Source organism: Clostridiales bacterium, from assembly GCA_015243575.1.
Classification (GTDB): domain Bacteria; phylum Bacillota; class Clostridia; order Peptostreptococcales; family Anaerovoracaceae; genus Anoxybacterium; species Anoxybacterium hadale.
Window position 1 is genome coordinate 2537133 of record CP042469.1, and the last position, 57671, is coordinate 2594803.

At 40.7% G+C, this 57671-nt stretch carries 54 protein-coding genes, 1 other RNA gene and 5 pseudogenes (2 of these 60 cut by a window edge); 19 read left to right on the forward strand and 41 right to left on the reverse strand.

The genetic code is table 11. The features are described from left to right. The 9 genes from FRZ06_11170 to FRZ06_11210 form a co-directional block, all read right to left on the reverse strand. On the reverse strand, positions 1 to 13 hold the start of the coding sequence (locus tag FRZ06_11170) for a 4Fe-4S dicluster domain-containing protein (protein QOX63852.1). Its footprint begins 455 nt before the window's first position; the window shows 13 of its 468 coding nt (coding positions 1–13); its start codon is at positions 11 to 13; its stop codon lies off the left edge, out of view. 9 nt (positions 14 to 22) lie between these two features. Next, positions 23 to 1105 carry an NADH-quinone oxidoreductase subunit D gene (locus FRZ06_11175; protein QOX63853.1) on the reverse strand — a complete coding sequence of 361 codons (1083 nt, stop codon included), beginning with the start codon at positions 1103 to 1105 and terminating at the stop codon, positions 23 to 25. 19 nt (positions 1106 to 1124) lie between these two features. Beyond that, a complete protein-coding gene (locus tag FRZ06_11180) occupies positions 1125 to 1481 on the reverse strand; it encodes an NADH-quinone oxidoreductase subunit C (GenBank protein ID QOX63854.1) in 357 nt (118 codons plus the stop codon). Position 1482: 1 nt separating this feature from the next. After that, on the reverse strand, positions 1483 to 2046 hold the full coding sequence (locus FRZ06_11185) for an NADH-quinone oxidoreductase subunit B family protein (GenBank protein QOX63855.1): 564 nt from the start codon (positions 2044 to 2046) through the stop codon (positions 1483 to 1485). Positions 2047 to 2060: 14 nt separating this feature from the next. Further along, a complete protein-coding gene (locus tag FRZ06_11190; protein QOX63856.1) occupies positions 2061 to 2930 on the reverse strand; it encodes an NADH-quinone oxidoreductase subunit H in 870 nt (289 codons plus the stop codon). After that, the gene (locus tag FRZ06_11195) at positions 2931 to 4913 is read right to left on the reverse strand and encodes a hypothetical protein (protein QOX63857.1); all 1983 of its coding nucleotides are present in this window, start codon (positions 4911 to 4913) and stop codon (positions 2931 to 2933) included. It lies immediately after the preceding gene. Positions 4914 to 5074: 161 nt separating this feature from the next. Next, positions 5075 to 6754 (reverse strand): APC family permease, encoded by a 1680-nt coding sequence (locus tag FRZ06_11200; GenBank protein ID QOX63858.1) that lies wholly within the window; start codon positions 6752 to 6754, stop codon positions 5075 to 5077. A 264-nt stretch (positions 6755 to 7018) separates the two neighbouring features. Beyond that, complete coding sequence (locus FRZ06_11205; protein QOX63859.1) at positions 7019 to 8554, reverse strand: amino acid permease; 1536 nt, start codon at positions 8552 to 8554, stop codon at positions 7019 to 7021. A 345-nt stretch (positions 8555 to 8899) separates the two neighbouring features. Continuing rightward, positions 8900 to 9175: a SigmaK-factor processing regulatory BofA gene (locus FRZ06_11210; GenBank protein QOX63860.1), complete on the reverse strand. Its 276-nt coding sequence runs from the start codon at positions 9173 to 9175 to the stop codon at positions 8900 to 8902. Positions 9176 to 9257: 82 nt separating this feature from the next. Here FRZ06_11210 and FRZ06_11215 point away from each other — a divergent pair, with 82 nt between their 5' ends. Then, the gene (locus tag FRZ06_11215; GenBank protein QOX63861.1) at positions 9258 to 9521 is read left to right on the forward strand and encodes a DUF2508 family protein; all 264 of its coding nucleotides are present in this window, start codon (positions 9258 to 9260) and stop codon (positions 9519 to 9521) included. 47 nt (positions 9522 to 9568) lie between these two features. On the opposite strand, the gene recR is transcribed toward FRZ06_11215, so the two are convergent. The 6 genes from recR to FRZ06_11245 all read right to left on the reverse strand — a co-directional run bounded on the left by recR (position 9569) and on the right by FRZ06_11245 (position 14066). After that, positions 9569 to 10168, reverse strand: a complete 600-nt coding sequence (gene recR / locus FRZ06_11220; GenBank protein ID QOX63862.1) for a recombination protein RecR — start codon at positions 10166 to 10168, stop codon at positions 9569 to 9571. Positions 10169 to 10178: 10 nt separating this feature from the next. Further along, on the reverse strand, positions 10179 to 10544 hold the full coding sequence (locus tag FRZ06_11225) for a YbaB/EbfC family nucleoid-associated protein (protein QOX63863.1): 366 nt from the start codon (positions 10542 to 10544) through the stop codon (positions 10179 to 10181). 12 nt (positions 10545 to 10556) lie between these two features. Further along, positions 10557 to 12161 carry a DNA polymerase III subunit gamma/tau gene (dnaX, locus tag FRZ06_11230; GenBank protein ID QOX63864.1) on the reverse strand — a complete coding sequence of 535 codons (1605 nt, stop codon included), beginning with the start codon at positions 12159 to 12161 and terminating at the stop codon, positions 10557 to 10559. A 96-nt stretch (positions 12162 to 12257) separates the two neighbouring features. Continuing rightward, positions 12258 to 12356, reverse strand: an RNA gene (ffs, locus tag FRZ06_11235) — signal recognition particle sRNA small type. A 144-nt stretch (positions 12357 to 12500) separates the two neighbouring features. Then, a complete protein-coding gene (locus FRZ06_11240) occupies positions 12501 to 13496 on the reverse strand; it encodes an AIR synthase (GenBank protein QOX63865.1) in 996 nt (331 codons plus the stop codon). 144 nt (positions 13497 to 13640) lie between these two features. Continuing rightward, positions 13641 to 14066 carry an HIT family protein gene (locus FRZ06_11245; GenBank protein QOX63866.1) on the reverse strand — a complete coding sequence of 142 codons (426 nt, stop codon included), beginning with the start codon at positions 14064 to 14066 and terminating at the stop codon, positions 13641 to 13643. A 302-nt stretch (positions 14067 to 14368) separates the two neighbouring features. On the opposite strand from FRZ06_11245, the gene FRZ06_11250 reads away from it, so the two are divergent. The 7 genes from FRZ06_11250 to FRZ06_11280 all read left to right on the forward strand — a co-directional run bounded on the left by FRZ06_11250 (position 14369) and on the right by FRZ06_11280 (position 20031). Continuing rightward, positions 14369 to 15511 carry a YibE/F family protein gene (locus FRZ06_11250; protein ID QOX63867.1) on the forward strand — a complete coding sequence of 381 codons (1143 nt, stop codon included), beginning with the start codon at positions 14369 to 14371 and terminating at the stop codon, positions 15509 to 15511. Beyond that, complete coding sequence (locus FRZ06_11255) at positions 15508 to 16311, forward strand: YibE/F family protein (GenBank protein QOX63868.1); 804 nt, start codon at positions 15508 to 15510, stop codon at positions 16309 to 16311. Before FRZ06_11250 ends, FRZ06_11255 begins: the two co-directional genes overlap by 4 nt. Before the next feature lie 109 nt (positions 16312 to 16420). Next, positions 16421 to 16729, forward strand: a complete 309-nt coding sequence (locus tag FRZ06_11260) for a hypothetical protein (protein ID QOX63869.1) — start codon at positions 16421 to 16423, stop codon at positions 16727 to 16729. Positions 16730 to 16784: 55 nt separating this feature from the next. Continuing rightward, a complete protein-coding gene (locus FRZ06_11265; protein QOX63870.1) occupies positions 16785 to 17834 on the forward strand; it encodes a zinc ABC transporter substrate-binding protein in 1050 nt (349 codons plus the stop codon). A 1-nt stretch (position 17835) separates the two neighbouring features. After that, positions 17836 to 18555: an ABC transporter ATP-binding protein gene (locus FRZ06_11270; GenBank protein ID QOX63871.1), complete on the forward strand. Its 720-nt coding sequence runs from the start codon at positions 17836 to 17838 to the stop codon at positions 18553 to 18555. Continuing rightward, entirely contained in the window at positions 18548 to 19378 is an 831-nt protein-coding gene (locus FRZ06_11275) for a metal ABC transporter permease (GenBank protein QOX63872.1), read from the forward strand. Before FRZ06_11270 ends, FRZ06_11275 begins: the two co-directional genes overlap by 8 nt. After that, positions 19375 to 20031: a hypothetical protein gene (locus FRZ06_11280; GenBank protein ID QOX63873.1), complete on the forward strand. Its 657-nt coding sequence runs from the start codon at positions 19375 to 19377 to the stop codon at positions 20029 to 20031. Before FRZ06_11275 ends, FRZ06_11280 begins: the two co-directional genes overlap by 4 nt. 67 nt (positions 20032 to 20098) lie before the next feature. On the opposite strand, the gene FRZ06_11285 is transcribed toward FRZ06_11280, so the two are convergent. The 8 genes and pseudogenes from FRZ06_11285 to FRZ06_11320 all read right to left on the reverse strand — a co-directional run bounded on the left by FRZ06_11285 (position 20099) and on the right by FRZ06_11320 (position 27296). Next, the gene (locus FRZ06_11285; GenBank protein QOX63874.1) at positions 20099 to 21394 is read right to left on the reverse strand and encodes a YibE/F family protein; all 1296 of its coding nucleotides are present in this window, start codon (positions 21392 to 21394) and stop codon (positions 20099 to 20101) included. Beyond that, positions 21364 to 22218: a ferredoxin gene (locus FRZ06_11290; GenBank protein ID QOX63875.1), complete on the reverse strand. Its 855-nt coding sequence runs from the start codon at positions 22216 to 22218 to the stop codon at positions 21364 to 21366. The genes FRZ06_11285 and FRZ06_11290 overlap by 31 nt, the downstream gene beginning before the upstream one ends. A gap of 55 nt (positions 22219 to 22273) precedes the next feature. Further along, positions 22274 to 23302: pseudogene (locus tag FRZ06_11295) on the reverse strand (NAD-dependent DNA ligase LigA). Between the two features lie 58 nt (positions 23303 to 23360). Beyond that, on the reverse strand, positions 23361 to 24425 hold the full coding sequence (locus FRZ06_11300; protein ID QOX63876.1) for a hypothetical protein: 1065 nt from the start codon (positions 24423 to 24425) through the stop codon (positions 23361 to 23363). A 4-nt stretch (positions 24426 to 24429) separates the two neighbouring features. Next, positions 24430 to 25179, reverse strand: coding sequence for a hypothetical protein (locus tag FRZ06_11305; protein QOX63877.1), 750 nt, complete (start codon positions 25177 to 25179; stop codon positions 24430 to 24432). Between the two features lies 1 nt (position 25180). Then, positions 25181 to 25672, reverse strand: a complete 492-nt coding sequence (locus tag FRZ06_11310) for a hypothetical protein (GenBank protein QOX63878.1) — start codon at positions 25670 to 25672, stop codon at positions 25181 to 25183. A gap of 162 nt (positions 25673 to 25834) precedes the next feature. Continuing rightward, positions 25835 to 26809 (reverse strand): hypothetical protein, encoded by a 975-nt coding sequence (locus FRZ06_11315; GenBank protein ID QOX63879.1) that lies wholly within the window; start codon positions 26807 to 26809, stop codon positions 25835 to 25837. Further along, positions 26787 to 27296 carry a hypothetical protein gene (locus FRZ06_11320; GenBank protein QOX63880.1) on the reverse strand — a complete coding sequence of 170 codons (510 nt, stop codon included), beginning with the start codon at positions 27294 to 27296 and terminating at the stop codon, positions 26787 to 26789. Before FRZ06_11320 ends, FRZ06_11315 begins: the two co-directional genes overlap by 23 nt. Positions 27297 to 27533: 237 nt before the next feature. On the opposite strand from FRZ06_11320, the gene FRZ06_11325 reads away from it, so the two are divergent. The 3 genes from FRZ06_11325 to FRZ06_11335 are packed head-to-tail and all read left to right on the forward strand — an operon-like array spanning position 27534 to position 29775. After that, a complete protein-coding gene (locus FRZ06_11325) occupies positions 27534 to 28574 on the forward strand; it encodes an IS21 family transposase (protein ID QOX63881.1) in 1041 nt (346 codons plus the stop codon). A gap of 50 nt (positions 28575 to 28624) precedes the next feature. Beyond that, positions 28625 to 29041 (forward strand): hypothetical protein, encoded by a 417-nt coding sequence (locus tag FRZ06_11330; GenBank protein QOX63882.1) that lies wholly within the window; start codon positions 28625 to 28627, stop codon positions 29039 to 29041. Next, positions 29041 to 29775, forward strand: a complete 735-nt coding sequence (locus FRZ06_11335; protein ID QOX63883.1) for an ATP-binding protein — start codon at positions 29041 to 29043, stop codon at positions 29773 to 29775. Before FRZ06_11330 ends, FRZ06_11335 begins: the two co-directional genes overlap by 1 nt. A 36-nt stretch (positions 29776 to 29811) precedes the next feature. On the opposite strand, the gene FRZ06_11340 is transcribed toward FRZ06_11335, so the two are convergent. From FRZ06_11340 to FRZ06_11360, 5 genes are all read right to left on the reverse strand, one after another. Continuing rightward, positions 29812 to 31335 carry a hypothetical protein gene (locus FRZ06_11340; GenBank protein ID QOX63884.1) on the reverse strand — a complete coding sequence of 508 codons (1524 nt, stop codon included), beginning with the start codon at positions 31333 to 31335 and terminating at the stop codon, positions 29812 to 29814. Beyond that, on the reverse strand, positions 31316 to 32638 hold the full coding sequence (locus FRZ06_11345; protein QOX63885.1) for a hypothetical protein: 1323 nt from the start codon (positions 32636 to 32638) through the stop codon (positions 31316 to 31318). The genes FRZ06_11340 and FRZ06_11345 overlap by 20 nt, the downstream gene beginning before the upstream one ends. 65 nt (positions 32639 to 32703) lie before the next feature. Beyond that, positions 32704 to 33906, reverse strand: coding sequence for an IS256 family transposase (locus tag FRZ06_11350; GenBank protein ID QOX63886.1), 1203 nt, complete (start codon positions 33904 to 33906; stop codon positions 32704 to 32706). A gap of 632 nt (positions 33907 to 34538) precedes the next feature. Beyond that, positions 34539 to 35465 carry an ATP-binding protein gene (locus FRZ06_11355; protein QOX63887.1) on the reverse strand — a complete coding sequence of 309 codons (927 nt, stop codon included), beginning with the start codon at positions 35463 to 35465 and terminating at the stop codon, positions 34539 to 34541. Between the two features lie 69 nt (positions 35466 to 35534). Beyond that, a complete protein-coding gene (locus FRZ06_11360; protein ID QOX63888.1) occupies positions 35535 to 35714 on the reverse strand; it encodes a hypothetical protein in 180 nt (59 codons plus the stop codon). A gap of 145 nt (positions 35715 to 35859) precedes the next feature. Here FRZ06_11360 and FRZ06_11365 point away from each other — a divergent pair. Then, positions 35860 to 37017: pseudogene (locus FRZ06_11365) on the forward strand (IS21 family transposase). Positions 37018 to 37394: 377 nt separating this feature from the next. On the opposite strand, the gene FRZ06_11370 reads toward FRZ06_11365, so the two are convergent. Then, on the reverse strand, positions 37395 to 38168 hold the full coding sequence (locus FRZ06_11370) for a hypothetical protein (GenBank protein ID QOX63889.1): 774 nt from the start codon (positions 38166 to 38168) through the stop codon (positions 37395 to 37397). Beyond that, entirely contained in the window at positions 38143 to 39675 is a 1533-nt protein-coding gene (locus tag FRZ06_11375; protein QOX63890.1) for an IS21 family transposase, read from the reverse strand. Before FRZ06_11375 ends, FRZ06_11370 begins: the two co-directional genes overlap by 26 nt. Before the next feature lie 154 nt (positions 39676 to 39829). Here FRZ06_11375 and FRZ06_11380 point away from each other — a divergent pair. Then, positions 39830 to 40246, forward strand: a pseudogene (locus FRZ06_11380) (AAA family ATPase). Between the two features lie 271 nt (positions 40247 to 40517). Here FRZ06_11380 and FRZ06_11385 read toward each other — a convergent pair. The 7 genes and pseudogenes from FRZ06_11385 to FRZ06_11415 form a co-directional block, all read right to left on the reverse strand. Further along, positions 40518 to 41015 carry a hypothetical protein gene (locus FRZ06_11385; protein QOX63891.1) on the reverse strand — a complete coding sequence of 166 codons (498 nt, stop codon included), beginning with the start codon at positions 41013 to 41015 and terminating at the stop codon, positions 40518 to 40520. Further along, a complete protein-coding gene (locus FRZ06_11390; protein QOX63892.1) occupies positions 40990 to 42318 on the reverse strand; it encodes a hypothetical protein in 1329 nt (442 codons plus the stop codon). Before FRZ06_11390 ends, FRZ06_11385 begins: the two co-directional genes overlap by 26 nt. Position 42319: 1 nt before the next feature. After that, complete coding sequence (locus FRZ06_11395) at positions 42320 to 42760, reverse strand: hypothetical protein (protein QOX63893.1); 441 nt, start codon at positions 42758 to 42760, stop codon at positions 42320 to 42322. A 4-nt stretch (positions 42761 to 42764) separates the two neighbouring features. Beyond that, entirely contained in the window at positions 42765 to 43673 is a 909-nt protein-coding gene (locus FRZ06_11400; GenBank protein QOX63894.1) for an adenylate/guanylate cyclase domain-containing protein, read from the reverse strand. 13 nt (positions 43674 to 43686) lie between these two features. Next, complete coding sequence (locus tag FRZ06_11405; protein QOX63895.1) at positions 43687 to 44679, reverse strand: DUF3307 domain-containing protein; 993 nt, start codon at positions 44677 to 44679, stop codon at positions 43687 to 43689. A 36-nt stretch (positions 44680 to 44715) separates the two neighbouring features. Then, positions 44716 to 45426: an adenylate/guanylate cyclase domain-containing protein gene (locus tag FRZ06_11410; GenBank protein ID QOX63896.1), complete on the reverse strand. Its 711-nt coding sequence runs from the start codon at positions 45424 to 45426 to the stop codon at positions 44716 to 44718. A gap of 170 nt (positions 45427 to 45596) precedes the next feature. Further along, a pseudogene (locus FRZ06_11415) lies at positions 45597 to 45862 on the reverse strand (response regulator transcription factor). A 237-nt stretch (positions 45863 to 46099) separates the two neighbouring features. Between FRZ06_11415 and FRZ06_11420 the strand changes: the two are divergent. The 3 genes from FRZ06_11420 to FRZ06_11430 are packed head-to-tail and all read left to right on the forward strand — an operon-like array spanning position 46100 to position 50580. After that, on the forward strand, positions 46100 to 46699 hold the full coding sequence (locus FRZ06_11420; GenBank protein QOX63897.1) for a hypothetical protein: 600 nt from the start codon (positions 46100 to 46102) through the stop codon (positions 46697 to 46699). A 54-nt stretch (positions 46700 to 46753) separates the two neighbouring features. Further along, positions 46754 to 46948: a hypothetical protein gene (locus FRZ06_11425; GenBank protein QOX63898.1), complete on the forward strand. Its 195-nt coding sequence runs from the start codon at positions 46754 to 46756 to the stop codon at positions 46946 to 46948. A 41-nt stretch (positions 46949 to 46989) separates the two neighbouring features. Then, positions 46990 to 50580: a tetratricopeptide repeat protein gene (locus tag FRZ06_11430; protein ID QOX63899.1), complete on the forward strand. Its 3591-nt coding sequence runs from the start codon at positions 46990 to 46992 to the stop codon at positions 50578 to 50580. Positions 50581 to 50730: 150 nt separating this feature from the next. Here the strand turns inward: FRZ06_11430 and FRZ06_11435 are convergent, their stop codons facing one another. Together FRZ06_11435 and FRZ06_11440 are read right to left on the reverse strand one after the other, a co-directional pair. Next, positions 50731 to 51021, reverse strand: coding sequence for a hypothetical protein (locus FRZ06_11435; protein ID QOX63900.1), 291 nt, complete (start codon positions 51019 to 51021; stop codon positions 50731 to 50733). A 29-nt stretch (positions 51022 to 51050) separates the two neighbouring features. Then, positions 51051 to 52254: pseudogene (locus tag FRZ06_11440) on the reverse strand (IS256 family transposase). Positions 52255 to 52672: 418 nt separating this feature from the next. Here FRZ06_11440 and FRZ06_11445 point away from each other — a divergent pair. The 3 genes from FRZ06_11445 (at position 52673) to FRZ06_11455 (ending at position 54920) form a co-directional block, all read left to right on the forward strand. Beyond that, positions 52673 to 53077 carry a hypothetical protein gene (locus FRZ06_11445; GenBank protein ID QOX63901.1) on the forward strand — a complete coding sequence of 135 codons (405 nt, stop codon included), beginning with the start codon at positions 52673 to 52675 and terminating at the stop codon, positions 53075 to 53077. Further along, the gene (locus FRZ06_11450; protein ID QOX63902.1) at positions 53068 to 53589 is read left to right on the forward strand and encodes an IS21 family transposase; all 522 of its coding nucleotides are present in this window, start codon (positions 53068 to 53070) and stop codon (positions 53587 to 53589) included. Before FRZ06_11445 ends, FRZ06_11450 begins: the two co-directional genes overlap by 10 nt. A 236-nt stretch (positions 53590 to 53825) precedes the next feature. Further along, on the forward strand, positions 53826 to 54920 hold the full coding sequence (locus FRZ06_11455) for a hypothetical protein (GenBank protein QOX63903.1): 1095 nt from the start codon (positions 53826 to 53828) through the stop codon (positions 54918 to 54920). A gap of 44 nt (positions 54921 to 54964) precedes the next feature. Here the strand turns inward: FRZ06_11455 and FRZ06_11460 are convergent, their stop codons facing one another. Together FRZ06_11460 and FRZ06_11465 are read right to left on the reverse strand one after the other, a co-directional pair. Further along, positions 54965 to 56116: a hypothetical protein gene (locus FRZ06_11460; GenBank protein ID QOX63904.1), complete on the reverse strand. Its 1152-nt coding sequence runs from the start codon at positions 56114 to 56116 to the stop codon at positions 54965 to 54967. A gap of 154 nt (positions 56117 to 56270) precedes the next feature. Continuing rightward, a protein-coding gene (locus tag FRZ06_11465) for a hypothetical protein (protein QOX63905.1) crosses the window boundary here: on the reverse strand, positions 56271 to 57671 show its 3' portion. The gene runs 72 nt beyond the window's last position; 1401 of the gene's 1473 nt are visible here — the last part of the coding sequence; the start codon falls outside the window, past its right edge — the gene reads right to left on this strand; its stop codon occupies positions 56271 to 56273.

Below are 57671 nucleotides of genomic sequence, written 5' to 3' on the forward strand. Positions count from 1 at the left end.
TAAATGCTGGCATTCCTCTCACCTACCTTTCCGTACAACTGATGCAGGGGTCTATGGTTAATATCAACATGGGAACGTCCGCCAGATCACAACCCTGAAGGGTTTTCACCATGGCAGGAATATTCATGTTGGTGGGAGTCCTAACTCTGATTCTTTCCAGGAACTTGGAATCTGCCCCCTTGGAATAATAATATGCTTCTCCTCTGGGCTGCTCCAGTCTCGCCATATACTCTCCCTTAGGTACATTACCCTTAACAGGAACAGCGATGTCGCCTTCCGGAATGAGCTCAACAGCCTTCTCAATAAGACCGATGGACTGATAGACCTCTCCAATTCTTACAAGAGTTCTTGCATAACAGTCTCCGGCAGTCTCTACCACTGGCTCAAAGCCCAGCTTATCATAGATGCCGTTCCCTGTAAGACGCATATCCTGTCTGATACCGGATGCTCTTGCCATAGGTCCTACAGCGCAAAGGTCAATGGCATCTTCTTTGGACAGGTACCCAACTCCAACCAGTCTGTTCTTTACGGAATAATCCTCAATGAATGTGTCAGCAAGCTCTTTCAGTTCTTTCTCCATCGCTCTGAGGACTTTTACCATTTCATTCAGAGTCTCTTTGTCGATGTCTTTTCTGACGCCGCCAACCTTACAAACGGAGAAGATAACTCTTCCGCCTGTAGTCTTTTCAAAGAGATCGAGTACACTTTCTCTCAGTCTCCAGCAGTGCATAAACAGGCTTTCAAATCCGAAGCCGTCTGCAAGAAGTCCCAGCCACAGCAGATGACTGTGAATTCTGGAAAGCTCATGCCAGATGGTTCTGAGGTATTCAGCTCTTTCAGGAACTTCAATTCCCATAAGACCTTCTACCGTATGACAATATCCCCAGCCGTGTCCGAAGCTGCAGATACCGCAAATTCTTTCGATTACATATACTAATTCTGTATATTCCTTTTTCTCAACCAGCTTTTCCAGCCCTCTATGGATGAATCCAATGGAAGGAATTGCTTCCACAACCTTTTCGTCTTCGATGACCAGGTCAAGATGCACTGGCTCGGGGAGAACGGGATGCTGCGGTCCGAAAGGAATAATAGTTCTTTTACCCATTCTAATCTACCTTCCTTTCTCAGTCTTTTGGGTTCCACGGCGTCGGCTGTGAAACCTTGAAGAAGTGGCCGCCATAATTGAGCGCCATATGCTTGAACTTCACGCCAAACAGATCCTGCATTTCATTCTCATAGATGAATGCAGCCCAGTAAACGCCGGTGATGCTCATGATTTCAACTTCTTCCGGAATAACGAGTCTTAAATTGGTCAGGACATGATCCTTGTCGAAGGAATAGGTCAGTTCAAAACCTTCTGCAACCTTTGTGCAGCAGGCTTGGCCCAAACGATATCCCTCGCTCTTGAAATCCTGTACCTTCTCTATCAGCTGGGCAGGCTCAATAGAAATGAAATTCTGAATCTTATAAAGCTCACTCATCTTAAGCCTCCTCCTTTTCTTTGATTGCTGCTACGGTTGCTTCTGCTTCTTTCTGTTCAGAAGAGTTTGCTTGTGCTTCCGCTTTTGCCGCTGCTTTTGTATCAGCAGCGATTTCTGCTTTTGCAGCTGCAGCTGGTTTCTTATCCATGGCGGCACGCTTTTCAGCCAAGACGCCAAGTCCCTTTACAACGCCGTCAATGATGGCTTCCGGTCTTGCCGCACAGCCGGGAACGTAAACGTCCACGGGAATAACGGTGTCAATTCCGCCCATGATGTTGTAGCATTCCTTGAAGATACCGCCGGAAGTGGCACAGATTCCGATGGCCACAACGACCTTCGGCTCAGGCATCTGCTCATAGATCTGCTTTACAACACTAATATTCTGCTCATTGACAGAACCTGTTACCAGGAAAATATCCGCATGTTTCGGGTTTCCGGTATTGATAATACCGAAACGCTCAACATCATACATCGGTGTAAGGCATGCCAATACTTCGATGTCGCATCCGTTGCAGCTCGATCCGTCATAATGGATGACCCACGGTGATTTCGTTACATATGACACTATGTTACACCTCCTTAACGCACAAAGTAAATGACGAGCAGATTGACAAATCCCAGCGTGATAGCCACGATCCAGGAAGCATTGATAGCAATCTGCCACTTCATTCTTGCATAGCTGTTATCGATTAAAATTTCAATGAAGTAAGTCACAAGGCAGACAGCTACTGCCAGGACAGGGCTCCACGAAGCGGTGTTCACAAAGAACAGGTAAACAAATCCCAGAAGGAAAATGTTCTCATACCAGTGAGCGATTTCAATCACCGCCATGGTCTTTCCTGAAAATTCTGTGGTCAATCCTTTTACCAGCTCCTGATGTCCGTGGTGGGACATGCTCAAATCAAAAGGTGATTTTCTGAGCTTAATAGTTAGAATGAACACAAAGCCAAGAAATATACCCGGCAGGTATTGAATCCCCATTACCGGAGCGTTTACAATATCAGAAATATTAAAGCTGTTGTTGACGAGGTAGAACCCGATTGCTGTAATCAGTACCATTGGTTCGTAAGCCATCATCTGAAGCAGTTCTCTTTCGGCACCAATCTGCGCATAAGGCGAATTGGAGGAAAAAGCTGCGATTACCAGGAAAATGCTTGCCAGGGTCAGTGTGAAGATGACCAGCAGCAGATCTCCTCCCGCGAAGAAGAAGCATCCGGTAATCATGATAAAAATTAGGAAGCACATGACATAGAAGTCCTGCACCTTATTTACTGTGATCGGTTCCTTTTCCAGCAGCTTAAAGAAATCATAAAACGGCTGGAGGATTGGAGGACCGAATCTTCCCTGCATTCTTGCAGAAATCTTTCTGTCGATTCCGGCAAGGAGACCACCGGCGATGGGCGCAAGAATCAAATATGCTACGATGCTAATTATTACAGTAACACTCATTTACAGCACCCCCCCTAATAAAACTGCGAATGTGAACAGAAGAACCGCTGTAGTGGTAAGCACTCCGATGAGGTTCATCTTCTTTTCTCCGAAATAGCCTTCCATATACCAGTTTTTCAGGGATACAGATGTGGGCTGATGCATGGAGTTTTCAAACCTAAGGTCATCCCCCAGGTTGGCGCCTGCCATATAGATCGGAACAATTTTCTTAGTTGTCTTTCCGTAGAATAGCAGCGGCAGCAGTACAACAATCGCGAGCATTCCCGACATAATGTACATGTTACCGGAGGACAGCGCCAAAGTTCCAACAGTGGAATAAACCGCTGTGAGATACGGTACAACTAAATATGTGGACATCAGCGGGAAAACAAGGCAAATCACAACGGTCAATACCGTCAGAGAAGTCAGTACAAGCCACTCCTCTTTATGCACATTTCCTTGAATATTTTCCTGCTTTGCCATGATGGCAGTCATCTTGCCCAGCCACTTTGTCCAGTAGAATAACGTAGCGGCACTGCCGAATACGATCATCATAACAAGCAGAACATTGCCGGAATCTACGAATGCCTTCATTGCTGCCCATTTTGAAATGAGCATTCCCAAAGGAGCGAGGAACATTCCAGAAATACCAACGATCATGAATGCAGCCAGCTTCGGCATTCTGCCGAACAGTCCATCCATATCTTCGATATCTCTGCTTCCGATATTATGCTCTGCAGTACCTACACAGAGGAACAGAAGTGACTTGGTAACTGCGTGGAATATGATCAGCATAACCGCAGCCCATACCGCAGCAGATGTTCCAATCCCGCCGCAAGCCACGATTAAGCCTAAATTTGCAACTGTTGAATACGCAAGCACTCTCTTTGCATTGCTCTGAGAAATTGCTGCAAAGGATGCCATCAGGAAGGTGATTCCCCCTACCGTCATGACCATGATACCCGCAAAGTTTCCGCTGAGCACCGGTGCAAGCTTTACAATGAGGAACACACCTGCTTTTACCATTGTGGAAGAGTGAAGCAGTGCAGATGTTGGCGTAGGCGCCACCATCGCTCCAAGAAGCCAGCTGTTAAACGGCATCTGGGCTGCTTTTGTAATTCCGGCAAAGGCAAGCAGTGCAACAGGCAATGTAAGATCATAGCCCATCATACCTGCAAGAAGCACCTGGTTGAGTTCCAAGGTTCCCATCGTTCCAAGCACGATAATAGCCAGTACAAAGCCGAGGCCTCCCAGCAAGTTCATAATCAGCGCTCTGAAAGAGTTGTTGATCGCTTCCTTTGTTCTGGTAAATCCAATGAGGAAGAACGAGCACAGCGTTGTGATCTCCCAGAAGAAATACAACCAAACCAAATTATTGGATACGACTATACCAAACATCGCTGACAGGAATAAGAACATCAGGAAGAAGAACAATGGTCTTCTGTCCGGCTGATCGTGGTGGTGATGCTGGAAATCCTTCATATATCCGATGGAATACCAGGTGATCAGTGTTCCGATGATTCCGATGATCAGCACCATAATAATAGACAATCTGTCTATATATAGGTTGTTGACAACGTGAATCCCATGGCCGATGCTTAGCTCAAACCACACCATTAATGGTGCTTGAATGGCCACAAGAACTGAAGCAAGATACTTCTTATGTTTGATGCCCAGATAAAAGATAAGGATTGCGAGACAAATTTCAATTCCCATCATCAGATAATTGATGGATTCATTCTCGAAATCGAAAAACTTTCCGCCTGAGCCGAAGTAAGTAAACGCGAGATATATGGAAGCAACCGCAATCACAATGGCGGAAACCTTCACGATAATATCTCTTGCCGCATCAGTCTTGAGAACCAAAAGAGCCAGAGCAACCACTAAGGGAAATAAAATTAGAAAAAAAATAGTGCTCAATTTAATCCTCCTCTTTCTAGTCCGTCGGTAAAATAAAGCAAGGCAAAGTTGTCTACTTTTTTTTACTCCCAGAGTTAAAATCATACGTATACATTATACTCCTTCCTTTCGAAATAACAAGCATTTTGTCAAAGTTTTGACGAATAAATTTACATCAATTGTCGAAAAATTTTATTAATTTTGACAACGAAAAAACCGGCACTAAATGCCGGTTTTTTCAATGGTTTTACACACTAAGCTTTATTTCATTTCATACTTTTTTTCGGTTCTACCTTAGCCGCCCAAATGGTGCAGATTACTCCCACAATCAAAAATGCAACAGCTGCAGTCTGAATTCCGGAAAGCATTCCCTCAAAGCTGGAAAGGAAGCCTGACCCGTAGGTCTCAAGGTAATATTCAGGACCCCAGTCTCCCTCAAACCAATGGAGCCATGGAAGTGCAATGGCTCCTACAGCTGCAAGACCAAAGAAGATTCCTGCAATTCTTTTGAGGTCGCCAACTGCCAGGCCAGTCTTTGGATTGACAGGATAATTCACTGCATCCTTTTTGGCAAGACCGCCATACAGCTTCTTCCAGATTACATAAAGCACCGGTCCGGACACAATGCCAAGCATACCGCCGATAAAGTAATCGGTACCGTTGATAAAGAAGGAGATGAAAGCAATGATCATCGGAACGATACAAAGCACGCACAGGAAACCGTATCCTCCTGGAATCTTAAATTTGTACTCGCTGCTGGGAATTCTTTTTCTCAAGATCAGTGCAGAGATATACACCATGACATAAGAGGAAACTAACAGGAATACATCAACAATAACAACCTGCGCAAAAGCAAAATTGCACAGAATTAAATTCACAATCGCAACGGATAATACCGAAACATATGGAACCCCATGCTTCTTATCACATTTTACTAAAATAGGAGGAGCCAGATGGTCGTCTGCCAAAGCGAAGAAGCCTCTGGAACCTGATGCAATATAGGTATTATAGATGGAGCACTGTGCCAATACGGCAACAATTACGAAAAAGAATCCGAAAGCAGGACCCCAGAAATGGGTTACAACATCAGCATAGCCGACGGTGCCTGCTTCTGTTCCCCAATTTTCCCAGTCTCCCATCGAACCAAGACCAGCTATGGTCGGGAAAATGTAGACGCACATGATCAGCGGAACAGTAATCAGCGTAGCTTTGGGAATAACCTGCGGATTCTCAACTTCTCCTGCAATGGTTGACATGGATTCATAGCCTGAGTACATCCACATACCCACGGCAATTCCTGCCCCGATATATGCGATCCAATCACTGAACGCAATTCCGGTAATTCCCATGATTTCGCCGTCTGCGGTAAAGGGAACGAAAGGATTTTGGCTGAAGTTTGTAAAGCCACAGATCGCAACCAGTACAAAAGCTGCGATTACCAGAACAGCTAAAATACTGCTGACAATTCCAACATCTTTGACGCCTCTGATATTAATATATGTAAAGATCAGGATAATGAGCGCCTTAATGAAAAACTCCGCAACACCACTTAAATTCCATTGGGATGCGATGTATCCGCCTGCAAGGATAACGTAAAGCGTATTGTCAATATAAATTGAGATGGTACGCCACCAACCCGCCTGAAAGCCCCAGAATTCTCCAAGTGCTTCCTGAACCCATTTATAATAGCCGCCTTCCTGAGGTCTTACGGAACCCAGTTCCGAAGCCACCAGACCAAAAGGCAAGCCCCATACAAACGGAAGTACGATCAGCATCACCAGTGTAAGACCAGGTCCTGCTGCAGGAACCATTTCCTCGATTCCGTAGGCTCCCGCTGCCACAAGGCAGAAGATCATAAATACAACCGTAGATGTTTTAATGTCATGTTTTTTTAAGCCATGTTCGCCGACATTGAGTGCCGCCGTCTGCTTATCGACATTGCTCATTAATGTTTCCTCCTTTTCAGAATAAAATTAGAAATAAATAAAGGCTTCTTTCAATTTTATTTAATTTTCAGAAAATAGGCAATGATAATTTTGCTTAATATCTCTTACCTACTTGCTGTCATAGCAAAAAAGTATCTAAACTGCCACTTTTCTACTTGTTTTATCGAAAAATATCGTTGCATAGAATTGTTGAAACCCAGTGAAAAGCTTCCCTCCAACGAATCAGAGGGAAGCAAACCAGTCATCTTAAATTCCTATATAACGCTATTGAATGGGATATTTCTCATCGAAGGTGACTTCATCCGACCCAAGGGTAACCACAGTTCTGATCTTCCCTCTCCTCTTCTGCATGGCATAGATCAGAATCGGCAGGAAGATTGCGATCAGCGAGATGATAAAGACAGGCATTCCTCCATCCTCAAATACGAGAAGGATCATTGCGCCGATTTGAAGTGCAATGGCGAAATATGCCAGTCCGGGGTACCATTTTGCTTTGACCGTCAATACTTCTTCTGGATTGTATCCTCTTTCCTTCAGCTTCTTTCTGAAAAGCACCTGAGAAACACAGATTCCAACCCAGCACAGCGTTCCGGTGAAGCCTGATATTCCCAGAAGATTTGCATACAGCGGAAGTCCATTTGCTCCCCAAAGTCCAAGCTCATCTGATGCAAATCCAAGCAGGAAAACTAGCCAGATGGGGATGATTGTGAAAATAGTAGCATTCTGAGGTGTGTTGAAACGATTCAGATTTGATAAGAATTTTGGAGCCATTCCTTCTACGGAAAGACCGTACAAAGCACGCACCGTTCCATAAAGACCTGAATTTGCGCAGCTAAACGCGGCTACCAGCGTAACGATGGTAAAGAGTCCCGCCGCCCACTTAAGGCCGTATGCGCCAAGGGTATATGCAAAGATGGATTCATCCAGCCCCGCTTGTGCATAAGGGACAATCAACGTCAGCAGGAAAACGGGGATCAAGTAGATCAGTATAATACGGAATGCAACTCTGCGACATGCAAGGGGAACATTCGTTGCCGGATCCTGTGTTTCTGCTGCAGAAAGTCCGACAATTTCAGAACCCTGGAAGTTAACCAGCGTCCAGATCATATATGTAATGATGATCAGTCCTCCGGAAGGGAACAGTTTTTCAACTACGCTGCCTTCGCCGCCCAGTAGAACTTTACCGCCAATGAAGCCGCTATCTGCAGTGAAAGGATGCAGAGATCCACCCACCAGCCCCATCCAGATTCCGACTGCACAGATTGCAAAGACTAGGATTGCTAAAATTTTAATAATTGCAAGTACGGACTCAATATGACCGAACCATTTTACATGATAAAGATTTACTGCAGTCAGGAGCGCCAAAGAGATAATTCCCCAGACAAAAGTACTCCATGCAGGATTCTCAAAGGGCAGTGTGATAAAATAATTCATAAATACGGCGCTTGCCAGTGCTTCCGATGGCACATAGGCTACCCAGTTTGCCCAGAATGCCCAGCCGATGCCCGCAGACGCGGTATCACCCATAAATTCTCTCGTGTATGATACAAACGAACCTCTCCGGGGGATATTGACCAGCAGTTCCGCAAAGGACTGCATGACACCGTATATGGTTAGACCAGCTATGGCATATGCAACCAATACAGCGCCGGGCCCCATTTCTGAAAATGTTAAACCCAATCCCAGAAAATAACAGGAACCAATGATACCGCCCAAAGCAATTAAAGACACATGCCATGGCAGAATACCGCGATTCAGAGTGCGTTCACTCTTGGCTACTTCTCTTCCCTGTTCTGACATTAATTATTTACCTCCTTTTTCTCACATAGAACTATGATTAGACTCTTGCATTTTGCTTCGCCGAAAGATTTGCTGTCTCTCAGCAAATTTTCAGTATTGATGCAATACTTTATACAACTTTCAATTATCATGCCAATCTTGACTTTCAAAAGTATTATTTATTAAATTTTCAGATAATGGTCTATTTAGGCAGGATGAGCCTGTCCTAATTTCTCATTTTGTGTTTGCTCAATTTGAAATATTGACTGAAAAGTCTCAATTTTGAAAAAACCGTATCTGTTATGTCTCAGTTTTGAAACCCAAAAGGCAGACCTGTCCAGTTCCATGCCAAGGGGTTACCTCTTATCATAAACCGAGATAATGATACACTGCCAGCAATACCGCCCCCGGTACTCCCAAAACACCGACGATTACAGCAGATAGGATATTTAGAGAGATGTGGAGTCCCCAGTAGGATCCGACCCAGTTTATCACTACAATGGAGACCGCTCCTGCGATACTGTTGATTACAAGCCTTAAAAGGATTTTAATCGGCACCAGAAACATATACCCTACTACATAAAGTGTAAAGATTCCTAGGGCATAGGCAAGGAGGATCCCGATTTCTGTACTCATATCCATATTATTTGCACCCCCATTGTATAATTTATGTCCAATATGAATAAAATAGAATTGAGAACTTGACGAAAGGATGTGAGGGCAGATGAGCACACCACTAAATGGTATTGCCGGTACAGCGAGCAAAATTTACCATCAGGTTCTGAATATACCTTATCCGAAAAACGATGACGAACAGCTGCTCAGTTCTATAAAAGCAGCCCATTCGGACTGGCAGAGGGCAGAAGCTATGTTTCACGAAGTTACTGACCCAGACCTGGTTGATTACACAATCTATGATATGCTGGCAACAAAAACGAAATATGCTTACTTACTTAAAACGGCAAAAAACAAGGACCTGCATTGGTAGGGTCCTTGTTTTTTCTTTTTTCATCGCAATGTAAAAAAGAAGGACGGCTATAATTCCCGCCGTCCTTCCATGGCTTTTGACAAGGTCACTTCATCTGCATATTCCAGATCGCCTCCGACGGGAACGCCGTGGGCTATTCTGGAGACTTTAATTCCGGAAGGCTTGATCAGGCGGGCTGTGTACATCGCCGTCGCCTCACCTTCTATATTGGGGTTGGTCGCTAAGATAACTTCTCTGACATCTTCCTGCTGCAATCTGATAATCAGCTGCTTCAGGTTAATATCTTCCGGTCCGATGCCATCCATGGGCGAAATCGCACCGTGGAGGACATGATATAAGCCTTGGAATTCCCGAATTCGTTCCATGGCACTGACATCTCTTGGGCTCTCAACGACGCAAATCACACTCCGATCCCTTGTCTGGTCAGTGCAAATGCTGCAAGGATCCACATCGGTGAGGTTGCCGCATACAGAGCAATATTTCATATTCTTCTTTGCATCCATAATCGCCTCGGCTAAAGCATTTGCTTCCGCGTCATCCTGCGCCAAAATGTGGAAGGCGAGACGCTGGGCAGTTTTTCCGCCGATACCGGGTAATTTGGAGAGCTCAGCGATCAGCCTGCTCAGTGGTTTTGCATAATGTTTCATGAGATTCCAATTACATGATGCCCGGAATTGATAATCCGCCGGTCAGTTTACCCATTTCGCTTTGACTGATCTCTTCCATCTGACGCAGTGCCTCATTGGCCGCGACCATGATCAGATCCTGAAGCATTTCCACATCATCCGGATCCACAACTTCAGGCTTTATTGCCACTTTTACGATTTCTTTTTTACCGTTTACTGCTATGGTAACAGCACCGCCGCCTGCAGTTGCTTCCACTTCCTTTGTATCAATTTCAGCCTGCATTTCTTCCATTTTCCGCTGCATAGCCTGCATCTGCTGAATCTGCTTCTGCATGTTTCCTGCTCCGCCGGCTCCGCCTGCGCTGGGCTTCTTTCCAGCTCTCATACCTTTTCCCATATTTTCGTCCTCCTACTGTATTTCAATATGAATTCCAAATTTATTGCCGATTTCATCCGCCAGGTCTTCGGCGGTCTTTCCCGACTCATCACGGCCGGATACTATGTTTCTTGTACACTCCAGTCTAAGTTTTCTTCCAGTATGTTTCTCCATGAGCATCTCCAGATCCGATGAATTCTCTTTGATATAGGTTTCCATCATCTCATTGGAGGCTTCAACGTAGAAACAGTCCTCACAGACCTCTTTCAATTTGGTTCCCACGCGAAGAAGATTAAAACTTCCTTTTAACGCCTCTCCATCCTCAAAGACCGCATGCCAGAGCCGATCGCAATCGATATCTGAAATTGATGCACTGCGTTTTACGGCGCTTTTGCTCTTGATCTGAGGATCCGCAGTCATCTCACCAGCGTTACTCTGCTCCGTACTGTTTTTCGTTGAAGAAGCGGGTCTTCTCGCTGCAGGAGCGGCTACTACCGGGATTGCGGGTGCTCCTCCCAGATCGGATGCCAGCTTTACGATACAAAGCTCCAGCAAAATTCTCGGCTGGGTTGACCATTTCGCATCGGTCAGCGTCTGGGACAGCTTTACGATGCTATCATTAATAAAACCAAGCTCGATCTCTTCACTCTGCTTTCGAATCCGATCCACATTTTCCGAGGACATATTCAAAACTTCCTCTGGATTCTTAATGAATTTCGTCATCAGCAAGCTTCGGAAATGAGCGATCCAATCTTTCATGAACTGCCGAACATCCTTGCCGTCCTGTAAAATACGGTCCAAGAGAAGCAGGGCTTCAGCGATCTGCCGTTCCAGAACCAACTCTGTCATTTCAACAAAGATTTCTTCTCCTGCCGTTCCGAGAATGTCAATTACATCATCCCTGGCAACAGTTTTATCTCCGGTAGAAATGCATTGATCCAGCAAGCTTAACGCATCTCTGACAGATCCGTCGGCATTGGATGCGATAAGTCCCAGGGCAGCATCGGAGATCCTCACCTCTATCTGGCTGCAAATATCCCGCATACCCTGTTTAAGGATCCGCTCCGGTACTCTTTTAAAATCCAGTCTGAGACACCTTGAAAGGATGGTGGCGGGAAGCTTTTGAACCTCTGTCGTAGCCAGAATGAACATAACGTTTTCCGGCGGCTCCTCCAGGGTCTTAAGGAGCGCATTGAAGGCCCCCGTGGAAAGCATGTGTACTTCATCGATAATGTATACCTTGCACCTGCCGGCTGCCGGCGGATACTTGACACTTTCCCGAAGTTCTCTGATATTATCTACACCGTTATTGGACGCCGCATCTATTTCGATCACATCCATGAAGGCGCCGTCCTTAATGCTCAGGCAATTGGCGCATACACCGCAGGGACGTTCTCCTGTCTCTGCGAGACAGTTCATGGCCTTAGCAAGAATTCTTGCGGTAGAGGTTTTTCCTGTTCCCCTGGTGCCGCAGAACAGATAAGCATGTACTGTGGTTTCTGTTTTAATCTGATTTTTGAGTATTTTTACAATATGCTCCTGGCCAAGAATCCCATCAAAGGTCTCTGGTCTGAACGAGCGGTATAAAGCGGTATACATGCTCCACCCCCCTTGCTTTTCTGTGGACATTGCTAACATGCGGGCTCTGCCGCTTGACTTGCGGAATAGGAAGCTTCGCTTCCGTAATTTCCGTTTTGTTTACAAAAAGTGCCCTTTAGAAGCTTCGCATGACATTGGAGAAGGCTTGTCTGCGGCACATAAGAGATTCCACTTATCGCTGCTTCCTTCCGGACCTGACGAGGTTCATAGATTCTTATTGCGCAGGACCCAAACCAAGCCAGGCGAAGCTACTAAAAGGCACCCTATTATTATATGTACTTTGTCCTATAAAGTCAATGACAACTTTTGCAAATCATCTGCTCTCTGCCCCAGGGTCTTTCCTTCAGGCTCTTTGCAAGACTTCTCTCATCCTTGTCTTCATCTGACCACCTTGTAAAGCTCATCGCTGGCCGGCGGTGCGATGACGATTTTTTCACCATCTACCACCATGCGAATTCCTTCCTCTTTTTCACAGATTCTGCCGATGCAGGCAACGGATATCCCCGCACTGGAAAGCGATTCTTCCATTTGCTCCTTTGCTTCCGGATGAACCATAATCATCATGCTTCCGCTGGAAATCAGCCGCAGGTAATCAATATCAAAACGATCGCAGATTTTTTTGGTGACCTCTGCTACCGGTATTTTATCTGTCCAAACTTCAGCTCCTGTTTCAGCGATACTGCACATTTCCCATACTGCACCAAGAACGCCGCCTTCTGTAATATCATGCATTCCGGCAGTACCGATCCTACCTGCAATAACACCTTCTTTTACAACGCTGATCTGATCCAGCATAGCTGCAGCCTGTTCCAACTCCTCTTCCGTCAGGTAGCCTTTCAGCTCTGCTTTGTAATCGCCTGCAATAATGCCCGTTCCTTCCAGCCCTGCCTGCTTGGTCATAAGGATAAAGTCTCCTGGCTTCATATTTTCCGCCTGCTGGGAGGACCACTTTGCTCCTCTTCCCAGTGCAGTGGAAACAATGACGGGTTTTGTAACTGCAGAGGTGATTTCCGTATGTCCGCCAATGATCTCGACGCCAAGCTTCTCAGAAGCTTCGCCTGCTTGCTTCATAATCTCTTCAATCTGTTCCTCAGTCGTTCCCTCTGGCAGCATAACGGCCAGCATAATCCCCAGCGGTTCTATTCCATTGGAAGCGATGTCATTGCAGGAGATATGAACTGCCAACCTGCCGATTTCACTCACCGCTGCCGTAATCGGATCCGTTGACAAAACGCACTCATAGGAGCCGAAATCCACTACCGCGCAGTCTTCTCCCACGCCTGGTCTTGTAATAACCTCCGGCCTTCTGAACTTAATATTTTTAAAAACGATATCCTCCAGCAATTTACTGTCGAGCTTTCCGGTTTTTAACATGAAGCGCACCTCGCATTACTCGCATTGATTGGGATAAACGCCCCGCAGGTTTACCGCAAGGCGTTTGATAATAGTTTATACAAAATTGTGATTTCTTCCGAAAACGTCCCATCAGATGAGGACAAGGAATGAATCAGCATTTTCCTATTCCAAATTTGCTTTAATTTCTCCGATTAACTTTGCATATTCCTCTTCGGAAAGATGAACCGGTGGATTACAGGCCATTTGAAACATCCCGCCGTAGTCAGGTCCGTCAACCTGCTTCGGGACGATATGACAGTGAAGATGGGCAAGCTTATCACTGAACATTCCATAATTGATTTTAGCTGGATTTACAACTGCCTTCACAGCTCTTGAAGCTTTTCCGAGATCACGCATAAACGCTTCCCCTTCCTCTTGTGAAAGGTCCGCGATTTCTTTTCTGTGTTCTTTCAGGGCGACAAGAACTCTTCCATAGTAGGACTGGTCCCTATATAAAAACAGGTCAGTGATTTCAAGCTCACAGATAGGAAGCATAAACTGTTCACGCTTCACAAAATCGGTACAAAAATGGCAGTTTGGGTCTTTCATAATTCTTCTCCTCGTGTGAATGATTTCCGTTGTTATGCTGCAGCGATTGCTGCACATGACACCATACTATAGTTTGTTTTCTATCCATAAGATTATAACAGCTTATCTGCTGGTTTAAAAGATTTTATGGTGTAAAATATTTCATCTCTACAGAATTTGAATTCACACGCATTTTCTTAATTAGTGCTATAATAATGGTTGGCATCGATTGCTGTATGGAAATTTGTCTGCAGAACCGCTGCCTTGCCAAACGAGGCTTTCATCCTCAATGAAAAGGATAACAGGAAAGGCATTTGATTTATATGAGCAAACATAAGCGGTCGCTGATTTTTTACGCGATCCTAATCATCATCTTATCCGCCGGAGTATTTCTGACCGCAAATAACGATCACTGGTACAATGCCACAATCGTAAGGATTGACCATGCGAAAAATTCACCGACAGATCAATACAGAAACGGAACCAACGATCGATATTACGAACAGCTCCTAACGGGCACAGTTAAAAACGGTCCGTTTCGAGGGCACACAGCATCACTGAAAAATGAATATTCTGCTTCGGGGGTATTTGACGAACCATATCAACCCGGCGACGAGGTATTTCTAAGCGCTGTATCATCAGAAAGCGGGACGGTCACCGGATCCATATCCGGTCTAAAACGCGACAAATATGTCGCCGCACTTTGCGCGGCATTTATCCTCTTCATCCTTTTTATAGCGAGAGGACGGGGACTATTGACTTTGCTTTCACTCTCAGTGAACATCGGGATTTTTTGGTATTCCCTGATCCTTTATACCAGCGGAATCAACATTCTTCTTCTTGCAAATCTCCTTGTATTTTCTTTTACCGGTCTCTCCTTGCTGCTGGTCAGCGGCTGGAATCAAAAAACATTCGCAGCAATCTGTTCCACCCTGATATCAATCGCCATTACACTGCTGCTGTTTAAGCTCGTGATGACCTTTACAGGCGGTGTGGATTATGCCTTCATGGAGTATATCACAAGCCCCACCGATCTCCCTGAAATCTTCATGGCACAGATCATGATCGGCGGCTTGGGCGCCGTAATGGATGTTGCCATCACAGAAGCCTCTGCTATGAGTGAGCTGATTTCCAAGGACAACGAAATCCCGCTCCGAAATCTGATCCAATCGGGACGTGATATTGGGCATGACATCATGGGAACCATGATCAATGTGATGCTGTTTACCTATATCAGCGGCAGTATTCCTCTGATCATACTGAAAATGAACAGTGAAATAAGACTCCATACCATCATTCTTTGGCATATGCCGATGGAGCTTTACCGGTTTTTGATCGGAAGTATTGGAATACTGATTTCAATCCCGGTCTCCATCTTGATTTCCCTGTTGTTCTTTCGGAGAATCGGGAGAATCGGAAGTATCGGGATTATCAGGAGTATTGGAAAAATCAGGAGGTTCTTATGATCATCGTATTAGCTGCCATTCTTGCAGTCTTGCTTTATATTGTGGGAGGCGAACGGGGAATTTTGACCTTCCTTACCCTGTGTTGGAATATCGCAGTGCTCTCTGTTTCTATCGTCTTGATATCCTGGGGCTGGGAACCCATTACAATCACGTTTCTCAGCTGTTTATTGATCTGCAGCGCCACCTTGTTTTACCAGAACGGCAGGAGTGGGAAGACCTACGCTGCTTTCTTTTCTGTAGTTCTGATTCTGCTCATTCTGGTTCTGCCGGCTTATCTGCTCGGTCTGAATTCCCACATTCAAGGGCTGAACGAACTGATGCTCAGGGAAGATGAGATCATGGGCCTGACACCAAATATCAATATCAACATCGTCAAGATTGCGGTCTCCATGATGATAACCGGCTTGATTGGAGCCGCAACCGATACTGCTATGGCCATCTCCTCCGCTGTTTATGAAGTCTTCCGAAACAACCGGCAGCTTCACACAATGGAGTTATTCCATTCGGGAATCCGCATCGGGAAAGATGTGCTTGGAACCACCGTCAATACGCTTTACTTCGCTTGTATCGGTGAGTCGATGATGATGTTCCTTCTATTTAAAAGCTATCATTACAGTTTTGGGCGTCTGATCAATTCCAAGGCATTTTTTCAGGAATTTACAGACATTATCTTCAGCTGTCTCGCTTGTATTCTCGTCATTCCGCTCTCTGCTGCAATCACCTCCTTCATACTGAGAAATCCGGGCAAATTCAAACGACTGTTGGATGAGGATGTTCTGTTTCTCGATCCAAAAGAATAAATTTTATCTTGCACCAGTGCTTTTTATGCTATAATAGTCACAGCTAACTACGGTCACCATCGAATCCTAGCGGTGCTAAGAGCAGGTGGCCTTTTCCCGGAGAACAGACATGAACTATTTTTTCAGTAAAAAGAAAACTATTGCTTCTATCATAATAATTCTATTTATGGTATCCCTCGTGCTATCGGCGGCTTACATTATCATTGAGTCAAACCATAGCTGTGTTGGGTATCATTGTCCTGTCTGCGCTCATATCGAAGCTGCCGAAATGGTTCTCCAGCAGCTCGTGACCGCATTGCTCCTGTTGATCTTCTTCAGCTCCACCGTTATAATTTCACAGATGATGCTCACCCGGGCAAACGGGCACTCCTATCGTTTTTTAACTCTTGTATCCCAAAATGTACGTATGAATAATTGATATCCCTCCTCTACGAATTATCAGTGTGTCACTCAATAGATGGAGGTTCATAATTATGAAACGATTTGCTGCGGCCGGAGTTGCCGTACTTCTCGTTCTGTTTGCATTTACAGGCTGCGGACGAGGAACCGAACAAAACAATCAAAATTCAGATACCGATAAAATCAGCGTTGTTACCACGATCTTCCCCCCTTATGACTTTGCGCGTCAAATTGCCGGCGATAATGCCGATATCACCATGCTCCTTCCACCGGGAGGAGAAAGCCATTCCTTCGAACCCACGCCTCAGGATATCATCAAAATCCAGAACTGTGATCTGTTCCTTTATATTGGGGGCGAAAACGACCAGTGGGTTAGAAAGATCCTCGACTCGGTAGACACAAGCAACATGAAAGTCATTGCTTTGATGGATACGGTCTCCGTTGTGGAGGAAGAAATCAAGGAAGGTATGGAAGAGGAACATGATCATGACGAAGACAGCGGCCATGAGCATGACGGAGATAGCGACCATGAACACGATAGTGAACCTGCCGCCTCTGACCAAACCGGAACAAAAGATAACGAAACAGAAGAGCCAGAATATGACGAACATGTTTGGACCTCTCCCCAAAATGCCGTTCAGATCACGAAAGGAATCATGGAAGGGCTTTGCGAAGTCGATCCCGACAACGCAGAAGAATACCGCGCCAACGCAGCTGCCTACACGGATCAGCTGAACAAGCTGGACGGAACCTTCAAAGCACTGGTGGACGGCGCAGTTCGGAAAACCATCGTATTCGGAGATCGCTTCCCCTTCCGTTATTTTGCAGATGAATACGGACTGGATTACTGGGCGGCATTTCCGGGTTGTTCCACAGAAACCGAACCCAGTGCTGCAACGGTGGCATTTTTAACGGATAAAGTAAAGGAAGAGAAAATCCCAGTGGTATTCAAGATAGAGCTCAGCAACGGCAATATTGCGCGGTCGATCTCCGAAGCCACAGGTGCAAAGGTCCTTACCCTTCATTCCTGCCACAATCTGACGAAATCCGATTTTGAAAACGGGGAAACTTATCTCAGCCTCATGGAGAAAAATGTAGATACGCTGAAGGAGGCATTATACTGAAATGACTGATGCCCTGATTACCTGTAACGATTTAACCTTTCGCTACGACGGCAAAACAGCTGTCACGAATCTATCCTTTTGCATCGATCCAGGCGACTACCTGTGTATCGTCGGTGAGAATGGGTCTGGAAAAAGTACGCTGATTTCCGGACTGCTCGGCTTAAAGAAACCCCACTTCGGCAGCATTAGCTTCGGAGCGGGATTGAAACAGACCGATATCGGCTATCTGCCCCAGCAGACAGAGATCCAAAAGGATTTTCCCGCAAGTGCATACGAAGTTGTTCTCTCCGGCCGTCTCAGTGCGGAAGGGCTATTCCCCTTCTATCGAAAAAAAGACCGACAAATCGCCTTGGAAAATATGGAACAGCTCGGAATTTCCCATCTCAGGAATCAGTGCTACAAAGAGCTTTCCGGCGGGCAGCAACAAAGAGTACTGCTCGCCCGTGCCCTTTGTTCTGCCAAACGAATGCTGATTCTTGACGAACCGGTAAGCGGCCTTGATCCTGTCGTATCTGCAGAGCTTTACCGCCTCATGCTGAAAATAAACCGGGAAATGAATATGACAGTGGTGATGGTTACCCATGACATCAGAAACGCTGCAGCACATGGAACGAAGATCCTTCATATGGATGGGCAGCCACTGTTTTTTGGCACCACTGCGGATTATGTCGGCAGTGAAGCCTATCAGACCATCATGGGAGGAGGACGCAGAAATGTTTAATCTAATGGCGGAGCTTTTTTCTTACCCGTTCATTGCAAGAGCTGTAGTCGTAGGAATTCTCGTATCCCTTTGCGCGGCGCTTCTTGGGGTAAGTCTTGTTCTGAAGCGTTACTCCATGATCGGAGATGGATTGTCACACGTAGGCTTCGGTACTTTGGCAGCTGCCACAGCGCTTAATGTAGCCCCTCTCACGGTCTCGGTGCCCGTAGTTGTCCTGGCTGCCTTTCTGCTCCTGAGACTGACGGAAAACAGCCGAATCAAAGGAGATGCCGCGATTGCACTGATTTCAACAAGCTCCCTGGCAATTGGCGTAATCGTCATCTCCCTTACCACAGGGATGAACACCGATGTCTGCAATTATATGTTCGGCAGCATACTGGCCATGAGCAAGAATGACGTTACGCTGAGCATCGTGCTTTCAATCGTTGTTCTGATCCTTTTTGTGGTCTTTTACCACAGGATTTTTGCGGTTACCTTTGACGAAACCTTTGCCAGAGCAGTGGGCATGAGAACCGGACTATACAACATGCTGATCGCTGTTTTAACTGCGGTTACCATTGTTCTGGGCATGCGTATGATGGGTGTGCTTCTGATCTCCAGCCTCATCATATTTCCGGCGCTGACATCCATGCGCATCTGCAAGCGTTTTTTAACCGTAACCATAAGTTCGGCAATCATATCCGCCGCCTGCTTTTTCGTTGGAATGATCTTGTCCTATGAATTTGCAACGCCAACGGGAGCAAGTATCGTCATGGTCAATATTTTTGTCTTCCTATTATATTGGATCATAGGGATTGGAATGAGAAAGGCAGCACAGAAATGAAACAGAAAATAATCATACTGGTTCTGGTGTTAGTGGTTGCGATCAGTTCCATGTTCACCGGCTGCAGCGGAAAGGATTCCTCATCAGGGAATTCACTACCCCGTTCCACCAGTGGGAATTCGTCTTCTTCAGACGGCAATGGTGATGCAGGCGAAAATTCCGCATCAGAAAGCAATGGTGATGCAGCAGGAAATACAGCAGCAGACGGTAGCAGCGGCACAGATTCGGCCGCAGGCGGCTTCGGTGGTCTTCCTTCCGGCAATGCCGGCAGCTTAGCAAGCGGTGATGCTGGTGTAGATGTGGACATTACAGAAAAAATGTACGTTGCCTACATCAATGAAATTTATGTGAACACCCCCGATTATATCGGCCAGAACATCCGGATCCAAGGCATGTTTCAGGCGTATACCGACGAAACCACAGGGTTGACATACTACTACGTATATCGAGTAGGTCCTGGATGCTGCGGAAATGACGGCAGCATGTGCGGCTTTGAATTTACCTGGAATGGCGATTTGCCCAAAGACAATGATTGGATTGAAGTAATCGGTTCGCTGAGAACCTATGAGGATGACGGCTGGAGCTACCTTACTTTGGATGCCTCCTCAGTGACTGTAATGAAAGAGCGGGGCGCAGAAAATGTTCTTCAATAATCCGTACCCCGCAACTCTATTTTAATATTGCTTTTAAACTGTTTTCAAATAAATCATGCGCAAAGTGTTATTCCAATGGAGTCCCTTCGTCGGGGGCTCCGTTTTCCTTTTTGTCCGACCTGCTGTAAAGAATTCCACAGCTGATGGAAGTCAGCGGTATGGTAAACAAAATACCGATGCTTCCTGCTAGTGCCTGAAGAAACTCTACCGTGATCAGTTCACTGTTGAGCAGATCTGCTTTAGAGCCGGAATGGACCAGCAGCAGCAGGATCAAGGACAGCGAACTGCCGATATAGGCAAGAATCAGGGTATTTGCCATGCTTCCAACGATGTCCTGGCCAATGGTGATGCCTGATTTTATAGTTTGCTGCAGTGTGAGCTTATGGGCATGATGGTGCACCTCGCTGAGAGAGGCGGCAATATCAACAGCGATATCAAGGATCGCACCCATTGCTCCGATGGTAATGGCAGCAAACACAATTCCCTTGAGGTTGATAGGATTGCTGGTATCAAGGTAAAGGAGGAAGAAGGACTCACTATCGAGCAGTCCTGTAATCTTTAAAATCTCACTCATCCCTACCGTAATTAGACTCACAGCCAGCAAGCCTCCCATGCAGCCCAGCCCGGCGGCCAATGTTTTTGTATTGGGCCCCTGAACAATGAGTAAGGTCATAAAGGTGATAAAGATGCAGATCGCGATGGAGCTTACATAGATATTATAGCCTGAAATGATGGAGGGAATGAACACAAAGAAAATCGTGCTGCAGGTATAGGCTAAAGAAACGATGGTCCGAAAGCCTTTACTCCTTCCGAAGATCAGTAGAAGAAGTGCGAACGCCGCTGCCAGCCAAACAATTCCGTTAAACCGTTCAAACTCATATAAAAACCAATCAGCGCCGATGACGTATTCTGTTGCATCCCCCAGGTATATGACGTCGCCCTGCTCCACAATACGAATGCTGGATGCCGCATCAGGATCAATGATCTGGCCTGCGGTAACCGTCTCCCCTTTATTCTCTCCATCTATGATCTTACATTCGAAAATGACTGCGCCGTATTCGTTGACATTCACATCAGGAACCGCAGTAACCTCAGCCTTGGAAACGATGAAATCATTTGATTCTGTAAAAAAACTCACATCCTTCATCGCAATCCGGTTACCGGCATAAATCAGTATGAAAGACAGAACAATCACAATAAAGATATAAAATCTTTCCTTCTTGCTTCCGTTATTTCTCATATTTCTCCCATCATTTCCTTTCTCATTTGTATCTCTCGAAACGGCCCTCTTTGTATCATCTGAGCGAACCTTCAGTCCGCCTTTGATAACGCTCATTCCGTTAGTAAGGGACTCAGAAACCATTCCGGTTCAGCCCTACGCGCAAACCCCTCCTCCAGCTCCTTTTGATGATACAGGTACCCGGGGTCGGTAAAGTGTTTTGCTCCGACGGGGCATTTCTTAATGCAGGCACAACATTTGATGCAAATTCCGGAAAGCATCGACACCTGTTCGAAGTCAATGGATCCCATAGGGCATATTTGAGCGCATAGCTTGCAGTCATTGCATACTGCCTCTGTTACCGGTGTCACCTTTCGAATATCTACAGGATTTCCTTTCCGATCGCGGGGCTGATAATACCCGCTATATGGCTGAGGTGTTCCCTTGACTGGAACCGGGCCGAGTCCCCCGTACTCCGCAGCGAATCCGTGCTGTTTCAAGCCTTCCGCCGTCTTTTCGGCGAAGAGCTTGATCAGCTTCAAATCTTCCGCATCCGGTCTGCCTCCTGCCAGCACTTCAGAAAAGGAGTGCTCGCCGATAAACGCGGCAGCAGCAATGGTATGTAGGCCTGCCCGCTCCAGCAGATCCCTCAGTTCAATAAGAGCATCATCGTAGTTCCTGTTTCCGTATAAAACTACCGGCACTGCCAGTGCTCCGTTCCCTCTAATTGTTTCTAAATATTTCAGCAGCACATTGGGAACCCGGCCCGCATATACGGGTGTTCCAAAAACAACCAGTTCTCCCTTGTTGAACTCCGCGGGAGTAGCCCTCCCGGACGGAAGCGTAAAATCAAGCGTCTCAAGACTGGCATCTAGCCCTTCAGCGATCACAACGGCAATTTCCGATATCGTGCGCTTCGTCGTGTCCGTGGCACTGAAATACGCTGCCCACACTTTGTTGATCACCATAACAATCCTCCCTTTTGCCTCTACAGCAGTTCCTGCTCTTTAAGTTAATAACAAACTATGGCCTTATCCCATTCTCAATCCAGTTCAGAAGTTCATCTTCTGTGATGATGGGAACACCAAGCTCCTTCGCTTTCTTGTTTTTCGTTGAATTGGACAGGTTGTCGTTGTTAATGAGATAACTGGTCTTTGAAGTGACAGAATCGGTGGTTTTACCCCCCTGTGACTCAATGGATTCTTTCATCTCATTTCTGTTCTTAAACTTCTCAACAGAACCGGTTATGACAAAGATGAGCCCTTCGAGCAGCATCACACCTTCCGTTTCTGCCGCGACGATCTCTTCCATCTCTAGCTCCTGTAATAGATCCTGCAAAATCTGCTGATTCCTTTCATTTTGAAAAAAGCTCACATAGGCAGTTGCCATGATGCCACCAATCCCATTGATCTGAATCAACTGTTCATAATTTGCACCTTGAATTTCACTCCATACGTAACCGAAATGTCTGCAGATGTTTTTTGCATTGGAAAGGCCAACATTCGGAATCCCAAGACTATAGAGCAGCCGCACTGCAGTGGTTTTTCTTGCTTTATTTACAGAAGCCACCATATTGTTGAAAGACTTTTCACCAAAGCCTTCCATTGTAACAATTTCTTCTTTATATTGATCCACATGGAAAATATCAGCAAACTCCTTGATCAAGCCTTTGCCGATGAGCTTTTCAATCGTCATCTCTGACAAACCGTCAATACCCATTGCATCCCTGCTTACAAAGTGTGTGAAGGACTTCACGTGTTTGGCCTGACATCCTTCATTGGGGCAATAAAGAGACTTGACCCCATTCTCTTGCTTGATCACCGTATCTCCCTCACAGACAGGACAGTGCCCCGGGATGGCAACAGTACCGCTTCTGGTCAGATTTTCAGAAATTTGAGGAATGATCATGTTTGCTTTATAAACTTCTATGGTGTCGCCCAGACCCAGCTCCAGTCCTTCCATAATGCTCAGATTGTGAACACTGGCACGGCTCACCGTGGTTCCCTCCAGCTCAACGGGTTCAAAGATTGCAATCGGATTGATCAGACCGGATAAGTATATTTTTATATTTGTACTTTTGTTTAAATATAGGAGCAAGCCATATAATTTATTATACAGAAAAAATTGATCTTTTTCCAGAGCAATATGGACAACCCGAGCCCTTTACTCTACGTTCGGTGGGAGCAAGCCAACAATGACCTTTTTTGCATTTCCACCAAAGCATTTTATTGGAACCTTCTGAAATATTATCGGGATTTATTCCAACATTTTTTTCATAATCAAATTCAGATAGAAGTTTGGGATGCTTATAAATAGCCGAGTTCTCTTTTGATATTCTTGTCCCAAAACAAAATGGACAAGCTTTTCTTTTCGTCATTGAGCCAATAGGCTCGTACCATTCATGCTTGCCACAGGTCCAGTGCATTTTCTGATTACTAAATGGGAGATAATTATCAGGTTTTAAATCACCATTCTTTTCATAATCCCAATAACTTGCCGCTTCCGGTTCCAGAGCCTTAAAACTGTTCACATCAGGGACCACGAACGAATTATTACAATAAGGGCATTGTTTATTATGTACAACCCTATCATATACCATATCTTCCCATTCATGACCTTCATTACATAGCCACCAGACTCTTTTATTACTTTTCTCTTTAACCTCATATGGTTTCAATTTTCCATTTTTTGTTGGATGCCATTCTAGAGCTAAGTCTTTATGCAATGTTTCAAAATCATTTTGGCCTCTAATTGGAAACCTACCCGAACAATATGGGCAATTATGGCCACTAACCCTTGAATATGCTGCGGCTTCCCATTCATGGCCTTTTTTACATTCCCACCAGACTTTCTTACCCGAGCCACGGGAGACCATCTGGGGTGTCAAATCACCATTTTTTGTAGGATGCCATTCTGATGCTAAAATTGGATCTGTAGTTGCTAAATCATTTTCCCCAACTAATGGGACCTGTTTTGTGCAATAGATACAGCCATGTTTATTATGCGTCCTATCTTTCACTTTCGCTTTCCACTCATGACCTTTTTCACATCTCCACCATACGGGCAATGGATAACTAACATATATTTCTTCAACTGGTATCACATTTTTCTCTTTCAAATATTCTTTGGTTATATTGGGGTAGTCTTCCGCTATATATTTTCTTTTCATCATCATAAACCTATATATTTTTCAGCCTATTGATCAATTCATAACTAATTTTATTATCATTCGTAGAAGAAATGATGCCGGCCACATTTTTTACTTCGTCAATAATCCTATTCTTATTTAATCCGGTGCCATCGTCCTCAAATATTCCGTTTTGTTTTAAAATTGTTTCTGCCTCTCTGTCCCACAATATATGAAGTAAATCTTCTTGTTGTTTGGCCTTTTTGACTAATTCTTGTATCTTTTGTTTTTGACAATCAGTCTTTTCTTTTGAATTAGAAATGCTTTTACTGCATTCGTTATATGTATTCGAAATCTCGCTATTTAATCGTCTTATCTCAGTATCTTTTTCTTGAGTACGATTCTTTAATTTAACATTTTCCTTAATAAGCTCCGTATTCATGTTTGCCATGTTCTCCAGAAGAATATTGAGGTTGTTTAATGCAACCTTTAAATCATCCTTTTTCATTGAAAGATACTTGTTAGCATCAATTTGAGTAAATACAGATTTAGAGAATGATAGTTTTGCATCCGATGTTCCAGTAATTCTTTCGTTCAGATCTTTTAAATACTTTTTCACTTGTGAATTCCTATTAACAACGTAATACTTAAAATTAGCCAAACCCAATTCACTATTTGCATATCGTGCGATTTGAGATGCATTTAATAAGACAGTTCCACCCGTATATGTTACATAGCAATCAATAACATTCTTAATTTCTTCCGTTGTATAATTTTTTGGTCTTCCCATATCATTTGACATTTTAGTTTTCCTCTCTGAATACTCCAATATAAGCATCTTGTAAATTCTCTGCCTCTGCCTGGAGTTGATTTGTTAAAATTTTATATTCTGTCATGCTTCTATGTTCCTTATCGGAGGAGATCCATCCTCGTAACCGTTTTAGCTTTTCCTCCACGGCTGCTTCCTTTTGTTTAATCATTTCTTTACGATCTATAGTGCCTTTTATATAATTACAGATGTTACAGTTGCCTCCAACAGCATAACAATCTTTTAAATCTCCTTGGGTAAAATTAATGGAGAAACATTTCCCTTGATCAACGTTAATACTTTTTGCTAACACATCTCCTAATATCGCGTGCTTCTTACCGTTTCCAACTATTGATTCGACGATTATCTCTTTTCTTTTAGTCATTTCGTACAAGCTATAAGCTCTGCATTTTATAAGATTTTTCATGTTTCCAGAATAATGAAAGATATTGTTTACACATTCATGCCCAGTAATTTCTTTTGCCATTAGTATGTTGCATCCATTGAGCAACATATTTTGCATTGCAATATGTCTGGAATCTCCCAATGTAATTCTCACTATTTCATTTTCCTTTAGTTTATATGCTTCACCTTCAGGGTTTACTTCCTTAAGTTTATCCTTTGTTATTACCTCATAATTGTAGTGCTTCTAAATAATATCACAATAGAAAGTATCGAGTAGATTTGAAAAATGTCTATAATGAAAAAAGCCATAACCAGCTGCGCCATTATTTTTTGCATATATTTCATCAACAAACAAAGAATCTATATTTGAATCTTTATAAGATTTTACTAATCGTTTGTATTTGAAAATCATTCCAGAAATTTTATCTGGAACAGCATATTCATATATTTTATAATCACTCTCTATTTTATAGGTAACCGTTTTACTAGAATTACCTTTCATTTTTGTTCTTCTAATTCTTATATATCGAACACCATTTCTTTTTGTAATGGATTTTTGGGGTATTAAGGTAAATTCAGTGACTCGTACTGGAATAATAAAACTAATATGCCACCACAAATATATTGGGTAATAGAAAATCTTTTCTGATTGTGTAGCAACAGTCTCCCAAAAGTCTTCCAGTATTTTACCAAATAGAAAATAACTTTGATATTCTGCCAAGTCCCTCTTTCTCACAGAATCATATTCAAATATTTCTACATCCCGAATCATGCCTTCACTAGTAAAGGGCATCAGTTCTATAAAATCTTGAATACCTGTCGAGCCTAGTAGGTACCGCTTTGTTGGGACTTTCGACAAACATTCTGTATTATAAAGAAGTTCCTTGATATTATGTAACATCTCTTGTAAAGTACCAATCACGAACTGCCCTAGACAAAAACAAATATAGCATTTTAATATGTCCTTGAATTCACCTACAGAATAATAGCTCATATGTTTCTTAATATAGACTTCATTGAAATTAAAATCTAAAATAACAGCATCTTTTTCATCAGATAAACGCCATGTGTCTTCATGGAATTCGTTGTGAATCACACCATTTTCTCTATACGATCTGAATTTTTCTAAAGCTGTATTCTTTTCTTTATTTCCAATGTTTACTATCGCTTTATGTAGTTTTATATTTTTATTCTGATTAATCAATACTAATAATGCCAATTAAATCATCTCCTAAGAACTTTTTTTGATACTCCGTTATATCTTGTTTATAGGTATATTTCACTATGAACAATACTTCATAAGCAGCGGGAAGTAATTTATTTTCTATTATTGATTTCCACTTAAATTTTTCCGCATTTGTTTTTGCATTCTGAAATCTTTTGATGCTTGAAGCAATCTCCTCACGGAGATCATTTAAGAAAGTTTTTAAATACATTTCCGAACCACAGCCGATGCAATTTTCCTTCTTAGGCATACAGCATTCTTTTCCAAAAGCTTTTTGAATGCAATACACATCATCATTTTTCCCTATGCATTTACCATCAACAATTTCACTTAAAGCTTTTCGAATTTTATCTGATATGTCTTCATTGTTAAAACTGAGTAATAGTTCTGATATTATCTGTTTAGATTTTAATGCAACCTGATTGTCGATCTTTAGCAGTAATTCAATTTCGTAAGGAATCATACCAAGTTCTTTTATCATTTCAGTCTGTTTATAGATATTAGACTTCTCAAATCCATCATACAAGGCACTACATAATAGATAAGGTACAAAGCTGCAAACACCTCTTTCATATAGCACTTGTTTAGTGCATAATTAAACTGTAACAAAAAGCAACCGAAAAGTGTAACACCTGAACGATGCAAAAGAAAATCCATTGTAACACCCTTCCCAGTATCGTATCCTTGAGTTTGAGAGAACTTAAGGAGGACAGAAAGGATGTTAACAATGGACGATATCAAGTATATCAAACGAATGCATGATTGTGAAGGGGTTTCAATAAGGGAGATCATGCGCCGTACCGGTTATCACTATGAAACGATAAAGAAATACCTGGATTTGAATGACTTCAACGAGTCATTCCGTGCACCAAGAGACTCATACTCGCTTCTTGATCCCCTGAAGCCAGTTGTTGATCAATGGCTCACAGATGATTTGAAAGCTCCACGAAAGCAGCGTCACACTGCAAAGCGTGTATATGAGAGGCTGCAGGAAGAATATCCCGATTTAGTAGAGGTGAAGCTGCGCACCGTCCAATACTATGTATCACAGAAGAAAAAGGAGCTTTATCAGTCGCAGCAGAAGGCATATCTTCCCCTTTATCATCCGCCCGGTGAAGCTCAAGCTGACTTTGGTCATTTCAGCTATTACGATAATCATGGAGAACTGGTGGATGCCCTAAAACTCACGCTTTCGTTTCCATACAGCAATCAATCCTACTGCCAGATATTCGGTGGAGAAAATCAGGAGTGTCTGCTGCAGGGAATGAAAAATATCTTCGAGTACATCGGTGCGGTTCCCGTGAGGATCGTATTTGATAATCTATCCACAGCAGTGGCGCAGATGGGCAGCGGCCATGATCGAATCATGACAGAGAAATTTAAGAGTTTTTCTGCGCATTATGGATTCGAGCCATTTTTCTGCAATGGCGGAGCCGGTTGGGAAAAAGGCAATGTGGAAAACAAGGTTGGCTATGAACGCAGAAATCTATTTGTGCCGGTTCCGACCATCCTTGATTTTGAACAGTTTAATCAGAGACTGTTCCAATCCTGCGATAAAGATGCGCAGCGCAGTCACTATGTGAAGGAGGAGCTAATCTGCCAGCTGTTTAAAGAAGAGAAAAAAGATATGATTCCTTTGAATCCGATTCCATTTGAAGTCTTTTCCTTTGGGAGATCGCAGATAAATATGGAAAGGTCGCCTTTGACAGCAACCTGTACTCTGCTTCTCCAAACTATGCGAAGAATACAGTCTATGTAAAAGCGACCAGTAATCGTATCCTTCTTCTAAACGAATCCTATGAGCTCATCATGGAGCATCAAAGGCTTTATGGAAAAGGGAAGGAATCCATGAAATGGCTGCCATATATCGAATTAATGGCCAAGCGTCCAACTGCATTAAAATACACCGCCTTCTATGATGAACTGCCTGACAACTGGAGGAAGTACCTGAATAGTCAAGATGCGGAAGGAAAACGAAAGGGGCTTAATTCACTATCCATGATGCTGAAAAAGCACGATATGAGAACCGCAGCAGATGCCTTGGCATTCTCCATCAACAATGGCGTCAAAGATGCGGACAGTATTCTTGCAAGCTACAGAAGGCTCACTGCCGAAGTACCGCATATGCATCCGCTGCAGATTGCAAATACGGTAATACAAATGCCAACATTCCGGACGGATAACGATCGGTATGACGATCTCTTCAGGAAGGAGGCAAACTCCTGATGAAAGATAGAATTGCAATATTATGCAGGGAGCTTCGTTTAAGTGCAACCTTTGCGGAAAATGCAGTGCAGCTCTCCGGCTCGACAAACCAGGAATACCTGCTTGAGGTGTTGGAAGCAGAAATCCGATATCGCAACCACAAGCGACGAAATCTCCACTTGAAGCAGGCCGGATTTGACAACATAAAAACCTTTGAAAATTATCAATTTGAGAGAATTACGATTCCAAATACATTAACTATAGATGCCTTGAAGTCGCTTGATTTCATAGCCAGAAAAGAAAATCTCATCCTGTACAGCCGAAACGGCGCCGGAAAAAGTCACATGGCAACAGCACTTGGCGTAGAGGCTTGTATGCAGGGGAAAAAGGTGAGATTCTTCAAAACAGCGGCTCTGGTCAATGAACTGACCGATGCCAAAGCATCCGGATCACTGAACAGACTGTTAAAACGACTCAGCAAACTTGACTTGCTGATTTGTGATGAATGGGGTTATCTTCCGTTTGATGCGGAAGGTTCCCAGCTCCTATTTCAGGTAATCGCAGACTGCTACGAAAAGCGCAGCCTGATTATTACAACCAATATTGAATTCAGCAAATGGAATGGAATCTTCTATGATGATCAACTGACAGCTGCTTTAATTGACCGGCTGGTACATCACAGTCATTTGGTTGTTTTTGACCGTGACAGTTGGAGATTTGAGCATTCACTTATGAAGGATTCGGCAACAAACTAAACGCTGAAGGGTGTTACACTTTTGCTTTGCATTTTGTTACACTTTCCGGTTGCAGAAAACAAGCACTCTTGTAATATCGTCAATAGAATATCCATCCATCTTTGCTGTAAGGTATTTAGATGTTACTTCTGGTAATGATCCCAGACCTCCTTTGTGGCTTCTGGCATATGCGGCGAGCAAATAACCATTATTGCTCTCGTCGCCGATTTCCATAATTCTTTCAAGGTAAGCTTTATTCGCCTTTCTGTTTGAAATAATTTTTCCTTCAAAAAGACCATTATATTCTATCCCAAATAATGCGACCGCGTATTTGGGATTACCAGGGTGATAACAAATGGGACTACCTTTTCCCTCTAATATTGAATGCGCCTCACATAATGCTAGAAGCATTCCGATTGTTGATTTGTAGCTTTCTGGAATATGCATTTTTAAGTCAGGTGTACCCGGGTATTCTTCCCTTTTGCTGGGCTCTCTATTTTCAAATTCAACCCTTAAAACTAATTCGTCAGCGTAAGAACTCCATAAAGATTCACTATGATCATTTTCTCTAACCATTCGTATGATTTCTTCTGGTGATTGTCTCAATGTTATATGTGGTAGCCTTTCCCGAATGTCTTTCGAGCGCCAGCCACAAGCATAGTGCATTGCATGATATAACCATGTTGTTGCAATTGGCTTAGATTTAGACGCCTTAACCAACATATTCTTTTCTTTCCAATAATCCTCATTAAATATAATGTAAGCCAATTCTAAATAAAGAGCATCACCATAAGCTGAAGTATCTTGCTTAGTTACATCGACATATTGATCAAACTCGTGAAGCATAGAAAATCTACATTGATACATTTGTCTCACAGAAAATAATAATTTAGAAAACAAAATATTAGCTATTTTCGTAATGTTTTCATTCGCATATATCATATATTCATTGATTTCATCATCAGTATAATCACTTATCTCCTTTTTAAGGGTTAATCTTAATAAATTTGTTAATTCGTTAATACCATTCATAAGCGAAGGTATGGTTTCCTCTGAAAGTTGAATCAATGCCGCCTTAGTTTTTTTATAGTTGCGGAAGAAATTGTCCTCCAGAAGGATTCTGAACTTCTCTCTTTTCGACTTGTTATATAATTTTAATTTTAATATTATATTGCTTTTAAATTCCTCTTTATCAACTTTATTCATATAAAATTCTATTGGGCTATATTGTCTTGAGACTAGCCTATACCAAACTTTAATTCCGAAATAATTTAATCCAGCATAATATGAATGTAGTTCTTGATATTTTGCATATTTTTTACGATCTGTAAAATCAATATCTATATCATTGTTTTCTTTTATGCATTCCGCTATAATTTCCTTTAGCCCAACCATCGTTTTATCTAATTCATAGGCTCTTAGAAAATCGGCTTTTGCCATATAGGCAACATTTAGATAATTAATAACAGTAATATCCATTTCATTCATATTGCGAATTAATGTATCTGCTGCCAAACCAAAATACTTAGATGCAATATTAACTGATATGTAATCCCCTCGATCAATTACCTTGAAATTCATAGAAACTTTCCCTCTTTATCGCATTCATTATTTCGTTTCCAACTACTTCACTTGCTTTTGCATATAGGCGCATTATTTCTCCCTTATTCTGTAAATATTCAAAAGAACTTTCAAGTGAAGAATCGCCACGCCAGAATGCTATTCCATTAAGGTCTTCTTCATTTAATACGAGCTGTACAGTAAACCAATGCCTAAATGCGTGTAACCCCCAATTCTTTTCATTAAGCATCATTCCAAATACTTTTAATTCTAATTCATCTGAAATTAGTAATTCAGGCAGAACAACTTCTTTCATAATTCTTTTTATTCTTTTACAATATGACTGTTCCGAAATGGCCATCTTTTTTCCTGTTTTAGTGTTAATACTTTTATTTACAAACAACGGCGCTTCAGGTTCTAAATACTTTTCATTAATTAATTTCAAATGGCCTTCATATGCTGCTTGTACTATTTCGAGAAAAATAGGATAAACATTTTGCCTTCGTTCTATTTTAATGCTTCCGGCGTATTTTCCATCGCTCCTTAGGATATATTCCTTCGTTAAATCAATCTCAAAACTGGTAAATACGCCGTTTTCTTTGACATATCGAATTCCACCGGGGTAAATGCTATTTGCTCTTCTTGTATTCACAACTTCACCGGTTCTAATTCCCGAACAAAGCTCCAATACTACCCCTAAAAATAGCTCCGGCTCTTCCCTTTTTACTGCTCTAAGAATGATGGGTATTGCTTTTTGGGGAATGTCTCTTAATAAATCCTTATTCCCTTTCCCCATATAAACAGCTGGTATTTCATACTCCCAAGCCGTCCGGCTTCTTCCCTTTCTTTTAAATGCATTCGAACTTTTTGATTCTAACAAAACTTTTCTCACATAAAAATGCTCATTATAATCACCTCGTTTCTCTTTAAGGTTCTTCATAAAATGACAAATGGCATTTCTTTCTTTTTCAACTGATTGTCTACCAATATATTGGCCCGATGAGGTTTTGCTTTTTGAGTATCCCTTAAGATAATCAATCGCAGCCTGGAAAGGAATATCTGTTACTTTATCAGCTTTATATCTCCCATGATGTGTTAAAAGAGAATATGTTAAAAAATTGCACACTCTCCGAATGTCATCTTCGGTATTTCCATATAAATATTCAGAATCATTGGTCGGCTTAACATACTTATCAAACGTTGTCATTTTAATTATTTGATCTTGGAACTTAAGACATATTAAAAATGTATCGTGCCTCGCTCCATTTTCTTCTGCCCAGGCATAATGGTATGGTGAAAATTTTAAGTCACTTAAATAATTCACTGTTCCTCACCTGGTACCGTCAAGTTTTTTGCGCAAAATTGATTTTGCCGCCTAGTTGCCAGCTATTAGCCAGCCATGTTTTCTGATTCGGATTCTTCTGTGCTGCAGTTTTCAAGATGTTTCATATTCATATACCGCTTAATGCCCCATTGGGTTCCTGTAACATGGCGTAAGCGGGCACAGACTAGCATCAGGGCAGAGTTCCCGTCGGGAAAGGTGCCAACCACTCTGGTTCGGCGCCTGATCTCTCGGTTGATCCGCTCTACCAGATTTGTGGTGCGGATCTTCAGCCAGTGTTCGTAAGGGAATGCCATGTAGGTAAGTGTTTCTTCAATTCCTTTTTCCAGCTTATCCGCAGCTTCTTTAAGCTTCATTTGCCTCAGTTCTTCGATAACAGCCTTAGCCTTTTCTCTAGCGGCTTTCTTGTTTTCCTGGCTATGAATCGCCTTAAGCATTTTGGCTACTGACTTCATCTTCGAGCGAGGAACAACGGAAAACATGTTGCGGTAGAAATGAACAACGCAGCGCTGGTATTTTGCATCCGGATAGACTTCACCGATCGACTCCAACATTCCTAGGCATTTGTCACCAATCACCAGTTTAACCCCGGTAAGTCCTCGGCTTTTCAGCCATTTGAAAAACTCTGTCCAGCTAGCCTTGTCTTCCTTCATACCTTCCATTGCACCAATTACTTCACGATATCCGTCCTCATTGACTCCAATTGCAATCAGGATGGCCACATTCTCGTATTCGCCACCCCAGTTCCGTTTGAGATAGATCCCGTCAACATACACGTAAGCATATGAGCTATGAGTAAGCTGCCGGTTTCTCCAGTTTTCTATATGTACATATGCTTTTTTGTTGAGTTCGCTGATGGTCGAAGGAGATACTTTGGTACCCCATAGCGCTTCCGTTATATCTTCAACTCTTCGAACGGATACCCCGGCCAGGTACATCTCGATCAGTGCTTCTTCCACTGAACTTTCTCGGCGGCGATACCTTTCGATAATTGCAGTTTCAAAGGCAACTCCTTTTAGCTTTGGCATCTTCAGGGTTACTTCTCCTGAGGTGGTTGCCAGATTACGGTCATAATGTCCGGCACGGTAACCCTCACGCTCAGCAGTACGCTCATATTTACTGGCATTGATCAGTTCTTCAGCTTCTTTCTCTAAAAGCCCATTTAGAGTTTCTTCTACGCTGGATCTGACGAGTTCCTTTAATTCGTCTTTGATTATTCCCTCGTTTAGTTGTATAATTTTTTCAGACATGTCCCTCAGCCTCCTTTGGCAATTGGTTTGTGGTGAATTAATTTTACCAAACGGCTTTGGGCATGTCTATTTTTTTACCCTTTATTCAATTTGCGCAACTTATTGTACCTTATCCCTCACCTTGATTAAAACTCAAAATATATAACGTCATATTATTTATATAGTGTCGAAATAAAATTAAAAGAACACCTGACGGTGTTCTTTAATTGAATATTATTTTTTGATTTAATTTTCTACATATTTTGGATTTCGACATAATAAAACCTCTTAATTTTATTGATAAGATGGTAACATATATCAAACTACTTTTCAAGATGCAAATGTTATAACCAAAATTGTTCTGCTTAATTTATCTTAACAGCATTATTTTATATAAACCTGCAGCAATGATCATCGCTCGTTTTGCACAAAGGTCGCTCGTAATCCACGTTAAATTTTTTACAGAACATCATCTATCTCGCATTATAATGATCCGAGCTCCAACGCATTCATCTGCTCCCATATATCGTGCATAGGACAATACGTAATATCGTTTTATTCTCCGGATCTTTCTCCCATAAGATTGAGATCATATCCCTCATCAGGGTAAAAAACACAAAATTATTTTCATTAATAACTGCTTAATTTATCCACTAAAAAGTATTTATTGCCTTCTCAATGCTTCTTATACCATTGTCGATTAATTCATTTAAATACCATCGTTTGTTTTTGCATTCCTCTTTTAGTGGTGCAGGTTGCGGATTTTTATGTGATATATCCCAATCATGAAATTCCACAATACGTTTCCACTCTTCATCGACCATTTGGATCAATCGTGCTGCATTCCTTATACTCTTATCTACCGCTTGGAATGAACTCTGCTGCTCATATGTTAAAAAGGGTAATATCCCAGCCCTAACAATAGCATTCCAAGCTTCGAGTCTAAAATGCAAAGTCCCAGCATTAACGGCTTCAAAAGCACTTTTAATTGGTGGATTTTCAAAAAGATATTTTTTTAAATCATCCATAACTTCTTTATTGTATTCAAGCTCATCTTTTAAATGAAATAAGTACGCTTCTTTTGAGTATCCTGCGCTTGTCATAAAACACTCCCTCAATTCATCAATTGACATTGGTTGTTTACCACTATGGTTTCTTTTGTAAAAACCGCTACCTCCAGGCAAAACCATATGTGGTACGTTTGTACCTTCACATATGCGAATAATAATTATGTATCTATCATTTTTCGTTTTAATAGGCTTAATTTCATACTTTAGCCGAGGCGTAACACAATCTCTAAGAATACTTTCAATTTTAAGCTTCAAAGTGTCTAAACTATCAATTGGTAACCCAATTATTCTGGGTTTTCCATCGCAGTCCTCAATGCCAAATATGATATCTCCACCCCCTGAATTAGCCATCGCCGTCAAATCATAAAGAAATTCAACTCTAGCGCTCCTTGTATCAAAATTAAACTCTCTTTTATATTCCAAAGTTTTTGATTCAACGACTTCATCATTAATTAGATTATCAATATTGTCCATTGAAATATTATTAATATCAATATGAAATATGGACATTATTTGCCTCCTTTGAATTAATACTATATTTATAAGTATCTGTTTATGTCCTTCAGAAGTTAAGATATTTTATAAAGAAGGTTCTATGTTTTTAGTGTTATGCACATTAAAACATTCTTTTATTGTATCCTCCCTACCTTTAGGTACAACATTACTTGTTTGGTCAAATATATTTAACATATCAGTTTTGAATGAATTATCAGCTATTATTTCCAGTTCATCAAAACTCGCTGAATATTCCGGAGCCAATGACTCCACCTGACCGGTCACAGGAAACCGCTATTCCGGTTTAAAGGGAACCAACATTCCGGTGCTGGAAACCGTTTAAATATATTTCCTTTATAATGTATCCATGCACTTTTGGTGTAAATACATATGAAGGAGGTCATGACCTATGACCAAATATCGAGAAATCCTCAGATTACACAGCTTAGGATTCAGTCAACAGAACATTGCATACAGTTGCAGCGTCTCCAAGAAAACGGTTAATCGAGTCATTCAGAAAGCAAATGAGATAGCAATCTCGTGGCCACTCGATGACAACCAGACCGATGAAGTCCTCGCTGGTATTCTATTCCCGGCAAAGGGTCGGCGATCAGATACTGCTAACAGAGGTTTGCCTGACCTAAACCACATACGCAAAGAGCTGCTCCGGAATGGAGTCAGTAAAAAGCTCCTGTGGACCGAATACATGGAGGATTGCCGTCTCAACGGCGAGGAAGCACTCATGTATTCCCAGTTCTGTTATCACATTCAGCAGGATGAACAGAAACGTCGTGCAACGATGCACATCAATCGTAAGCCTGGTGAACAGGTTGAAGTTGACTGGGCTGGTGATCCTGCTTATATCACCGATCCTGATACCGGCGAAATTATCAAGGCCTACATTTTTGTTGGTGTAATGACTTACAGCCAATACACATATGCCGAAGCTTTCATTAATGAGAAGCAACAGGCATGGATTACTGCTCACGTCCACATGTATGAATACTTTGATGGCGTTGCAAAGATCGTCGTACCAGACAATTGTAAAACTGCCGTGGTGCACAGTGGCGACTGGTACGACCAGCGTGTAAATTCTGTATACCATGAAATGTCGGCACACTACGGCGCCGCTATCATACCTGCAAGAGTTCGAAAACCCAAGGACAAACCAAATGCAGAAGGAAATGTGAGTCATGTGTCTACATGGATAACAGCCGCTCTGCGTAATGAACAGTTCTTTTCTCTGGCGGAGTTAAATGCTGCCATCAGAGAGAAACTAAAAAAGTTCAATGCAAACCTTTTTCAAAAGAAAGAGGGTAGCCGACTCAGTTTGTTTCTTGAGGAAGAAAAGCCATTACTGGCACCGTTGCCTGCTACCCGCTATGAACTGGCAGACTGGAAACAAGCCACCGTTCAGTTTAATTATCACATATCCATCGACGGAATGCTATACTCAGTTCCATATGAGTACATCAAACGTAAGGTCGATGTAAGGGTAACGGACAAATCAATTGAGATTTTTTACAACCACACTCGCATTGCCTCTCATCCACGTCTTTATGGACGTAAGGGGCTGGTCGATATCGAATACAGCAGCAGAAAGAATAACCGTCTGAGAAGACTGATCAGGAATGCTGAATTCGACCAACCTGAAGCAAGTGTCATGGATATCGACTATACTTCAGGACGCAAGTTGAATAAGTCTTTGATTCAAAGGCTGGCAACCTGCGAGTATATTACTGAGCATCGGAATCTTTTTATTACCGGTGCAACAGGAAGTGGTAAAAGCTATATGGCTTGCGCTTTAGGCATGTGCGTATTCCGGAACATCCGGACAGCAATTCCGGAAACATCCGGACACGAAACCGGAAGTATCCGGACACTTTGCCGGCTAAATTGATTGTAAAATAATTGCTGCTTTTCGGCAACAAATATTGTCAGTATTTAGAATTCGAGAGCGTCCCGCATTTTCTTGGCAGCCATAACTTCTCGTATAGAAATCTTCGAGTCAAGTTCGAGGATGTAGGAGTTATGGATGATCCGGTCCATGATGGCGTCGGCAATCGTCGGATCGGGGAAAAGCTCATACCACTGACCATGAGAGATTTGCCCGGCGAGGATCATCGAGCCTCTGTTGTAGCGGGATTCAGCAATCTCCAGTATGTCACGGCTTTCCTCAAGACTGTAGGATTTCAGCCCAATGTCATCAAGGATCAGAAGGCGGGTGCTTTGAAGCCCTTTCATAAATTTTGAGTATTGAGTTTGAGCTTTTGCATCCTGGATTTCCAGAAGCAATTCCGGAATCCTGTAATATTTAACGGTATATCCTTTCCTGCAGGCATTGCTGCCAAAGGCACAAATCAGATAGGTTTTACCGCATCCGGTCTTGCCGGTAGTGATGATGTTCAGCGATTTCTCAATGAAGTTGCAGCTTGCAAGCTCAAGTATAGATTGCTTCTCAATTGCTCTGTTTGCTGTGTATTCAATGCCCTCAATGCTGGCATTTAAGCTGAGGGAAGCATTCCGAAGCAGGCGTTTGATCTTGGAGTTCTTCTTGGCCATCCACTCTTTTTCGACCATAAGGCCAAGCCGTTCTTCAAAGGATAGCCCCAGATCAGAGGGATCAGGCTCGCTCAGCATCTGCGCCATAGACTTGAGCTTCATATCCCGTAGTTTTTCAATGGTTTGATTGTTAAGCATTCTTTCCACCTCCGGCATACGTTCTGGCTCCTCGTAAGTTGGTATTTGATACGATCTTCTCAACTTCGGGGGATGCTTTCAACGCCTTTTGTCTGAGGATGATGCTGAAATATTTGTAGGTGCAGGTTCCCTTGTCGATTGCCTCCTTGCTTGCTGCTTCGACAACTTCGGAAGGATAATCAGATGCGAGACGCATGATGCCCATGCAGGATCTGTAGGTCTGTACCGGATACTCCCTGCTATCAAGAATATTGGCAATCAGATGCCTGGTCTTTGGCCCGATCTTTTCGGCCCATGACAAGTACCGTTCGGAGCTCCATCCGGTAACTGCCTTGTGGGATTCCGGCATATGCTCCGGCAACGTGGTATACCGTTTGAAAGTATTGAAGTTTCTCTTGTGAGCGGCAATCCGCTCGCCGCAGGCGAAGATTTCTATGACAGAAGCGGTTGCCCGTACTCTTGAGATTTTGCCAATGTTGGAATAATGGACGCTGTAGAAAAAGCCCTGATATTCAACATGATAATTAAAAGCAACTTTAGCATCTGCCCAGTCGGCATACTCGTACCGGGCGGCGGGAAGCGGCTTTAAGGCCGGCTTATCAATGGCTTCAAAAGCTGTTTTCCGGTTCCCTTCAAGCTTTTGAAATGGCCGGTTTATCAGCTTGTCAAGTTCGATCGCTATGGCCTGATTGATCTCCATGACACTAAAGAATCGACGGTTTCGGAGTGCTGCTATGATACGCCTTGACACATTGCCGACCATATTTTCATCAGCGGCTTTGTCTTTGGGTTTCCTCGGCCTTGCCGGTACCAGAGCAACTCCGTAATGCCGGGCCATCTCGGTATAGCTGGCATTGAGAAGTGGATCCACGAGATCCGGTGTTTTAACCGCAGTCTTTGTATTATCGGGAATGACAACCCTCGGTACGCCGCCGTAATGCTCGAAGGCTCTGACATGAGCATCAATCCAGTTTGGCTGTTTCATATCCCCATAGGCATAAGCAAAGGGATATGCTGACGCCGGGAGAACCGACACAAATATATATGCAACTTTCTCTTCCCCTGTGGGAGCTTCAATGTATGGGATTGTGCTGCCCGCCCAATCTACCTGCATTGACTCTCCGGCTTTATGTTCAATATGCAGGGAGATTTGGTTGGTTTTCTTAAAGCTTCGATACCGTTCGCAAAACTGGGTGTACATGAGGCCATCAGGATTATCCCGCTTGTACTCTTCCCAAAGGAGCATCAGAGTTACATGCTTCCGCTTCATCTCGCTGAAGATGTAATTCAAATCCGGCTCAGCAGCCACTTTTCTGACTTCTGCCGGAGGATAAATCAGGGACAGGAGTTCTTTATCGTTAAGATCGCAAGGCCAAGAGATTTTAGCGTTCTGAGCTCTCCTCAGTACATCGTCCACTGTTGATTTTCCGCAATTGCATGATGCGGCGATATCCCTTAGCGATAACCCTGCATCAAATTTTAGCCTGAGTATTTCTTTGACTTTTGACATGTCCAGCCTCCTCATACTTGGCCCTCCTTAAAGTGTGATACTTTAAGGATACCAGTTAATTTGTCAGCCAGGCAAGGTGTCCGGATGTTTCCGATACGCTGTCCGGATAATTCCGATATGCTGTCCGGATGTTTCCGAAATCAGTGTCCGGATGTCGCCGAAATACGCAGGCATGGAAGCCTGTAAGCAGTATTACAATACCAAGTATGTCCGCCTTCCGGATCTTCTTATTGATCTGGAGATGGCCAGAAATGAAGGCACCTACAAGAAGGTTATGAGTAAATATTCCAACCCGCTTTTGCTCATAATTGATGAATGGCTCCTTTTAAAGCCTACGGACAGTGAGCAAAAGGATATCTTCGAGCTTCTCCATAGAAGACGTAAGAAATCGTCCACTATTTTATGCTCCCAGTATCGTTCTGATGGTTGGTATGAACAACTTGGTGGTGATGCAGGCCCTTTAGCAGATGCCATTTTAGACCGCATTGTGCATGATGCGTATAAAATTAATATCGAAAGCCTTGATCCAACAAAGGATGTTTCAATGCGTGAGGTATATGGACTGGATAAGTCCTTAAGCGAGTAAACTCGCATAAAGCGGTTTCCCTGTTCCGGACACTTGGTTTCCATTTTTCCGGAACTGCGGTTTCCCCGCACAAGAATATTCAACTCGCCAAATGCCTGCCATCCATATAGTTAGCTATACGTATATTAGAACGTGCCAATGAGGTCAAACAGCTGTTAATTGTATTTAAGTTAACATTAACATCAGCAAATACTTTTCTATCATGTGCTGTGCTATATGTTACTGTTCTTGTAAGCTTAGCATAAACTAAATAAGCCCTAAATCAAGAGAGTTAATCTAATATTTGAATTTTCGCCTTGTATATATATTTGTTAGATAACACATAGCCAATAAGTTCAACCGAATCATTATTTAGTAGCGCTATAATACAAGAGAATGCTTTAAAATTATAATCAGGATCATTCATAATAGAACATAAGGTTGCAAAATCGCCGCCGCTGGCACCCCTTAATGGTATAATATGGCTATGCCATTCACCAATATAATCCAATCCTTTTTTTTCATAGTATTCATTTAATACTTTTTTGCAATATTCCGTATCTCTGATAAACTTTGTAGGCGAATGATACGCCTTAGGTCCAGGTAAAGTAGCATACATTATTTCAACTGTTTTAGGATCATGATCTTTACCTAATAATATTCCTCCCGTTTCTACATATGGGCTATCTTTAGTAGTATTAATAATAAGGTCAAATGATTCCTTTGTGATTGTAAGCTTAGGCATAATAGTCCTAATATGGGAATTAGATTTTCTGCATAATTTCATCATATTCTTCCTCAATATTTACGTCTTGTATTTCTGGTGCAAGCGAGCCACATATTGGACACTCTGGATGAATATTATAATTAGTATAATTAGTTGAAAATGGCATTCTAAAATAATATGGACTAATAAAATCAGTATTTCTTGTTGCTCCCCAAGTTATAAAATTAAAAGATAAATTTCCAAAATCTTTGGCACTTAATGTCATTAATGCAACCTTACTTGATATTGCTGCCACTATCATTACATCTGTCCTAGTTCCCCTACTAGTTAAACCCCTTTCCTTCGTCTGCGAACTATAGGGCAATACTGTTTCACTAGATTTTTCTTCAAGCAAAGCGCCTTGTTCTTTGAGATGAATCCGCGTGCACTCATAACAGGCAGTAGTATTTGGTATTACTCTAATGACTTCACCTATCTTTGCGTTATCAAATGTACATACTAAAATAAGCGCCTTGTTAAGCTTTACACACAAATAATTCACCAAAGACCTCGATTGCGTATTGTCAGTAGCACAAATCACAATATCAGCACATTGTATGGATTCGATTAACTTGGCAGGTTCATCAATTATATCAGAATCACATTTTATGATTTCGGTTTTTAGAGTATGATCCTTGATTACATCTTCAACTGCATCTACTTTGTATCTACCTAGATCCCTCACATCACATATATGCCTGAATAGATTTACGCTATTAAGCCTCTCTTTATCAAATAAATGCAATGAACCTACTCCTGCTGCTGCTAGTTCCAACGCAATAGCCGCTCCACCACTCCCTAGTCCAACAATAACTGCTGTTTTCTCCTTCATCTCTTCTAATGGAACCAACCCATCTATTCGTAAAAAAGGATTTGGATCTTCTTCTAATATTTCAATTTCTTCCGGTATAACTATCCAGTTCTCTTTACCCTTAAAGATTGTCGTATTTAAAACCTCATCAGAATCCTCTTCTATTAAAAAAATATGTTCTATTGTTGATTCTTCAATAATTTTGAATAGTTCTTCAGGCAACCAATTAGATATTTCCTTGATAGTAGAGTCAAAAGATACTATTTTTTGAATAGTACCTTTTTTAATCTTTACCCAGAATCCAATCTTTTCATTGTAATTCCCACTAAAAAATCTATGTTTAAAAACTTTTAGAGATGCCTTACAAATTTCAAATTCATGAGTACCTATATCTACGCTTACAACCCCTAAAACATTCTCTTTGGAAAATCCACCGATTTTGCCCCAAGCTACATCACATCTTCTTATTTTACTAATCAGTTCTTCACCAATTAAAATACAGTTGAATACAGACAAATTAATCACCTACATTTTTACTTATATCTGCTATACCTTCGTCTGGCATTTTAGGGATTAACTTATTTACATAGGCTAAGTAATTAAAATACCAAACATGAATTTTTTCAATTACATCAACTGCCGTGTAACGAACATTCCATAATTTAGGCTGTACATGGCAGATATACCCCCCTTCCCATCTATGCCATTCGTGTCCCCATAGTTCCTTAGGCAATTCGGGATATAGTGGGTATACTTTTGGAGGCCTAACTGGATATCCTTCTGGATATACTAATCTTACTTTCATGGGCTCTGCATCTATACCTTCTGGTATTAAAGTGACCTCTCCTTCCCAAGCTAATTTCTCTTCAAATTTGCATAAAACATAAGAAGGATATTTTTTATACATTAATCGATACTCTAAAACTACTCGGGTTTTATCATAATCATACCAACTCATAATACTACCCGAAAAATGGTTGGTCCTTTAAAGGACGCGGGCCAGGATTGGCATTTTCTTTTCTTATTACGGGAGCAACCAATCCATCGTTTGATATAACCCTTGGACTCAATACAGGTAATTTATTTCTAAATAAAGATTTTTCAAGGTCACTAACGTTTTGACAATACTCAGTAAAAAAGGACTCCCAATTAAACGTAGACCGTTCATATGTATACTTCTCTCCATTTTTTTGAAAGCTATAGGAGTCATAGGTTCCTTTAAACCTATCTGGTATCCATGTGGCAATGTTTTTCCCCATTACTACTTCCCATGGTTTAGCGTGACTTGAATTTTTACCTGCAATAAAAGAGACCTCAGATACCGGTTTTACTTGGTTTGTCTCCTTAGATCCGATTCTCGTCCACAGTGTATTTCCATGTTCAATTCCCATTCCTACTCTAACCGTTTCGTCTAATAATTTGTTCAGGTATTGATTTACTACTTCCTTTATGCCATTCATTAGAAATGCGCAAGTCTTTAATGCATTAAACGCATCCCTTTCTGTTGTATTTAATCCTTGTCCAAAATATGCCATCACACCGTCGCCAGTAAACTCAATGACATATCCTCCATATTGTTTAATACTAATTATTGAAGCAGCCGTTATAGCTTGTAATATTTTTATTAATTCTTCATTACCAAGCGCAATTGACATTTTAGTAAACCCTCTAATATCCATAAAGAAAACCACGATGCTGCCCGGTAAAGTTTCTCCTAACTGAATATTTGATACTGCAGGATGTCCTAATCCGGTAGAAGATGCTTCATTCATAAATTTCTGCATTTCTTCATGGGCTCTTTTGTCACTTATCCCAGGTAAGTCATAAACCGTTTTGTAAATTTCACTAAATGATTTAATTGTACTTTCCATGTGATACCTCCAATTAATTAAACATAGCTATAAGGAATAGGATCATTATGTGTACACCTTGATCACAAATAAAATTAATTTTTATTGAATTGCACTCTTTTTTTGTTACTAATTCAATAGTTTTTGAAATAAGGTTAAATTTATCTAATATTAAATGTGTAAGAATGATTATCGATATGCTTAACAGCGTAATTCTCCCAGCGAAAAAAGATAAAACATAAATGACAATTGTATATATAATCAGATGTGTAAGTAAAGCTCCCCATGAAGTTCTCTTTTTTTCAATTTGCCAACTAGTTTGCAAAACGTAATCACCTATCACATGGCCAATTATTAAATATAGGAATAAATCCAAATTAATCAGCGCATTATTCCATGGAATTGCTACTTTTGAGTTATTGATTAAAATAACCATTACAATAGTAAGTGCAGCAAATAAAATACTCAATCCTAAGGATGTAATTGCCATCTTTGACCTTTGTATTTTTTTCTCTTTTATGTAAGATAATTTTAGCAATTCTAAAGTAAGTACCTTTATAAAATCTTGACCATTGCTTTCATTTATTTCTTTTAAATATTCTCCTAAACTAATTTTCAGTTTCGAGCCCTTTAATTCCCAGAAATAATCCTCCCAACGCATTGAAGGGCATAGACCACTAATATAGTATTTTAGATTTGGCAAACTAGAGTGTTCCTTCAAGTCTTCTGTTTTAATATGATCAATAGGGCTATTTGATGGATTAATTGACTTTAGAGAAATAAGTAAAGAAATAATAAGAAATACTATAAAGCCTGTTGCTCCTGCAATTAAAATATCTTTTGATAATCCCGTTAGTTTTGACAAATAGTTGTAATATTCATCGGCTAATGAAATTAACCCAGCAATAAAACCCATAACAATGATTATAATTGCACCTGATTTTGTGTCAGTAAAACGAATAGTCTCTTGGGTGTCACTTATTGCATTATACAAAAATTCGTATTTTTCACTATTTACTTCTTCCATCACTTTTTGCCTCCTCAATTTTTTTAATTACAAAGACTATACATGGTGTAGAATATATCCTTCTCCATCATCTGAAAAGGATATTTTTCCGTTTTTACCAGCTGGCCAGTGATTTCTTATATATTTACTAACCTTAACACGATTATCACCTTTTGAAAATTTAGAGGCATCGTTTATGCAATCGCCAAAAGCCTTTACATCAAACGTTTCATTCGTACCTATTTTTGTAATTATTACATCTCCATAGGCAACACCAACACCACATGATAATCCCCATACAATCCCATCATTTTCTAATATTTTATTTGTTACTTCAGATATTACTAGCAACATATCCCTACCGCAAAGACCTGCATTTTTTATGGATTCATCTTTTGTAAGTTCTGAGGAATCTCCTCCAAAAAACGCCATTAATCCATCGCCCATAAAATCAATTACTACTCCTTTATAATGTTCTACCACTTGGAGTATAGGAGAAAAAAATGCGTGCATAGATAAAAAGGTTTTTTCCGAACCGATTATTTGAGCTCTATTAGTAGATTGCCGTATATCAATAAATACTACAGCAAATTTATCATTATCATATGATCCGAAATCTAACTTTTCCGCACTATACCCCGGAACAACATCTGATAATGCAGACGCATTCTCAAAAATTGCACGTTTTTCAAAATCAATAGGCAATGATTTCTTAGCCTTATTATAGTGTTTATATGACTCTTCATAAATTTTTTCTATATCAATCATATCTTACAATCCTTTTACCATTCTATCAAAAAAGAAAAATTTAAATAATACTTGGGAAGTATCACCTAGCCGTTAAATAATTTTGTATTATGTTATATATTAATCCTTTTTTTTACCTTTTTCAACTTTTCTCTGATTCTTTACATACTAAAGATAAATCGGCTCTATTTTCAGTTCTTCCACTCTTCCACCATACGATATCCAACCCCAAGTTCTGTTATGATGTATTGAGGCTCTGCCGGATTTGCCCTATTATTAGCCATATTAATTCGCAGTGCTTGTATTTCATTTGTATATGCCCCATACCTCTTTCATTATAAACTCATGTAAGCACTTTTCCAAGGTATTGAGAAAGCAAGCAAATAATCTTGTATTCAATTGGAGTAACGTGCAATTCCTCGCCGCTAACAGATACCTTGCGTCTATCATAATATATTATAAATCGTAAGGTTGACACCTGAGCCATTTAAATACTAATTCGCTATAAACATTTTTCCTATTATTGGAAGATCATTCAACTTATGATATAATAAATATTTGACAAAAGACGGTATGACTTAATATACCGAATCGCGTTGCTTTTGTAAAATATTAATCGGCGAATGTCCTTAATTTAAAGTATATAGTTATCCTACATAGGAGTAAAAAAGATATATTGTCGTTGGAGGCTAATATGGAAGAACTATTTGATATTGATAAGATAAGTTTATTTATTTTTTTATTCATACCTGGTTTTGTTTCAATAAAAGTCTGGAGGTTGTTAATTCCTTCTGAAAGAAATTCGTCCCAAGATTATATACTAGATGCGATTAGTTTTAGTTGCTTTAACTTTGCTCTCACTGGATGGAGTATTCCTTTAGTTTTGCAATCATCTTTTCAAGAAAATCATTCCATTTTAACTTATGGATATATAATTGCTGTATTATTTGTACTTCCAATTGTTTATCCATTCATTGTCAAATGGATTCTCCAACTAAAATTCATAAAAAATATTTTGCTAAATCCGATGGGTAAAGCTTGGGATTATTTTTTTAGTCTTCGTTCGGCCTGTTACGTATTAATACATTTAAAGAATGGAAATTTAATTGGAGGGATATTTGCTGATAAATCATATGCATCTTCGTACCCGTTTTCAGAAGATATATATCTTCAAGAAGTTTGGAAAGTAGACGCTGCTGGAAAATTCGTAAGTAAAATACCTGACACAAAAGGTATCTGGATCTGTAAAGATAGTATTGACTATATTGAATTTTTTGAAGGTAATAGAAAATAGTTATTGCATTTTTTCAAGACAAATAAAAAGCAAGTGTTAACAAGGAGGTCTTAAATGAATAACGGAACAAAAGAAAAAAGCGGAAAGCCATTACATTTTGGATATCAAGCAAAGGAGAGCATCGATAGTTTATTGTCCCCCCCATCAGGCGGGACTGGTGAAATTGTGCCATTAGTGAATCTCCAAACTAACAATGATAATGAAAAAGATAAAGATAAAGATAAAGATAAAGATAAAAAAGTAAAATAAAGAATTAGCTCAATATACTTACTTGAAAGAGAGAGAACCTCATGAATCGTTTGGAAATTGTTGATAATAGCAATGGTACAATTACAATGAAAATTCATAATAAAGATATTCATTTTATCACAATTCAGGAAAATATCCCATTCGAAGATCCAACAACTATTGAAGAAAGGCAAGCTATTCAGTGGTATCTGAGAAAATTTCTTACTTTCCCATTCGGAGCTGAGATTGAAAAGGCAAAAGAAATAGAGCTAAAGCTAAAAGAGTTAGGTACACGGATATTTCATATAATCTTTAATGAAAATATATCTGCTAGAAATTCATTAAGGCTTTATAACAATCTTGTCGAGATGGGAATACATAATCTAGAAATTATTCTTGTCTCAAATGATTTAAAATTCTTAAATATCCCTTGGGAATTAATTTACGATCCTCATAGAAAATTATTCCTTGCATTGGAAGTAAAGTGTTTTTATAGACAACAGAGACTAAAAAAAAGTGCTCATGCAAAGTTTACTAAAAAAAAGAAAATAGATATACTAATAATCATTTCACGTCCATATGGAGTTAATGATATCCCTTTTAGTATTATTGTGAAACCTATACTTGAAGCTTTTGATTCTTATCGTGATTTTATTAATATAGATGTTCTAAGGCCACCAACATTAAGTACATTAGAAGATAAACTATTAAATAAAAGCTATGACTTAATTCACTTTGATGGTCATGGTTTATTTGTAACTGAGAAGCATGATGAGCTTATTATCCAAGGCGCAACTGCTGGCCTTGGACACTTAATATTTGAAGATGAAGATGGTGGCGAACAATTAATTTCTGCTAGAGGTTTAGGTGACATTATTGAAAAATATAATGTGCCTGTTTTTATCTTGAATGCCTGCGAGTCTGCAACAGGAGATGATAAATTAACTTCCTCCTCAATTGCTAACCAATTATTAGAATGCGGAGTAAATAGTGTAATTGCTATGTCTGGTCTCGCACATAAAACAATGACCGTTCTTTTTATGGGGGCACTATATTCAAACATTGCGAAAGGGAAAACTATAGCTGATTCTTTTGCAATTTCTAGAAGAAGATTGTATGAACACAGGCGACGTGAATCTTTAACTGGTATTTTAGATATTAGTGATTGGATGATACCAACATTATTCCAACAAGATAGCGATTTTAATGCTTGGAATAAAGAGCATAACCCTTTAACTAATAAAAATATACGCGAATCATTTTATACCAAATTGCATTTAGAAACGAAAGATTTAGTTGGTCGTGATTTAGATATTATAAAAATTGAAAGAGCTATCCTTGATAGTGATAAGCCCTGGATTTTACTAAAAGGTGCTTGGGGCACAGGTAAAACTGAGTTGGCGAAGTGGTTTTCAAACTGGTTTTTTATTACAAGTGGTTGTTCTGATGGGGTTTATTACACATCATTTACAAATGCAGATAGTTTCACCTCACAAGTAATTGACAGTTTAAAAATCTTTAATAACAATTATTTATCAAGCCAAGACCAATTAAATAATATACTAGCTGTTTTAAGAGAAAAGAGCTGTTTGCTAATTTGGGACAATTTGGAAATAATAGAGGCATATTCAAAAACAAATGATAACGTCGAGATAAAAAATGATATGAATAAGTTATCTAGCTTTCTAAAAATGTTGAAAGGCGGACGAACAAGAGTAATTTTAATTTCCAGAAAGACAGAGCGCTGGTTAGAGGTTGCGTACCAAGAAATAAATGTAAAGAGTTTAGAACATGATTATACTCTAGAGCTTGCTGAAAAGAATTTCAATCACTTTGGTAAAAGTTTTTCGCATTATAAATATGATTATGACTTATATAATTTCTTTTATTTACTTAATGGACATCCTTATTCAATTCCCATTATTCTAAAGCAATTAGATAATAAATCTCCTGAGCAATTAGTATTAGCATTGCGTGGGATTGAAGAAGTATGTTTAGATAACATTGAAGAAATACTATTGGGGCTCTTTAATACTTTAGATACCGAAGTACAAGAAATGTTAATGTTTTTGGGATTCCATAGCACAAGTATAAATAGCTTTTTTGTAGAGGAGTTTATAAGAAAATCTGATGCAGTAGATTCAGTGGATACGCTTTATTACTCGGTCTATGGTAAGTTACCTTCTAGACAACAAACAGATGGGTTTTTGAAGGAAGGAGAACGCATAGGATTTATCGAAAAGAAAATTAACTATGCCGAAACGACTTATTATAGTTTGTCTCCCTTTATACCAGCTTTTTTGAGGAAACAATTCTTTATAAAAAAAGGACAAGACAATATAATAAATCTGAAAAAATACTTTATAGAGTTTCATTTTGAGCTTTGCTCTGCAGTCAATTATAAGCTGCACATACATGATGCAGATTGGTATGTGCTTATGTTAGGAGAAATAAATAACACAATTTCAGCACTATATTTTGCCATAGATAGTGAACAGTGGACAGAAGCTCAACAGCTAACTCAAGCAATTATTAAAGTATTTACATACTCCGGTGTTTATAGTATTAAAATTCTATTTCTTAAATCAATGCTCGCAAAATTAGATGAAATTTCTGATAAACGAAAAAATAAATTTTGGGTATTTATAAGTGCAGCAATTGCGGAGCACTATACAAACGGCAGTCAATCTGTGGAATTAGATCATGCAGAAGTCATTTATGATATTCTTCTAGGGCTACCATTAGAAGAGTATGAATTACAAGAAAGGGATATCAGCGTATTTTATCTTCAGAAAAGTATAATTCAGTTTAGAAGGAGAAATTTGGATGACGCTAAGATAAATGTTGAAAAGTCCTTACAAATTAGAGAAAAACTCGAATCAAAAGAAGATATAGCTTATTGTTATAACCAACTTGCTATGATTTTAAAGGAACAAAATGACTATGGAAATGCTCTATCATATTTGACAAAAGTTATTGATTTAAATAAAGACGCTGATTTTGATAAAAAGCTACTACTTGCCGCCTTTATTAATTGTGGCAATATTGAATTAACTAATGAAATCTATTATAGGGCAGAAGATTATTTTTTTAAAGCATTAAGCCTTGTGAAAGATCATAATTTAACAATGCCAGATGAAATAGGTCTTATCTATAATAGCCTTGGGATGATTTATGAAGAAAAAGAACTGTTTTCTGAAGCAGAAAAGTTGTACAAAGAAGCCATCAAAGTATTAGATGTTAAGAAAGGTCTTAAACACAACGCCTTATCTGTATATCATAACCTTGGAAAATTATATGAAAAGATGAAGTTATACGATGATTCCGAACGATGGTTGCTAAAATGTATTGAGGTCAAAGAAGAATTAGGATGGTCTTATGAAGCAGCTAGTACATACCATGAGTTAGGTATAACTATGACATCAAAAAGAGAATTCGATAAGGCCTCAATCTATTTTGAAAAAGCATTACAATTATATGAGAATGATGAGATTGCAAAGGCAGATACATATTTTCGTTATGCAATTTTGAGAGTTTATGAGAAAAAAATGGATTTAGCAATGTCTTCTTTATTAGAAGCATTAAAAATCGCAGAAAAAGCTAATCTGACTATAAAAGATGCCATTATATCATTGCTCAAGCTTATTGAGTAAGGTATTAGAAAGAGCACTTTTGGGGATTGTGAAATAATCTCTGTAAAGGGAGTGTCCCGCATTCTGTGTAAATGGAATGGTACACTCCCCGTTTTGTACCTTATTATCGGAATGCGAGGAATACCTCAACAACCCTAATTTGAAATGAACTTAGATCGTTCTTTCTAATACATTCCCGAAAATGTTTTGCAAGTTTTTTATTTTCTCATTTTTCATTGTTTTTCGTTCAATGATCTGATTTGTATTAATGTAATTGCCAATGTTTTCAACAGGCAAACCCGTAATATAAACAATATCTTCAATTGAAAAACCATAATTAAATAATTTTTTTATTAAACTCGTTCTTACAAATTGAGGGGAAAAGTCTTTCCATTTTTCATCGTTTCCTATTCCTTGCAAATCGTTAAAAGCTGTATTGGTACCGTCAAGTTTTTTGCGCAAAATTGATTTTGCCGCCTAGTTGCCAGCTATTAGCCAGCCATGTTTTCTGATTCGGATTCTTCTGTGCTGCAGTTTTCAAGATGTTTCATATTCATATACCGCTTAATGCCCCATTGGGTTCCTGTAACATGGCGTAAGCGGGCACAGACTAGCATCAGGGCAGAGTTCCCGTCGGGAAAGGTGCCAACCACTCTGGTTCGGCGCCTGATCTCTCGGTTGATCCGCTCTACCAGATTTGTGGTGCGGATCTTCAGCCAGTGTTCGTAAGGGAATGCCATGTAGGTAAGTGTTTCTTCAATTCCTTTTTCCAGCTTATCCGCAGCTTCTTTAAGCTTCATTTGCCTCAGTTCTTCGATAACAGCCTTAGCCTTTTCTCTAGCGGCTTTCTTGTTTTCCTGGCTATGAATCGCCTTAAGCATTTTGGCTACTGACTTCATCTTCGAGCGAGGAACAACGGAAAACATGTTGCGGTAGAAATGAACAACGCAGCGCTGGTATTTTGCATCCGGATAGACTTCACCGATCGACTCCAACATTCCTAGGCATTTGTCACCAATCACCAGTTTAACCCCGGTAAGTCCTCGGCTTTTCAGCCATTTGAAAAACTCTGTCCAGCTAGCCTTGTCTTCCTTCATACCTTCCATTGCACCAATTACTTCACGATATCCGTCCTCATTGACTCCAATTGCAATCAGGATGGCCACATTCTCGTATTCGCCACCCCAGTTCCGTTTGAGATAGATCCCGTCAACATACACGTAAGCATATGAGCTATGAGTAAGCTGCCGGTTTCTCCAGTTTTCTATATGTACATATGCTTTTTTTGTTGAGTTCGCTGATGGTCGAAGGAGATACTTTGGTACCCCATAGCGCTTCCGTTATATCTTCAACTCTTCGAACGGATACCCCGGCCAGGTACATCTCGATCAGTGCTTCTTCCACTGAACTTTCTCGGCGGCGATACCTTTCGATAATTGCAGTTTCAAAGGCAACTCCTTTTAGCTTTGGCATCTTCAGGGTTACTTCTCCTGAGGTGGTTGCCAGATTACGGTCATAATGTCCGGCACGGTAACCCTCACGCTCAGCAGTACGCTCATATTTACTGGCATTGATCAGTTCTTCAGCTTCTTTCTCTAAAAGCCCATTTAGAGTTTCTTCTACGCTGGATCTGACGAGTTCCTTTAATTCGTCTTTGATTATTCCCTCGTTTAGTTGTATAATTTTTTCAGACATGTCCCTCAGCCTCCTTTGGCAATTGGTTTGTGGTGAATTAATTTTACCAAACGGCTTTGGGCATGTCTATTTTTTTACCCTTTATTCAATTTGCGCAACTTATTGTACCTTATCTTATTACCATACAGCACCCAGAATATAAACTCGGTTCTTAATTTTTTCTTTCGTTGCTCTATTTCAATATATTCGAAACATGATGCCAATAAAGGAACTATAGGCAACACTCTTTTTTCTATCTTAACCTCAGCCTGCGTATTTCGGCGACATCCGGACACTGATTTCGGAAACATCCGGACAGCATATCGGAATTATCCGGACAGCGTATCGGAAACATCCGGACACCTTGCCTGGCTGACAAATTAACTGGTATCCTTAAAGTATCACACTTTAAGGAGGGCCAAGTATGAGGAGGCTGGACATGTCAAAAGTCAAAGAAATACTCAGGCTAAAATTTGATGCAGGGTTATCGCTAAGGGATATCGCCGCATCATGCAATTGCGGAAAATCAACAGTGGACGATGTACTGAGGAGAGCTCAGAACGCTAAAATCTCTTGGCCTTGCGATCTTAACGATAAAGAACTCCTGTCCCTGATTTATCCTCCGGCAGAAGTCAGAAAAGTGGCTGCTGAGCCGGATTTGAATTACATCTTCAGCGAGATGAAGCGGAAGCATGTAACTCTGATGCTCCTTTGGGAAGAGTACAAGCGGGATAATCCTGATGGCCTCATGTACACCCAGTTTTGCGAACGGTATCGAAGCTTTAAGAAAACCAACCAAATCTCCTGCATATTGAACATAAAGCCGGAGAGTCAATGCAGGTAGATTGGGCGGGCACAATCCCATACATTGAAGCTCTCACAGGGAAGAAAGTTGCATATATATTTGTGTCGGTTCTCCCGGCGTCAGCATATCCCTTTGCTTATGCCTATGGGGATATGAAACAGCCAAACTGGATTGATGCTCATGTCAGAGCCTTCGAGCATTACGGCGGCGTACCGAGGGTTGTCATTCCCGATAATACAAAGACTGCGGTTAAAACACCGGATCTCGTGGATCCACTTCTCAATGCCAGCTATACCGAGATGGCCCGGCATTACGGAGTTGCTCTGGTACCGGCAAGGCCGAGGAAACCCAAAGACAAAGCCGCTGATGAAAATATGGTCGGCAATGTGTCAAGGCGTATCATAGCAGCACTCCGAAACCGTCGATTCTTTAGTGTCATGGAGATCAATCAGGCCATAGCGATCGAACTTGACAAGCTGATCAACCGGCCATTTCAAAAGCTTGAAGGAACCGGAAAACAGCTTTTGAAGCCATTGATAAGCCGGCCTTAAAGCCGCTTCCCGCCGCCCGGTACGAGTATGCCGACTGGGCAGATGCTAAAGTTGCTTTTAATTATCATGTTGAATATCAGGGCTTTTTCTACAGCGTCCATTATTCCAACATTGGCAAAATCTCAAGAGTACGGGCAACCGCTTCTGTCATAGAAATCTTCGCCTGCGGCGAGCGGATTGCCGCTCACAAGAGAAACTTCAATACTTTCAAACGGTATACCACGTTGCCGGAGCATATGCCGGAATCCCACAAGGCAGTTACCGGATGGAGCTCCGAACGGTACTTGTCATGGGCCGAAAAGATCGGGCCAAAGACCAGGCATCTGATTGCCAATATTCTTGATAGCAGGGAGTATCCGGTACAGACCTACAGATCCTGCATGGGCATCATGCGTCTCGCATCTGATTATCCTTCCGAAGTTGTCGAAGCAGCAAGCAAGGAGGCAATCGACAAGGGAACCTGCACCTACAAATATTTCAGCATCATCCTCAGACAAAAGGCGTTGAAAGCGTTGAGAAGATCGTATCAAATACCAACTTACGAGGAGCCAGAACGTATGCCGGAGGTGGAAAGAATGCTTAACAATCAAACCATTGAAAAACTACGGGATATGAAGCTCAAGTCTATGGCGCAGATGCTGAGCGAGCCTGATCCCTCTGATCTGGGGCTATCCTTTGAAGAACGGCTTGGCCTTATGGTCGAAAAAGAGTGGATGGCCAAGAAGAACTCCAAGATCAAACGCCTGCTTCGGAATGCTTCCCTCAGCTTAAATGCCAGCATTGAGGGCATTGAATACACAGCAAACAGAGCAATTGAGAAGCAATCTATACTTGAGCTTGCAAGCTGCAACTTCATTGAGAAATCGCTGAACATCATCACTACCGGCAAGACCGGATGCGGTAAAACCTATCTGATTTGTGCCTTTGGCAGCAATGCCTGCAGGAAAGGATATACCGTTAAATATTACAGGATTCCGGAATTGCTTCTGGAAATCCAGGATGCAAAAGCTCAAACTCAATACTCAAAATTTATGAAAGGGCTTCAAAGCACCCGCCTTCTGATCCTTGATGACATTGGGCTGAAATCCTACAGTCTTGAGGAAAGCCGTGACATACTGGAGATTGCTGAATCCCGCTACAACAGAGGCTCGATGATCCTCGCCGGGCAAATCTCTCATGGTCAGTGGTATGAGCTTTTCCCCGATCCGACGATTGCCGACGCCATCATGGACCGGATCATCCATAACTCCTACATCCTCGAACTTGACTCGAAGATTTCTATGCGAGAAGTTATGGCTGCCAAGAAAATGCGGGACGCTCTCGAATTCTAAATACTGACAATATTTGTTGCCGAAAAGCAGCAATTATTTTACAATCAATTTAGCCGGCAAAGTGTCCGGATACTTCCGGTTTCGTGTCCGGATGTTTCCAGAATTGCTGTCCGGATGTTCCGGAATACGCACTCAGCATATTGATTGCTTTTTTTATTCCGGATTAAATCACTCCACTTTAATTCTTGTATTCTGGACCTTTCAAAACCATAACAACTACAAAGTAAAAAGATTGTCAGATCCCTAATACCCTTGTCTTTTTTAGTGTTTTTCAGATAGTAATTAATTGCTTGTTCAAAGGTTTCATCACCAATTGAACTGTATGTCTTTGTAACTGATCCAGATAAAATGTCAGCCAAGCTTTTCTCGCGGCCTTTATCAAAACAGGTTTTATTAATTCCGCCATATTCACTTTCTGCAAGACAATTCAGCATACTGCTTATATGTGAATAATTATTTCGAATAGAAGAATCAGAAACAAATTTCTTTCCCGAGTTATTTCCTGTAGCTTGATCCCGTTTATAGATAATAAATTTTTCGAAGTCATTAATATTTATTTCTTCCAATATTCTCGGTTTATATCTGTTTCTTTCATTCGCATAGAACTCAAAAAAATTAAATAATGTTGATTTATATGTATCCCAGCTGATGTTAGCTGCCGGATATTTTATTGCCTTAAATTGTGCTATATCCTTATAAAAAGTCGTTGTTTGCGTATCGAATAGCGCTTCTTTAGAAAGGAACTTAAAAAACTCATGACGTGTATATTCTTTACTTTTTGAGTTGAAAATGTTAAACCAAAACACAATTTGAAGTTTAAGCATATCTTCGTTGTAATTTGCAGACGTTCTTATATTCGTATTAATAAGAATGAATTCTTTTCCCGAGGTTAGAATTCCATATTCCAAACCGCGATCTCTAACGTAACTGGCTAGTTGTATGATATCATTATCTTCTATTTTGTGGTCTCCTCGTTTTGTCTCAATAAATAAACTTTTGTTTTTCATTATTTCAACAGATATATCGCAATGTTTATTACGGCAGTTTTTTTCAAAGTCACAATTTGAAACGTCGTATCCAAGGTCCCTCAAAAATATTTCACATATAAGATGATGCTGAATATTAGCTTCGAGTAAGCTTTTTCCCTCTTCTAATTTTTTATAAGCCTGCTTTAACTTAGTAATTGTATGAATCACTTCATCATCTCCTTTTTAGGTCATAAATCAGACTATTAAAATTGTCAATGATTTTTCTATTTTATATTGTAATTTGCTTAAATAAAATTGATTTCATGAGATCTATTAAACAAACCCGTTTTTAGCTAATCTTATTTTTTTCAAATATCAACAATTATAAAAACACGGCTGGTTGTGATAGCAAAGGAGTTTGTTGTATAAGCGCTTCAACATCAGATACTTCAAGCGATAAACCATTTACTTCCGGCAAAAACAACTGAACATTGCCAAAAGAAATCGACTGACTTTTATCACTACGTACAGAACCAATTGAGTCAACATCAATGCCATATTGCTTAATTGTTAAGAACATTAACCAAAATCTCATAATATCGTAATTGTCCAATGGGCGCATACTATCGATTAAAAACGGCATCCCATTGAAAACATAACCAGTGATTACAGCAGCAGTAATAAATGCTCGCACATCCGAAAAATCTTTGCCCTCTAGAATTATTATCGAGTTATAAATTGCATCTACAGTACGCTTAGAAATGCGTCCCGATAAAATATATCCTATGTATGTGTCTTTTAAATATCCAGATATTACGCGCTGTACTCTTTCAAGATAAGAATCCATGTCGTTAGCAAGAACCGCAAAATTATAACTGTTTGCAGAACATCGCTTATATCCCCTTCTCTTAATGGTTGATACTAATTCCAACTCAGAGCCTTCATCTTCTACCATTGCAGGAGAATAGTGGGTTGATATGCTTTCAAAATTAGGCTTGACAGTAAGATTTTTATTCTCCTCAGCTTTTTCTAATTTGCCAAAGGAGTATGAAGAATATTGTTTTAATCCCATAAATCGCAAATCTTCAATATCTCTGTTGTCATAACCACGTTGAAAAGAAACGTTATTGTTTTGTTGTTCTTTCATATGATGTGTATGTCCAAATATTCGCCAACTATTGTCACCTTTAAGTTCAGTTGTTGAACTCCACCAACAGTCTTTATCTTCTTGTGTAAAATCTACCATTGGGAAATGAGTAATTATCAAGACCTTTTCTTCTTGTTTTAATACTGTATTGGCAAAGTTCACCCATTTTTCGTGTAATTCTATTATATTTGTAGGATTAAAATCTCTCACTTTCGTAGCATCTGGGAGCTCCATAAACTGTTTAAGATTAACTCTGCGCTTTCTTCTTCGAAAACTTGTCCAACCCGTATCACCAATCACACAAATATCGTGCCAATAATACTTTTTGCCAGTTGAAAGAAATTTAAAATATTGATTGTCTTGTGTCTCAGAGGAAAATATGTTTATTAAATCTTGATGTGATTTCTCTCCATTGTTCCAAAAATCATGATTTCCAAGTACAAAAAATCCATTAATTTTGTTTTTTTCCATCTCTTTTACGAAATCCAATGTCTTTTCATATCTATTAAAAAAATCCCCTGCTATGCATAGTAAGTAATTTGAATATCGCTCTTTAACAAACGTAATGAAGTCATCTTTCATCTGTAAAGCAGCTTTTGGTTTATATTTGCCTTTCGTGAAATCAAAGTGTAGATC

What these genes read in the sequence shown, in the direction of transcription:
- FRZ06_11175 (QOX63853.1), bottom strand. Translation starts at nt 1,105, where the DNA reads ATGGGTAAAAGAACTATTATTCCTTTCGGACCGCAGCATCCCGTTCTC.
- FRZ06_11180 (QOX63854.1), bottom strand. Translation starts at nt 1,481, where the DNA reads ATGAGTGAGCTTTATAAGATTCAGAATTTCATTTCTATTGAGCCTGCC.
- FRZ06_11190 (QOX63856.1), bottom strand. Translation starts at nt 2,930, where the DNA reads ATGAGTGTTACTGTAATAATTAGCATCGTAGCATATTTGATTCTTGCG.
- FRZ06_11195 (QOX63857.1), bottom strand. Translation starts at nt 4,913, where the DNA reads ATGATTTTAACTCTGGGAGTAAAAAAAAGTAGACAACTTTGCCTTGCT.
- FRZ06_11200 (QOX63858.1), bottom strand. Translation starts at nt 6,754, where the DNA reads ATGAGCAATGTCGATAAGCAGACGGCGGCACTCAATGTCGGCGAACAT.
- FRZ06_11205 (QOX63859.1), bottom strand. Translation starts at nt 8,554, where the DNA reads ATGTCAGAACAGGGAAGAGAAGTAGCCAAGAGTGAACGCACTCTGAAT.
- FRZ06_11210 (QOX63860.1), bottom strand. Translation starts at nt 9,175, where the DNA reads ATGGATATGAGTACAGAAATCGGGATCCTCCTTGCCTATGCCCTAGGA.
- FRZ06_11215 (QOX63861.1), top strand. Translation starts at nt 9,258, where the DNA reads ATGAGCACACCACTAAATGGTATTGCCGGTACAGCGAGCAAAATTTAC.
- recR (QOX63862.1), bottom strand. Translation starts at nt 10,168, where the DNA reads ATGAAACATTATGCAAAACCACTGAGCAGGCTGATCGCTGAGCTCTCC.
- FRZ06_11225 (QOX63863.1), bottom strand. Translation starts at nt 10,544, where the DNA reads ATGGGAAAAGGTATGAGAGCTGGAAAGAAGCCCAGCGCAGGCGGAGCC.
- dnaX (QOX63864.1), bottom strand. Translation starts at nt 12,161, where the DNA reads ATGTTAGCAATGTCCACAGAAAAGCAAGGGGGGTGGAGCATGTATACC.
- FRZ06_11240 (QOX63865.1), bottom strand. Translation starts at nt 13,496, where the DNA reads ATGTTAAAAACCGGAAAGCTCGACAGTAAATTGCTGGAGGATATCGTT.
- FRZ06_11245 (QOX63866.1), bottom strand. Translation starts at nt 14,066, where the DNA reads ATGAAAGACCCAAACTGCCATTTTTGTACCGATTTTGTGAAGCGTGAA.
- FRZ06_11250 (QOX63867.1), top strand. Translation starts at nt 14,369, where the DNA reads ATGAGCAAACATAAGCGGTCGCTGATTTTTTACGCGATCCTAATCATC.
- FRZ06_11255 (QOX63868.1), top strand. Translation starts at nt 15,508, where the DNA reads ATGATCATCGTATTAGCTGCCATTCTTGCAGTCTTGCTTTATATTGTG.
- FRZ06_11260 (QOX63869.1), top strand. Translation starts at nt 16,421, where the DNA reads ATGAACTATTTTTTCAGTAAAAAGAAAACTATTGCTTCTATCATAATA.
- FRZ06_11265 (QOX63870.1), top strand. Translation starts at nt 16,785, where the DNA reads ATGAAACGATTTGCTGCGGCCGGAGTTGCCGTACTTCTCGTTCTGTTT.
- FRZ06_11270 (QOX63871.1), top strand. Translation starts at nt 17,836, where the DNA reads ATGACTGATGCCCTGATTACCTGTAACGATTTAACCTTTCGCTACGAC.
- FRZ06_11275 (QOX63872.1), top strand. Translation starts at nt 18,548, where the DNA reads ATGTTTAATCTAATGGCGGAGCTTTTTTCTTACCCGTTCATTGCAAGA.
- FRZ06_11280 (QOX63873.1), top strand. Translation starts at nt 19,375, where the DNA reads ATGAAACAGAAAATAATCATACTGGTTCTGGTGTTAGTGGTTGCGATC.
- FRZ06_11285 (QOX63874.1), bottom strand. Translation starts at nt 21,394, where the DNA reads ATGGTTTCTGAGTCCCTTACTAACGGAATGAGCGTTATCAAAGGCGGA.
- FRZ06_11290 (QOX63875.1), bottom strand. Translation starts at nt 22,218, where the DNA reads ATGGTGATCAACAAAGTGTGGGCAGCGTATTTCAGTGCCACGGACACG.
- FRZ06_11300 (QOX63876.1), bottom strand. Translation starts at nt 24,425, where the DNA reads ATGATGATGAAAAGAAAATATATAGCGGAAGACTACCCCAATATAACC.
- FRZ06_11305 (QOX63877.1), bottom strand. Translation starts at nt 25,179, where the DNA reads ATGTCAAATGATATGGGAAGACCAAAAAATTATACAACGGAAGAAATT.
- FRZ06_11310 (QOX63878.1), bottom strand. Translation starts at nt 25,672, where the DNA reads ATGGCAAAAGAAATTACTGGGCATGAATGTGTAAACAATATCTTTCAT.
- FRZ06_11320 (QOX63880.1), bottom strand. Translation starts at nt 27,296, where the DNA reads ATGATAAAAGAACTTGGTATGATTCCTTACGAAATTGAATTACTGCTA.
- FRZ06_11325 (QOX63881.1), top strand. Translation starts at nt 27,534, where the DNA reads ATGTTAACAATGGACGATATCAAGTATATCAAACGAATGCATGATTGT.
- FRZ06_11330 (QOX63882.1), top strand. Translation starts at nt 28,625, where the DNA reads ATGGAGCATCAAAGGCTTTATGGAAAAGGGAAGGAATCCATGAAATGG.
- FRZ06_11335 (QOX63883.1), top strand. Translation starts at nt 29,041, where the DNA reads ATGAAAGATAGAATTGCAATATTATGCAGGGAGCTTCGTTTAAGTGCA.
- FRZ06_11340 (QOX63884.1), bottom strand. Translation starts at nt 31,335, where the DNA reads ATGAATTTCAAGGTAATTGATCGAGGGGATTACATATCAGTTAATATT.
- FRZ06_11350 (QOX63886.1), bottom strand. Translation starts at nt 33,906, where the DNA reads ATGTCTGAAAAAATTATACAACTAAACGAGGGAATAATCAAAGACGAA.
- FRZ06_11355 (QOX63887.1), bottom strand. Translation starts at nt 35,465, where the DNA reads ATGTCCATATTTCATATTGATATTAATAATATTTCAATGGACAATATT.
- FRZ06_11370 (QOX63889.1), bottom strand. Translation starts at nt 38,168, where the DNA reads ATGCCGGAGGTGGAAAGAATGCTTAACAATCAAACCATTGAAAAACTA.
- FRZ06_11375 (QOX63890.1), bottom strand. Translation starts at nt 39,675, where the DNA reads ATGAGGAGGCTGGACATGTCAAAAGTCAAAGAAATACTCAGGCTAAAA.
- FRZ06_11385 (QOX63891.1), bottom strand. Translation starts at nt 41,015, where the DNA reads ATGATGAAATTATGCAGAAAATCTAATTCCCATATTAGGACTATTATG.
- FRZ06_11395 (QOX63893.1), bottom strand. Translation starts at nt 42,760, where the DNA reads ATGAGTTGGTATGATTATGATAAAACCCGAGTAGTTTTAGAGTATCGA.
- FRZ06_11400 (QOX63894.1), bottom strand. Translation starts at nt 43,673, where the DNA reads ATGGAAAGTACAATTAAATCATTTAGTGAAATTTACAAAACGGTTTAT.
- FRZ06_11405 (QOX63895.1), bottom strand. Translation starts at nt 44,679, where the DNA reads ATGGAAGAAGTAAATAGTGAAAAATACGAATTTTTGTATAATGCAATA.
- FRZ06_11410 (QOX63896.1), bottom strand. Translation starts at nt 45,426, where the DNA reads ATGATTGATATAGAAAAAATTTATGAAGAGTCATATAAACACTATAAT.
- FRZ06_11420 (QOX63897.1), top strand. Translation starts at nt 46,100, where the DNA reads ATGGAAGAACTATTTGATATTGATAAGATAAGTTTATTTATTTTTTTA.
- FRZ06_11425 (QOX63898.1), top strand. Translation starts at nt 46,754, where the DNA reads ATGAATAACGGAACAAAAGAAAAAAGCGGAAAGCCATTACATTTTGGA.
- FRZ06_11430 (QOX63899.1), top strand. Translation starts at nt 46,990, where the DNA reads ATGAATCGTTTGGAAATTGTTGATAATAGCAATGGTACAATTACAATG.
- FRZ06_11445 (QOX63901.1), top strand. Translation starts at nt 52,673, where the DNA reads ATGTCAAAAGTCAAAGAAATACTCAGGCTAAAATTTGATGCAGGGTTA.
- FRZ06_11450 (QOX63902.1), top strand. Translation starts at nt 53,068, where the DNA reads ATGCAGGTAGATTGGGCGGGCACAATCCCATACATTGAAGCTCTCACA.
- FRZ06_11455 (QOX63903.1), top strand. Translation starts at nt 53,826, where the DNA reads ATGCCGGAATCCCACAAGGCAGTTACCGGATGGAGCTCCGAACGGTAC.